Annotated in this window: 47 protein-coding genes, 1 tRNA gene and 3 pseudogenes (2 of these 51 cut by a window edge); 19 read left to right on the forward strand and 32 right to left on the reverse strand. The window is 61.5% G+C overall.

Annotated features, from left to right (window positions below; translation table 11 throughout):
* From ACG873_RS29740 to ACG873_RS29770, 7 genes are all read right to left on the reverse strand, one after another.
* Positions 1-846, reverse strand: partial view of a sugar ABC transporter ATP-binding protein gene (locus tag ACG873_RS29740; RefSeq protein ID WP_394889423.1) — the 5' portion only. It extends 696 nt beyond the left edge of the window; the window shows 846 of its 1,542 coding nt (coding positions 1-846); its start codon is at positions 844-846; its stop codon lies beyond the left edge, outside the window.
* Positions 847-959: 113 nt separating this feature from the next.
* The gene (locus ACG873_RS29745) at positions 960-1,991 is read right to left on the reverse strand and encodes a substrate-binding domain-containing protein (protein ID WP_394889424.1); all 1,032 of its coding nucleotides are present in this window, start codon (positions 1,989-1,991) and stop codon (positions 960-962) included.
* 256 nt (positions 1,992-2,247) lie between these two features.
* Entirely contained in the window at positions 2,248-3,066 is an 819-nt protein-coding gene (locus ACG873_RS29750) for an ABC transporter permease (protein ID WP_394889425.1), read from the reverse strand.
* 1 nt (position 3,067) lies between these two features.
* Positions 3,068-4,258 (reverse strand): ABC transporter permease, encoded by a 1,191-nt coding sequence (locus tag ACG873_RS29755; RefSeq protein WP_394889426.1) that lies wholly within the window; start codon positions 4,256-4,258, stop codon positions 3,068-3,070.
* Complete coding sequence (locus ACG873_RS29760) at positions 4,237-5,301, reverse strand: ABC transporter ATP-binding protein (protein ID WP_394889428.1); 1,065 nt, start codon at positions 5,299-5,301, stop codon at positions 4,237-4,239. Before ACG873_RS29760 ends, ACG873_RS29755 begins: the two co-directional genes overlap by 22 nt.
* 102 nt (positions 5,302-5,403) lie before the next feature.
* Positions 5,404-6,453: an ABC transporter substrate-binding protein gene (locus ACG873_RS29765; RefSeq protein ID WP_394889429.1), complete on the reverse strand. Its 1,050-nt coding sequence runs from the start codon at positions 6,451-6,453 to the stop codon at positions 5,404-5,406.
* A 107-nt stretch (positions 6,454-6,560) separates the two neighbouring features.
* Positions 6,561-7,109: a cupin domain-containing protein gene (locus tag ACG873_RS29770; RefSeq protein WP_394889430.1), complete on the reverse strand. Its 549-nt coding sequence runs from the start codon at positions 7,107-7,109 to the stop codon at positions 6,561-6,563.
* A 124-nt stretch (positions 7,110-7,233) separates the two neighbouring features.
* On the opposite strand from ACG873_RS29770, the gene hisD reads away from it, so the two are divergent.
* Positions 7,234-8,523 carry a histidinol dehydrogenase gene (gene hisD / locus ACG873_RS29775; RefSeq protein ID WP_394889432.1) on the forward strand — a complete coding sequence of 430 codons (1,290 nt, stop codon included), beginning with the start codon at positions 7,234-7,236 and terminating at the stop codon, positions 8,521-8,523.
* Between the two features lie 76 nt (positions 8,524-8,599).
* On the opposite strand, the gene dinB is transcribed toward hisD, so the two are convergent.
* A complete protein-coding gene (gene dinB, locus ACG873_RS29780) occupies positions 8,600-9,847 on the reverse strand; it encodes a DNA polymerase IV (protein ID WP_394889433.1) in 1,248 nt (415 codons plus the stop codon).
* Between the two features lie 189 nt (positions 9,848-10,036).
* On the opposite strand from dinB, the gene ACG873_RS29785 reads away from it, so the two are divergent.
* Entirely contained in the window at positions 10,037-10,480 is a 444-nt protein-coding gene (locus ACG873_RS29785) for a DUF982 domain-containing protein (RefSeq protein WP_394889434.1), read from the forward strand.
* 140 nt (positions 10,481-10,620) lie between these two features.
* Here ACG873_RS29785 and ACG873_RS29790 read toward each other — a convergent pair.
* Positions 10,621-10,694: transfer RNA gene (locus tag ACG873_RS29790), tRNA-Gly, on the reverse strand.
* A 118-nt stretch (positions 10,695-10,812) separates the two neighbouring features.
* Here ACG873_RS29790 and ACG873_RS29795 point away from each other — a divergent pair.
* Positions 10,813-11,076 carry a DUF6460 domain-containing protein gene (locus ACG873_RS29795; RefSeq protein WP_394889435.1) on the forward strand — a complete coding sequence of 88 codons (264 nt, stop codon included), beginning with the start codon at positions 10,813-10,815 and terminating at the stop codon, positions 11,074-11,076.
* Here the strand turns inward: ACG873_RS29795 and ACG873_RS29800 are convergent.
* Positions 11,060-11,970, reverse strand: a pseudogene (locus tag ACG873_RS29800) (histone deacetylase). The gene ACG873_RS29795 and the pseudogene ACG873_RS29800 overlap by 17 nt on opposite strands.
* Positions 11,971-12,133: 163 nt before the next feature.
* On the opposite strand from ACG873_RS29800, the pseudogene ACG873_RS29805 reads away from it, so the two are divergent.
* Positions 12,134-13,403 (forward strand): annotated as a pseudogene (locus ACG873_RS29805) (MATE family efflux transporter).
* Here ACG873_RS29805 and ACG873_RS29810 read toward each other — a convergent pair.
* Both ACG873_RS29810 and ACG873_RS29815 read right to left on the reverse strand, forming a co-directional pair.
* Positions 13,400-14,488, reverse strand: coding sequence for a quinone-dependent dihydroorotate dehydrogenase (locus ACG873_RS29810; protein WP_394889436.1), 1,089 nt, complete (start codon positions 14,486-14,488; stop codon positions 13,400-13,402). The pseudogene ACG873_RS29805 and the gene ACG873_RS29810 sit on opposite strands and share 4 nt — an antisense overlap.
* Positions 14,485-14,832, reverse strand: a complete 348-nt coding sequence (locus ACG873_RS29815) for a DUF952 domain-containing protein (protein ID WP_394889437.1) — start codon at positions 14,830-14,832, stop codon at positions 14,485-14,487. Before ACG873_RS29815 ends, ACG873_RS29810 begins: the two co-directional genes overlap by 4 nt.
* A 109-nt stretch (positions 14,833-14,941) precedes the next feature.
* Between ACG873_RS29815 and ACG873_RS29820 the strand changes: the two genes are divergently transcribed.
* Positions 14,942-15,385, forward strand: coding sequence for a hypothetical protein (locus tag ACG873_RS29820; protein WP_394889439.1), 444 nt, complete (start codon positions 14,942-14,944; stop codon positions 15,383-15,385).
* 2 nt (positions 15,386-15,387) lie between these two features.
* On the opposite strand, the gene ACG873_RS29825 is transcribed toward ACG873_RS29820, so the two are convergent.
* A complete protein-coding gene (locus ACG873_RS29825) occupies positions 15,388-15,819 on the reverse strand; it encodes a hypothetical protein (protein WP_394889440.1) in 432 nt (143 codons plus the stop codon).
* 203 nt (positions 15,820-16,022) lie between these two features.
* Here ACG873_RS29825 and ACG873_RS29830 point away from each other — a divergent pair, with 203 nt between their 5' ends.
* Together ACG873_RS29830 and ACG873_RS29835 are read left to right on the forward strand one after the other, a co-directional pair.
* Positions 16,023-16,679, forward strand: coding sequence for a response regulator (locus ACG873_RS29830; protein ID WP_394889441.1), 657 nt, complete (start codon positions 16,023-16,025; stop codon positions 16,677-16,679).
* A 70-nt stretch (positions 16,680-16,749) separates the two neighbouring features.
* Complete coding sequence (locus ACG873_RS29835; RefSeq protein WP_394889442.1) at positions 16,750-17,382, forward strand: LysE family translocator; 633 nt, start codon at positions 16,750-16,752, stop codon at positions 17,380-17,382.
* 28 nt (positions 17,383-17,410) lie between these two features.
* Here ACG873_RS29835 and ACG873_RS29840 read toward each other — a convergent pair whose 3' ends face one another.
* Both ACG873_RS29840 and ACG873_RS29845 read right to left on the reverse strand, forming a co-directional pair.
* Positions 17,411-18,418: a threo-3-hydroxy-L-aspartate ammonia-lyase gene (locus ACG873_RS29840; protein ID WP_394889443.1), complete on the reverse strand. Its 1,008-nt coding sequence runs from the start codon at positions 18,416-18,418 to the stop codon at positions 17,411-17,413.
* Positions 18,419-18,448: 30 nt separating this feature from the next.
* Positions 18,449-21,943, reverse strand: a complete 3,495-nt coding sequence (locus ACG873_RS29845) for a PAS-domain containing protein (protein WP_394889444.1) — start codon at positions 21,941-21,943, stop codon at positions 18,449-18,451.
* A 321-nt stretch (positions 21,944-22,264) separates the two neighbouring features.
* Here ACG873_RS29845 and mscL point away from each other — a divergent pair, with 321 nt between their 5' ends.
* Complete coding sequence (gene mscL, locus ACG873_RS29850) at positions 22,265-22,684, forward strand: large conductance mechanosensitive channel protein MscL (protein WP_394889445.1); 420 nt, start codon at positions 22,265-22,267, stop codon at positions 22,682-22,684.
* A 115-nt stretch (positions 22,685-22,799) separates the two neighbouring features.
* Positions 22,800-23,966, forward strand: coding sequence for a pyridoxal phosphate-dependent aminotransferase (locus ACG873_RS29855; RefSeq protein WP_394889446.1), 1,167 nt, complete (start codon positions 22,800-22,802; stop codon positions 23,964-23,966).
* Here ACG873_RS29855 and hemA read toward each other — a convergent pair whose 3' ends face one another.
* Positions 23,967-25,244: a 5-aminolevulinate synthase gene (gene hemA, locus ACG873_RS29860; protein ID WP_394889448.1), complete on the reverse strand. Its 1,278-nt coding sequence runs from the start codon at positions 25,242-25,244 to the stop codon at positions 23,967-23,969. It abuts the gene before it with no gap.
* A gap of 278 nt (positions 25,245-25,522) precedes the next feature.
* Here hemA and galE point away from each other — a divergent pair, with 278 nt between their 5' ends.
* From galE to ACG873_RS29885, 5 genes are all read left to right on the forward strand, one after another.
* On the forward strand, positions 25,523-26,518 hold the full coding sequence (gene galE / locus ACG873_RS29865) for a UDP-glucose 4-epimerase GalE (protein ID WP_394889449.1): 996 nt from the start codon (positions 25,523-25,525) through the stop codon (positions 26,516-26,518).
* 60 nt (positions 26,519-26,578) lie between these two features.
* Entirely contained in the window at positions 26,579-28,402 is a 1,824-nt protein-coding gene (locus ACG873_RS29870) for an alanine racemase (protein WP_394889450.1), read from the forward strand.
* A 209-nt stretch (positions 28,403-28,611) separates the two neighbouring features.
* The gene (locus ACG873_RS29875; protein WP_394889451.1) at positions 28,612-30,573 is read left to right on the forward strand and encodes a polysaccharide biosynthesis protein; all 1,962 of its coding nucleotides are present in this window, start codon (positions 28,612-28,614) and stop codon (positions 30,571-30,573) included.
* Between the two features lie 493 nt (positions 30,574-31,066).
* Entirely contained in the window at positions 31,067-31,411 is a 345-nt protein-coding gene (locus ACG873_RS29880; RefSeq protein ID WP_394889453.1) for a hypothetical protein, read from the forward strand.
* 5 nt (positions 31,412-31,416) lie between these two features.
* A complete protein-coding gene (locus ACG873_RS29885) occupies positions 31,417-31,977 on the forward strand; it encodes a sugar transferase (RefSeq protein ID WP_394889454.1) in 561 nt (186 codons plus the stop codon).
* Positions 31,978-31,994: 17 nt separating this feature from the next.
* Here the strand turns inward: ACG873_RS29885 and ACG873_RS29890 are convergent, their stop codons facing one another.
* The 9 genes from ACG873_RS29890 to ACG873_RS29930 all read right to left on the reverse strand — a co-directional run bounded on the left by ACG873_RS29890 (position 31,995) and on the right by ACG873_RS29930 (position 41,711).
* Positions 31,995-33,167: a glycosyltransferase family 4 protein gene (locus tag ACG873_RS29890; RefSeq protein ID WP_394889455.1), complete on the reverse strand. Its 1,173-nt coding sequence runs from the start codon at positions 33,165-33,167 to the stop codon at positions 31,995-31,997.
* Between the two features lie 111 nt (positions 33,168-33,278).
* Positions 33,279-34,190, reverse strand: a complete 912-nt coding sequence (locus ACG873_RS29895) for a glycosyltransferase family 2 protein (RefSeq protein ID WP_394889456.1) — start codon at positions 34,188-34,190, stop codon at positions 33,279-33,281.
* Between the two features lie 37 nt (positions 34,191-34,227).
* Positions 34,228-35,562: an O-antigen ligase family protein gene (locus ACG873_RS29900; RefSeq protein WP_394889457.1), complete on the reverse strand. Its 1,335-nt coding sequence runs from the start codon at positions 35,560-35,562 to the stop codon at positions 34,228-34,230.
* Entirely contained in the window at positions 35,486-36,427 is a 942-nt protein-coding gene (locus tag ACG873_RS29905) for an NAD-dependent epimerase/dehydratase family protein (RefSeq protein ID WP_394889459.1), read from the reverse strand. The genes ACG873_RS29900 and ACG873_RS29905 overlap by 77 nt, the downstream gene beginning before the upstream one ends.
* 8 nt (positions 36,428-36,435) lie before the next feature.
* Complete coding sequence (locus tag ACG873_RS29910; protein ID WP_394889460.1) at positions 36,436-37,758, reverse strand: HlyD family type I secretion periplasmic adaptor subunit; 1,323 nt, start codon at positions 37,756-37,758, stop codon at positions 36,436-36,438.
* 34 nt (positions 37,759-37,792) lie between these two features.
* Entirely contained in the window at positions 37,793-39,535 is a 1,743-nt protein-coding gene (locus tag ACG873_RS29915; RefSeq protein WP_394889461.1) for a type I secretion system permease/ATPase, read from the reverse strand.
* Between the two features lie 396 nt (positions 39,536-39,931).
* Positions 39,932-40,054, reverse strand: a complete 123-nt coding sequence (locus ACG873_RS29920; RefSeq protein ID WP_394893831.1) for a hypothetical protein — start codon at positions 40,052-40,054, stop codon at positions 39,932-39,934.
* A 69-nt stretch (positions 40,055-40,123) separates the two neighbouring features.
* The gene (locus ACG873_RS29925; protein WP_394889463.1) at positions 40,124-40,903 is read right to left on the reverse strand and encodes a hypothetical protein; all 780 of its coding nucleotides are present in this window, start codon (positions 40,901-40,903) and stop codon (positions 40,124-40,126) included.
* A 40-nt stretch (positions 40,904-40,943) separates the two neighbouring features.
* A complete protein-coding gene (locus tag ACG873_RS29930) occupies positions 40,944-41,711 on the reverse strand; it encodes a class I SAM-dependent methyltransferase (RefSeq protein WP_394889465.1) in 768 nt (255 codons plus the stop codon).
* Between the two features lie 2 nt (positions 41,712-41,713).
* Between ACG873_RS29930 and ACG873_RS29935 the strand changes: the two genes are divergently transcribed.
* From ACG873_RS29935 to wecC, 3 genes are all read left to right on the forward strand, one after another.
* Positions 41,714-43,864, forward strand: a complete 2,151-nt coding sequence (locus tag ACG873_RS29935; RefSeq protein ID WP_394889466.1) for a glycosyltransferase — start codon at positions 41,714-41,716, stop codon at positions 43,862-43,864.
* A gap of 342 nt (positions 43,865-44,206) precedes the next feature.
* Complete coding sequence (gene wecB, locus ACG873_RS29940; protein WP_394889467.1) at positions 44,207-45,286, forward strand: non-hydrolyzing UDP-N-acetylglucosamine 2-epimerase; 1,080 nt, start codon at positions 44,207-44,209, stop codon at positions 45,284-45,286.
* Complete coding sequence (gene wecC / locus ACG873_RS29945) at positions 45,225-46,514, forward strand: UDP-N-acetyl-D-mannosamine dehydrogenase (RefSeq protein WP_394889468.1); 1,290 nt, start codon at positions 45,225-45,227, stop codon at positions 46,512-46,514. The genes wecB and wecC overlap by 62 nt, the downstream gene beginning before the upstream one ends.
* A gap of 102 nt (positions 46,515-46,616) precedes the next feature.
* Here the strand turns inward: wecC and ACG873_RS29950 are convergent, their stop codons facing one another.
* The 5 genes and pseudogenes from ACG873_RS29950 to ACG873_RS29970 form a co-directional block, all read right to left on the reverse strand.
* Entirely contained in the window at positions 46,617-47,093 is a 477-nt protein-coding gene (locus ACG873_RS29950) for a hypothetical protein (RefSeq protein ID WP_394889469.1), read from the reverse strand.
* Between the two features lie 553 nt (positions 47,094-47,646).
* Positions 47,647-47,922 (reverse strand): annotated as a pseudogene (locus ACG873_RS29955) (calcium-binding protein); the annotation flags it as partial.
* A gap of 84 nt (positions 47,923-48,006) precedes the next feature.
* Positions 48,007-48,816, reverse strand: coding sequence for a hypothetical protein (locus ACG873_RS29960; RefSeq protein WP_394889471.1), 810 nt, complete (start codon positions 48,814-48,816; stop codon positions 48,007-48,009).
* A gap of 78 nt (positions 48,817-48,894) precedes the next feature.
* A complete protein-coding gene (locus tag ACG873_RS29965; protein ID WP_394889472.1) occupies positions 48,895-51,264 on the reverse strand; it encodes an ABC transporter ATP-binding protein in 2,370 nt (789 codons plus the stop codon).
* Between the two features lie 38 nt (positions 51,265-51,302).
* Positions 51,303-52,085, reverse strand: a complete 783-nt coding sequence (locus ACG873_RS29970) for an ABC transporter permease (RefSeq protein ID WP_394889474.1) — start codon at positions 52,083-52,085, stop codon at positions 51,303-51,305.
* Between the two features lie 254 nt (positions 52,086-52,339).
* Between ACG873_RS29970 and ACG873_RS29975 the strand changes: the two genes are divergently transcribed.
* Together ACG873_RS29975 and ACG873_RS29980 are read left to right on the forward strand one after the other, a co-directional pair.
* Positions 52,340-53,515, forward strand: coding sequence for a glycosyltransferase (locus tag ACG873_RS29975; protein WP_394889475.1), 1,176 nt, complete (start codon positions 52,340-52,342; stop codon positions 53,513-53,515).
* A 96-nt stretch (positions 53,516-53,611) separates the two neighbouring features.
* Positions 53,612-55,066 carry a DUF2793 domain-containing protein gene (locus ACG873_RS29980; protein WP_394889477.1) on the forward strand — a complete coding sequence of 485 codons (1,455 nt, stop codon included), beginning with the start codon at positions 53,612-53,614 and terminating at the stop codon, positions 55,064-55,066.
* A 159-nt stretch (positions 55,067-55,225) separates the two neighbouring features.
* Here ACG873_RS29980 and ACG873_RS29985 read toward each other — a convergent pair whose 3' ends face one another.
* Positions 55,226-56,068, reverse strand: coding sequence for a D-glucuronyl C5-epimerase family protein (locus ACG873_RS29985; protein WP_394889479.1), 843 nt, complete (start codon positions 56,066-56,068; stop codon positions 55,226-55,228).
* Positions 56,069-56,250: 182 nt separating this feature from the next.
* Positions 56,251-57,671, reverse strand: the final stretch of a protein-coding gene (locus ACG873_RS29990) for a glycosyltransferase (protein ID WP_394893769.1). Its footprint extends 1,693 nt past the window's final position; the window shows 1,421 of its 3,114 coding nt (coding positions 1,694-3,114); its start codon lies beyond the right edge, outside the window; it ends in the stop codon at positions 56,251-56,253.

Below are 57,671 nucleotides of genomic sequence, written 5' to 3' on the forward strand. Positions count from 1 at the left end.
GGCGCGGACCTCGAAGCTGACGCCGCTCGACCCCTCGCGATAGGAGAGGTTTTCGACGGAGAGAACCGGGCGAGCGGCGCGCCGTTCAGCCGAGCGCTTTTCGGGGTAGAGCTGCGTGATTTCACGCCCGACCATCTTGCGCACGACATCGTCGGGCGTGACTGATGTGATCAAATCGGTCGACACATATCTGCCGTCACGGAAAACTGTGACACGGTCGCACAGGCTGAAGATCTCGGCCATGCGGTGGCTGATGTAGATGATTGAAATGCCGCGCGCCTTGAGATCGCGGACAATTGAGAAGAGGCGCCGCGCCTCGGTCTCGGTCAGCGCGGCCGTCGGCTCGTCGAGCATCAGCACGCGGCAGTCCAGCGTCAGCGCCTTGGCGATTTCCACCAGTTGCTGGTTCGAGATAGAAAGGTCGGCTACCTGCGTCTCGACCGGGATCCGCGCCAAGAGGTCCATCACCTTCTGCGCTTCGGCGCAGAGTTGGGGAAAATTCATAAGCGGCGCGCGCCGCTTGTTGATGGCCGCCATGAGGATATTCTCGGCGACGGTGGCATCCTGGCAAAGCGCGATCTCCTGGTGCACGAGGCCTATGCCAAGCCGCTGCGCGGCGGACGGCGACGCGATCGTGACGTTCTGCCCTTCGAGACGGATCGTGCCTTCGTCGGGCTGCAGAATGCCGGCGATGATGTTCATCAGCGTCGACTTGCCCGCGCCGTTCTCGCCGCACAGCGCGTGAATCTCGCCGCGTTGCAGCGTGAAATCGACCCCGGTCAGCGCTTTGATCGCACCGAAGGATTTCGAGATGTCACGAATTTCAAGAATGGCGGCGGCAGTCACTCCGTCCCCCTGCAGCGTTGATATTGACGATAATTGTCCGGTCGACGGGGCGCGAGCGCCCCGTCCGGTTTGAACATCTCCGAAGAGCGCTGAAGGCAGAATGTGGCGAGGCCTTATTCCTCGATGCCCTTGGTGCCGCGCCGCTTGAGATACTTGTCCCAGTAGAAATCGTCAGCGTTTTCGGCGGTGACGATGGAGAACCCGTTGTCCACGAATGGCACGCTCATTCCGTTGAAGCCGGAGCGCTTGGCATCATTCATTGGGTCAATCAAGTCGGGGTGCTTGGCCAGCCACAACAGCATGAAGCCCATATAGCCCTGCATTCCCTGATTGGGGTTGACCGAGCCGAAGATCTCGCCGGCCTTGATCATGTCGAGGATCTTCGCGTTGACGTCGGCTAGCATGACCTTGATCTTGCCGCCGCCTTCATTTGCCGCCTGGGCGGCGCCGATCGCCGAATTGGCTTCCGGCATGAAGACCGCGCCGAGATTGGGATTGGCCTGCGCCAAGCTCAGCACGGCCTGGTAGGCCTTTGTCGGATCCTGGTTCGAGGCCGCACGGCCGACGAGCTTCATATCCGGCCACTTGGCTTCCATGCGGGCGATGAAGGCGGAGATGCGTTTGTCGTGATTGTCCTGTCCGGGATTTTCGAGGACGGCGTATTCGCCCTTGCCGTCCATCGCCTTGGCGACTGCATCGGCGGCATAGGTGCCTTCGGCGACGTTGTCGGAGGTGATGTAGGACACCCGCTTGGAGTTCGGGGAATCCGCGGCGAACGTGACCACCGCCGTCCCCTGGTCGATGGCCCGATTGATCGGCTCGATGAACGGATCGGAGTTCATCGGATGCACAAGGATGCCGGCCGGCTTCTGGGCCAGCGCCTGGTCGAATGTCGCGATCTGCTTGTTCACGTCATATTCGGGTGTGCCGGTGTATTCGGTCTCACAGCCGAACTGCTGCCCGGCCTGCTTGAACATCTCATAGACCGGGAACCAGTATTCGACGCCGGAAACCATGACGTTCATGACGTATTTTTCACCCGGCTCGCATTTGAACGGGTTGGCGGCCTGGGCCGCGGCGTGGCTTGCCCCCAACAGCGTGGTGGCTGCCGCCGAAATGGCGAGCATGCTCAAAAATTTGCGCAAGAGTCCTCCCTCGGCCGAAGCCTGGTCAATTGGGCGGCCGGACACTTACGTGCCGCCGCTTGTGGGTTGATGAACCAAACCTCCTCCCGAGGCTCAGTGGTCGATCAATCGCAGGAGTTTACCGGTTTGTCAATAAAATTCACATGCAGAAATATATTTCACATCTTACATTTCTCGCATGGGATAAGGCCGCCTTCTGTCTGGCGCATCCTGCCGGTCGAGCGGTAAGGTGAACCCGGGATGCCGCTCGTGAGGCTCAGGCAGGCTCCAATGGCTTGAGCGCGCTCTGTCGGCGCCACCTGATGAATGCCACCAAGGCTGCCAGGCACAAGGTGCCTACGATCATTACGAAAGCCGCCGCTGCAACCGCCGGGCTGATGTTCTCGCGGATGCTGGCGAACATCTGCCGCGCCAGAGTGCGCTGGTTTGGGCCGGCGACAAAGAGCGTCAACACCACCTCATCCAATGAGGTGGCGAAGGCGAAGACCGCGCCCGTCACAACGCCCGGCATAATCGTCGGCAGCGTGATAAGGCGAAATACTCGAGAGGGCGACGCGCCCAGGCTCGATGCGGCGTGCTCGATCCAGGGGTCCATGCCGTTGAGCGATCCCGAGACGCTCACCAAGACGAATGGAATGCAAAGCACCGCATGGGCGATGATGACGCCCGGATAGGAACTGCCCAAACCGAGGCGCGCGTAGAGCATCTGCATGCCGACCCCGAGAACGACCGCGGGAATGACCATGGGCATCAGGAAAACCGTGCGGATCGTGTTCGGGAAGGGCAAGTGCGTACTGCGCAAGCCAAGTGTGGCCAAAGTGCCGAGCAAGGTCGCGACGATGGTTGCTCCGCTACCGATAATGAGACTGTTTATGATCGACCGCCGCCAGACGTCGTTAGTCTGGAGTTCGTTGAACCATCGTGAGGAGAAGGTCTCGATAGGATAGTTGAGGAAGACGCTGGAATTGAAGGCGAGTGGAAGGATGACGACTATCGGGGCAAGCAGAAAGAACACCACGGCCGACCCGAAAACGATCTGAACGGCAAGCAGCCCAGGGCTGGATCGGCCGCTCATCTCACGGTCCGATCATGGTGGGCGACCGCGACAGCCGGCCGTAGAGGAAATAAAGTAGGGTGGTCACGACGAGCAGGATAAGTCCGAGCGCGCCCGCCATGCCCCAGTTTGCCGTGCCCGTGGCGAAGAATGCGATGATCGAGCTGATCATCTGGTCCTCGGCGCCCCCGACGAGCGCCGGTGTGATGTAGTAGCCAAGCGCGACCATGAATACGAGGAGCGAACCCGACATCAAGCCGGGCATGGCAAGGGGCAGAAGCACGTGCCGGAACGCCTTGAAGCGGTTTGCGCCGAGAGAGGCAGCCGCCGGCATCAGATTTTTCGGAATTGTGAGAAGCCCACCATAGATGGGCAGCACCATAAATGGCAGCAGCACGTGCGTCATCGCGATGATGACGCCGGTCCTGTTGAAGATGAGTTGCACAGGGCTAGCGGTAAGGCCGGATGCGACCAGGAAGTCATTGATGAGGCCTTCGTTCTGAAGAAGGATGAACCAGGCGGCGGTGCGCACCAGCAAGGAGGTCCATAGCGGAAGCAGAACGGCGATCAGGAGCGCGTTGCGGACCCACCCTGTGCTTGTCGCCGCGATCATTGCATAGGGAAGCCCTATTGCCGCGCAAAGCAGCGTCACCACCGCAGCAATGAAGAACGTGCGCAGCATGATCTGACGGTTTGCCGACGTTGTCGCTTCGGCTGCCGCAATGTTCCCGCTCGCGTCGCGCTCCAGATCGACCGCTGCAAGCAGGAAGCGGTCCGTATAGCGGGGCATGGCTCGCTTCATCGCAAACCAGTATTTCGGATCGGCCCAACGCTCATCGATACCGGCAAGATCAGGCACCTCGCCTTCCGGCGCGTCGCGCACCGCATTTGCCGTGCGGGAGAGCAGCGAGCGGAAGCCGGATACCTCGCTGTTGAGCCGCCTGACTGCATCACCGAATGCCATGGCCTCCTTTGGTGCACGCAGATCGGTGACGAGAGCCGCACCGAGCTCCGGACCAGGCGGGCTTACGCCGTCCCAATCCGACAGCGCAGCGGCAGTCTCCGGCAGAACGCCGCGAACGGTGCCGTCGCTGACGGCCGTCACCATCATCGTCGTCAGCGGCCAGATAAAAAACAAGGCGAGGAACGCCATCAGAGGCAGAACCAGGCCGAGCGCTTTCAGTCGGCTCGCTATTGAGCGATCAATGTGCATGCATCGGGCTCGAAAGTTGCGTGAGCGGCTGTGCCGACAGTCCACGTGGCGGTCTTGCGCTCGACCCTGGCGATGAGTTCGATGCCGTCGCCGGCCATGCGGACCCTGAGATGGTCGCCATGATAGACGGTGTCGAGCACCGTGACCGGTATGGAATTGACCGCCCCAGGAGTTCTGGACAACCAGACTTGCTCCGGCCGAAGGCTGATCAGCGCCGGAGCGCCTTCCTGCAAGCGGCCGGAGGACGTGACCCTAACCACTGGTCCTCCTTCGATAGCCACGTGCGCGCTGTTGCCGTCCCAACTCCTGATCTTGCCACTCAAAAGATTGGTTTCGCCGATGAATTCGGCCACGAAGCGGGTCTGCGGCCGGTCGTAGATCGCCTCGGGAGGGGCGAGTTGCTCTATTTTGCCGGCGTTGAAGACGGCAATGCGGTCCGACATGGTGAGCGCCTCGCCCTGGTCGTGGGTGACGAAGACGATGGTGAGCCCAAGACGGCGGTGCAGTTCGCGCAATTCGAGCTGCATGTGCTCGCGCAACTGCTTGTCGAGAGCGCCCAGCGGCTCGTCCATGAGAACGACCGTCGGCTCGAAAACAAGCGCTCGCGTCAGAGCGACACGCTGTTGCTGGCCGCCGGAGAGTTGCGCCGGCTTGCGGTTCTTGAGTTGGGACAGCTTCACCATGTCGAGCGCGGCGTCGACTCGCTTCACAATGTCGGCCTTGGGCGCGCCGCGCATCATCAACGGAAAGGCGACGTTCTCGGCGACGGTCATATGCGGGAAGAGGGCGTAATTCTGAAAGACGACGCCCATGTTGCGCCGATGCGGTGGCAAGTGCTCGATCTGGCGGCCTTCAAGCCGGATGGACCCGTTCGACGGTGCGATGAAGCCAGCCAGCATCATCAGGATCGTGGTCTTGCCCGACCCGGAAGGACCGAGCAGGCTCAGGAATTCGCCCCGGGTGATCTCAAGATCGAGGCGGTCGATAACGGTCAGCGTGCCGAATGCCTTGGAGACCTGTTCGAGTTTGATGAAAGCCGTCAACTGCCCCTCTTGCCGGATGCGAGACCGGTTACTCGTCGCTCGCGTAGGCTCGCCCCGCCAGGAACCCGCTCACGCGGAGCGGATTCCGTCTGCGGCAGAACTTTACTGCGCCAGCCAAGCATTGAAGCGGCTGGTGAGCTCTTCAATGTTGTCAACCCAGAAGTCGCCGTCGAGCGCCACCGCATCCACCATATTGGCCTCGGCAGTCGGCAGTTCGGCAGCCTGTTCTGCCGGCACCGCGGCCGCGGCCTCCTTTTGGGGGAGCCCATAGGCGATGTATTCCGGCAGCTTGGACTGGTTTTCCGGTTGGCTCGCGAAAGCGATAAAGTCCATGGCGTCGTCCTTGTTTAGACTGCCTTTGAGGATCACCCAACTGTCGATGGCGTAGATGCTTCCCGGCCATACGACCTTGAAGTTCTTGCCTTCGGTCTTGTTGATGCCTGAAATGCGCCCGTTATAGGCAGTGGTCATGGCAACTTCGCCGGATGCAAGCAATTGCAACGGCTGTGCGCCGGCTTCCCACCAGACGATGTCCGACTTTATCTCGTCGAGCTTCTTGAAGGCGCGGTCGACACCCTCCGGCGTGCGTAGCACGTCGTAAACTTCCGCTGGCTTCACGCCGTCCGCCATCAGAGCGAATTCGAGCGAGTATTTGGGACCGCGGCGGAAGCCGCGCTTGCCGGGAAACTTCTCGATATCCCAGAAATCGGCCCACGACGTCGGCGCCTCTTTCAGACGGTCCCCGTCGTAGCTGATCAGAGTGGACCAGACGATGGCGCCAACGCCGCAGTCATGGACTCCAGCTTCGAGGAACTTGTCCTTGCCGCCCATCTTTTCCCAGTCTATCGGCTCGTAAAAACCGTCCATGCATCCAAGTTCGAGCTCTTCGGTCTCGACCTGGACTACATCCCAATTGGCCTCCCCGGCCTTCACCTTGGCCGCGATGACACCGATGCCACCGTCCCAGCTCTCGTCGAGAACCGGTTTTCCGAGCTTCTGTGCGAAAGGTTCGAAGTAAATTTTCTTCTGTGCATCCTGGTAGTTTCCGCCCCAGGATACGATCGTGAGGTCTCGGGCGGCAGCAGCTCCGGCAGCGAGCGAGAGCGCCAGACCTGCTGCGCCGACAGTGCGGATTGCATTCCTAAGTGCCATGGCCATTTTCCTTTGTTCCTCCTCAGGAGACGCCATAGAAGAGCACAAGCCCTTCCCCGACAACAGGGTCTCTCCAACGGCGTTCGGCCATGGTGAATATTCCGACCTCAATAAGTCGGCGGCGTCACCGCGCTGACGATCTCGCTCGGCCGGTCGTCGACATTGCGGAAGCGGTGCGACTGCCGGCTGTCGAAATAATAGCCGTCCCCCGGCAACAGCACGCGTGTCTGATCGCCGACCGTCACCTCCACTGCGCCAGTGATAACGATCCCCGCCTCTTGCGCGTTATGGGCGAAGGCTTCGCCACTATCCGCGCCCGGTGCGTATGTTTCCCGGAGCAGCAGCAGATGCCGGTTCGGAAAGTTGACGCCGATCATCCGGTAGGAAACCGAGTCGGAATTGCCGATCTCGATGCTGTCCTGCGCCGGATAGAATGGAGAAGCCGGAACTCCGGAATGGATTCCAGAGAAGAAGCCCGGCAGCGTCGTTCCTAAAGCGTCGAGGATGGCGCCGAGCGTGTCGACCGTGGGGCTTATGCGGTCGCGCTCGATCAGCGAGATTGTGGAATGCGAAATGCCTGACCTGACAGCCAACTCCCGCATCGGGAGATTTCGCCGCCGGCGCATTTCTCTAAGATGCTTTCCGATTTTCGACATTCGGGCCTCCACTGACAAAAACTAACTCATCGTGGTGAGAATACTAGACGCCAAGATGTCAACCGATTGTCGCGTCCGGCGGCTTCGGCCACTCTCCGTTATGCCTACGCATCCGGAGTATGAAATGTCACTGAGCCCCGAGACGAGCGCCAGAATCCGCTTCCTCAAAGCGCCGAAAACCGACGCATCCGGCGACGCCGTCCAGATCGAGGCGACGGTCAAGGAGGTCTTGGCGGCGGTGCGATCGCGAGGGGATGAAGCGCTACGGGATTACAGCCGCCTGTTCGACAAGGTCGAGATCGATCGTTTCGAGATCAGCATGGATCAGCGCGAGGCCGCCGTCTCTGATCTCGACCAGCAAACTCTGGCGGATACGCGCTTCGCGATCGAGCGGGTGCGAGCCTTCGCGGAGGCGCAGTTTGCCACTCTTCTGCCACTTGACGTGGAGCCTTTGCCGGGCTTGCATCTTGGACATCGCGTCATTCCCATTGAAAGGATTGGCGCCTATGTGCCCGGAGGCCGCTATCCGCTCCTTTCGGCGCCGATAATGACTATTGTCCCTGCCAAGGTTGCCGGCTGCGACGAGGCCCTAGCCTGCATGCCGCCAAACGCACACCGGGCGATGATCGCCGCGTGCCACCTCGCAGGGGCCGACCGGATATTCCTGGTAGGCGGCGCGCAGGCGATCGCTGCCATGGCCTACGGCACCGAGACCATTCCTGCGGTGGACAAGATCGTCGGCCCGGGCAACGCTTACGTGAACGAGGCCAAGCGCCAGGTTTTCGGCCCGGTCGGGATCGATCAGCTCGCCGGCCCCAGCGAAATCTTCGTTGTTGCGGACGAGAGCGGAGACGCCGGCATGATCGCCACGGATCTGCTTGCACAGGCCGAGCATGACGCGCGCACCCGTGTCGGGCTGATCACGACAGACGCGAAGCTCGCTGCCGACACGCTTGCCGAAGTCGAGCGGCAGCTTCTCGATCTGCCGACGGCGGGCGTCGCCGCACCGGCGTGGCGTGATTTCGGTCAGATTGTGCTGTGTGAGGACGAGGCCGCAATGGTCGCCTATTCGGATCACATAGCGGCCGAACATCTGCAGGTGCACACGCTCGACCCGCAGGCCACGGCGCTGAAGCTTCGCAATTACGGTTCGCTGTTCATCGGGCCGATGGCAAGTGTGGTCTATTCCGACAAGTGCTGTGGGACCAATCACACCCTGCCGACAATGGGTGCGGCACGTTACACCGGGGGATTATGGGTCGGCTCATATGTGAAGATCTGCACTCATCAGTGGCTCGATCGGCAAGGGGTCGAAAAAGTCGCTCCGCCGGCTATCCGCCAGAGTGCGAGCGAAGGCCTGGAAGGACATCGCCGAGCCGCAGCTATGCGACTGGATCGCCTGCAATTGACCTGAAGCGTAGGTCCAAGCGCGAGGAGTTGTTCAATGAGACGGCCTACTGACGCTGTGCCGCGCCGCGGCACGACACTGGTCACAAGTCCTTTTCGGCGAGTTGGCGGAACTCGTCGGGGACGGAACGGGTAGTCGCCAACGCGACCGACCCGTATCCGACCGCCTGCCAACCGAAACGCTGGCGGATTGTGTCGACAGCGCGGTCGGCCACCCAACGCGCCATGCCCTTTTCGGCGCCGGGACGGCGCTTTTCGTCTTCAAGCCCAAGCGGAAGGTCCAGCTGCAGTCCCGTGTGCGTCTCGAGATGCGATACGGAGATTGCCAGGAGCGAGATGGTCTTCTCGTCAGGGTGATCGGCGAGAACCGTGCGCACGAGTTCCTCCGCGATCTCAGCAAGCATCCCGGTGGCCGAAATCGGCGCGTCGAGTGTTAGCGAGCGGGTGACCGAGTGGAGGTCAGCGAAGCGAACACGGACCGTCACGGTCCGACCAGGCCGGGATTTGGCCCTGAGCCGGCTTGCGACCCTGTCCGCAAGATGACGAAGCGCCGGCCGGAAAACCCACTCTTCGGCGGGCTTTTTGCCGAGCGCCGACTGGGCTCCGGCCGACTGGGCCCGACGATGCGTCTTGATGTCTCGTGGATCGCGATTCCACGCCAGCGCGGTGAGTTTCGCTCCCGCAGCTGGACCGAGCAAGCGCTCGAGCGACCATCCCGGCGTCTTTGCCATCTGACCGATGGTAAGCACGCCGATCTGGGCCAGCCGTGCCTTGGTGACGGGACCAACTCCCCACATCAACTCGACCGGCAGGTCGTGAAGGAACTCGAGTTCGGTCGCGGGATCGACAACCACCAATCCGTCGGGCTTGGCCACTTGCGAGGCAATTTTCGCCAGGTGCTTGGTCCGCGCTACCCCGACCGAGATCGGCAGTCCGAGCTCCGCTCGCACGCGGCGACGGATCGCCATCGCGATCTCGGCCGGCGGTCCGAAGAGATGGGTGCAGCCAGCGACGTCGGCAAAGGCCTCGTCGATGGAAATCCGCTCGACGAGGGGGGTGAAGTCGTTGATCACCTTGATGGCGGCATCACCCAGTCGTTGGTAGTCCTTGAAATGACCTCCGACAAAGATGAGTTGCGGACAAAGCTCGCGCGCCCGTCGTCCCGGCATACCGCCGCGAACTCCAAAGGCCCTTGCCTCGTAGGAGGCGGCAAGGACAACCCCGCCGCCGACAGCTATTGGCTTGCCGCACAGTGATGGATCGAGCAATTGCTCGACTGAGGCATAGAAGGCATCCAGATCCGCATGGAGGATGGTGGCTGTTGGTTCCATCCCGACCGTTTACCTCGCGATGCTTCGAAGACCATGAGCCACGGCCTGAATCGACAGGTCGCCTCGCTGAGAACATAAAGAGAACCCGCTTGGCGATTGTCAAGACGCCAACGCCGGCCTTCGAAAGGTTCGTGGGGATGTCGCGACTGCTCTAGGATGCACCCCTGCAGCCCAGGATCGTCCCGCACAATGCTGGCGGCGGCAGCGCTACTGTTTAGCGTTGGTTCGTCCAGCCGAAAGATCGGGGCAGTTCGCAACTTGTTGAGTTGCGCCGCGTTGACAAAAGCTCTGCAGCGGAGAAGCGAGAGGGCGGCCATCATGAACACGCTTCAGTTCCATATGCCTGTTCGCATCATTCCAGAACGCGGTAGGCCGGTGACCGAGATCTACGAAGTAGAAGAAGCACTTGCGTTCCTGCAGAACAGGACCGAGGGGCTGGAAAGCCCACTCTACCAGAAGGCCTTGAACTGCTGCTTCGATGCGATCATTGACCTGGAGGCAACGGCGGACGCGCGAGCGGCGTTCACCGCATATGCGCGCGTGGCCGGCATTCTGGCCAGGGATTCGACGCAGCCCGCCATCGCTTTCGCCAACGAGGCTGGGACTCCGATCGGGACCGGAATTCCGCACTGAAATTGGTCAAGCGATTACGTCAGAACGCAGCCGCGTTGCCGCCTGATCGCTACGGACTTGGCGACGTTGACACTACTGGATGCTACCCACCGATTGCCAGCGTGAGCAGAAAATCGGGCTCAAGCCCTTATGGGGCAAACTGGAGCGGGTAGCGGGAATCGAACCCGCGCGTTCAGCTTGGGAAGCTGACAGGCTGCCATTACATCATACCCGCACTGCCGCTCGAATATCATGCTCCTAGGCCAATCGGCAATCGCAAAGGTTGCCATTTTCCTTGAACGCGCGGCCGCGACTGCGTATGTCGGCGCTGAGTTCAATCGCGGGAGAATGACTTGTCCGGACTTGCACGCTTCCTCGGCGACAGCCCGCTGCGGGTATTCCTGAAACTGCTCGTCGTCTCTTTCCTCGTCGGCATCGTGATGAGCACGTTCGGCTGGTCGCCATTCGACATTCTCGAAAGCATTCGGGATTTCTTCCTGCGCATGTGGCACATGGGCTTTGCGACCATCGACCGATTCCTGGGCTACCTGCTTCTCGGCGCCGCGATCGTCATCCCGGCCTTCATCCTGCTGAGGCTGTTCAGCTACCGGCGCTGAATTCGGCTGCGACCTCGAACAATATGGCGTGGCGCGTGGCGAGGGCCGCGATGTCGCGCGAGTAGCCGCCGCCGATGACGCCGCAGACTGGAATTCCGCGTTCCCTGAAATGCCCGATCGTCATCCGGTCGCGGACGCGCAACCCGTCATCCGACAGGGAGAGTCGCCCGAGACGATCCTCGGCGTGCGGATCGACGCCGGCATTGTAGAACACGATGTCCCACGCCGCGGCTCTTGAGAGCACAGGCAGGATTTCGCCGAGTCGTTCCAGATACTCCGCATCGCCCGTACCGTCCGGCAAGGCGACATCGAGATCGGAGGCGATCTTGCGGGCCGGGTAGTTGCGTTCGCCGTGCATGGAAAAGGTGAAGGCGCGGGGTTCGCGGGCCAGGATATCCGCCGTGCCGTCGCCCTGGTGCACATCTAGGTCGACGATCAGAACGTTCGAGGCGAGCCGTTCCGTTATCAGCAACAGGGCCGCGACCGCCACGTCGTTGAAGGTGCAGAAGCCCGCGCCGTGTTCATATCGGGCATGATGGCTGCCGCCGGCAGTGTTGCAGGCGATTCCGCTCGCGAGCGCCAGACGCGCCGCCAGTACCGTTCCGCTGGCTGCGAGTTGCGCGCGCCGCGACACGCGCTCTCCGATCGGAAAACCGATCTCGCGCTCTACCTTCGGCGGAACAGCGCAAGCGATCACCCGGTCGACATAGGCGGGATCGTGCGCCAGCTTCAGCCAGCGAGGCTCGGCGAGAGTGGGCTGGTGCAGATTTGAATGCGCGGCGAGCCCGCGTGCAGCGAGATGCTCGATGAGCGCGCGATATTTATCCATCGGAAACCGGTGGTCCGGGGGAAGCCTGCGTCGTAACCGGGGTGATGGACAATGGGCAGCGGCATGGGGCCTCTTAACGTGAATCGCCGCGGACAGGCAAAGGGGCGGCGCTTGCACTGCCATGCCGGCCATGGGACATCTCCGCCTCGGCCGCGCCGGCGGCCATCGAGAAGGTGACAAAGAGCAGTGCTGCAGCAGCAACAGAATGCGGTTTCGCCGAGACCGTTCATGGTGACCAATCGGTCGGTCCTTGCCATCGCCATACCGATGACGCTCGCCTATCTGACGACGCCGATGCTCGGGCTGGTCGATACGGCGGTGGTCGGGCAGTTCGGCGACGCAGCACTCCTGGGCGGCCTGGCGGCGGGCGCGCTGATCTTCGACGTGGTCTTCACCACCTTCAATTTCCTGCGCTCGGGAACGACGGGCTTGGTGGCGCAGGCCTTTGGGCGCGGCGACGTGGTCGAGGAGCAGGCCGTGTTCTGGCGTGCTTTCGCGGTTGCGCTCGTCTCCGGCCTCGCAATCGCCGTGCTCGCGCCGCTGTTTGCGAATGCCGGCGTCTGGTTCATGGGCGCGGCGCCCGGCGTGAATGCGGCCATGGACGAGTATATCCGCATAAGGATGCTCGGCGCGCCGTTCTCGCTCATAAATTATGCGATCCTCGGCTAGCCTGGTACTGCAATTCGTCCTCAACGGCATCAACATAGCGCTGTCGATCATGCTCGGCCTCTGGCTTGGCTGGGGCGTGGCGGGCGTCGCCTGGGGCACAGTCATCGGCGAGCTCGCGGCCATGCTGCTCGGCCTCGCCATTGTCATCGCCCGCTTCTCGAAATCGCCGAGCCTGCCGCGCGAGCGTCTTCTGCACGCCGAACCGTTCTGGGCCATGGTTTCGCTCAACCGCGACATCATGATCCGGTCCTTCTCGCTGCTGGCGGCGTTTGCCCTGTTCACCCGTCAAGGGGCACAATTCGGCACGCTTACCCTTGCCGCGAACGCGGTGCTCATGAACTTCTTCATGGTTTCGGGTTTCTTCCTCGACGGCTTCGCAACAGCCGCCGAGCAACTGGCCGGACGCGCCGTCGGCGCGCGCAACATATCTGCCTTCCGGCGGACCGTGTGGCTGACGTCGATGTGGGGCTTCGGCCTGGCCGCCGTCGCCAGCGCAGCGTTCCTGCTCGGCGGGCGCGACCTGATCGCGTTGATCACGACGGCCGAGGATGTCCGCGATTTGGCCAAGACCTATCTTCCATGGGCGGCGCTCACCGCCGTAAGCGGCGTGCTCGCCTTCCAGATGGACGGGGTCTTCATCGGCGCGACCTGGTCGACCGACATGCGCAATATGATGCTGCTTTCGCTCGGCGTGTTCGTGGCCGCCATGTTTGTTCTGACCGGGTTGTTAGGCAATCACGGCCTGTGGGCGGCGCTGCACATATTCCTGATCGTGCGAGGTTTTAGCCTGCTTGCGATCCTTCGGCTGCGGCTTCGGACCTGCTTCTAAAGCGGCTTTGCGGCCCACTGGTCGAGGCGGCTGTCGCGCAGGCTACTGATGCTTGAAAGGCCCTCGCGTTCGGCGAAACGCGCCATGCCGCCGATGATGCGGCCGGGGAGCGCTGGGCCGGCATAGATCATGCCGGTATAAAGCTGGACCAGATCGGCGCCGGCGCGGATCTTTTCGAGCGCCGTCTCGGTGGAATAGACGCCGCCGACGCCGATCAGCGCCAGTTCAGGGCCGACGAGCCGGCGCATCTTTGCGAGCACAGTCGTCGCGCGCGCGAACAGCGGCTTTCCCGACAGGCCGCCGGCCTCGCCCGAAAAGGCGCTCGATTGCAGATTGGGACGCGTGATCGTCGTGTTCGAGACGATGACGCCATCGATCGCCTTGTCGGCGACTTCCGCCGCGATGTCTTCGAGTTCGGCCTCGGCGAGATCGGGCGCGATCTTCAAAAACAGCGGCGTCTTGCGCCCAGCGCCGTCTGGCAGTGCGGCCCGCGCCGCGACGACGCGCGACAGGAGTTCGGCGAGTTGGGCGCGCGCCTGCATATTGCGTAGGCCCGGCGTGTTGGGCGAGGAGATGTTGACGGTCAGATAGGAGGCGTGGCGGGCGAAGCGCTTAACGCCGAGTTCGTAGTCGGCGATGCGGTCGGCGCTGTCTTTGTTGGCGCCGATATTGACGCCGACGATGCCCGGCCCGCCCGCCCGGGTGGCGAGCCGCTCCTCGCAGCGCGCATGGCCCTCATTGTTGAAGCCGAGCCGGTTGATGACGGCCTCGTCCTTCGTCAGCCGGAAGATGCGCGGCTTAGGATTGCCCGGCTGCGGCAGCGGCGTGACGCTGCCGATTTCGGCGAAGCCGAAGCCGAGGTTGAGGAGCGCGTCCGGCACCTCGCCGTTCTTGTCGTAGCCGGCGGCCATGCCGAGCGGGTTGGGGAAATCCAGCCCGCAGACGCGAACTCTCAAGCGCTCGTCAAGAGGCGCTTTCGCAGCGACTGGCAATCCGCATTTCAGCGCCCGGATCGACAGGCCATGTGCGGTTTCGGGATCGAGCGCGAAGAGCAGCCGTTGGCCGAGCCGGTCGATGGCGTTCATGAAGGCTCCAGCGGCGGAAATTCGTGGCCGTTCGCGCCGAGCGGCAGCGGCTTGACCCAGGTCACCGCCGACAGGTCGAGGGCGCCGTAGAGATGCGGAAACAGCGCGCCGCCGCGCGAGGGCTCGTATTTCAGCGCCGGCCCGAGCTTTTCGGCGTCGATCGCCACCAGGAGCAGGCCGGTCTGGCCGGCGAAATGCCGGGCCGCGGTTTCCTCGACCTGGCCAGCGGTGGACAAATGGATGTAGCCGTCGGCGATGTCGATCGGCGCGCCGGAAAATGTTCCCGAAATTTCGGCCTCGCGCCACAGCGCCTCCGGGCATATCTTGTAAACGGTCTGTCGCATGCGCGCCCTATAGGCCAGAAGCCGGGCCGGGAAAAGGGACGAGACGCCTTCTCCCTATTTACGGCGCAAACCAAAGGCATCCTGCCCCGGATCGCGAATGGAGGAAGTCATGCGTGTCGTTGCCATCATTGCCGCGGCGCTCTTCGTGTCGCTCGCCGGCGCGCAGGTCTTTGCCCAGGACGATCCGGACCGCTATACGCTGGAAAAGACTGAAAAAGGCTATGTCCGGATGGATCGGCGGACCGGCGAGATGTCGCTGTGCGAGGAACGCGCGGGCCAGCTTGTCTGCAAGCTGGCGGCCGACGAGCGCGCTGCATTCCAGGCCGATACCGAGAGGCTGGAGGCGGCGGTCGAGGCGCTTGAGGAGCGGGTCGCCAAGCTGGAGAGCGGGCTGACGGCCAAGCTCGACCAGGCTTTGCCGACCGAAGAGGAATTCGAGAAGACGATGGGCTACATGGAGCGGTTCCTGCGCCGCTTCATGGGCATCGCCAAGGATTTCGAGAAGGAGCCGGAAGGCACGGAAACCCCGCCCGCCGACCCGCAGAAAACGTAGCCCTATTCCGGAACAACTTGTTCCGTCGCCTGCGCCGTGTGTGGGCGAGGCTCAGGCTGGTAGGCCTCGAAGCCGAACATCACGAAAACCAACGAGATGGCGAAGAACAGGCAGGCGACGGCGAGCGAAGCTTGTCCGAACCGCGCGTAGACATCGCGCATGATGGCCGCGAACATGAAGCGCGAATGCTCGTTGGCGGGCCGCGCCTTCTGGTCGAGATACATCCAGACTTCGGTCGACTTCGGATTCTGGCTGGCTGCGGCGTAGGCCTTCCAGATGAGAATAGCGGCCATCAGAAGTGTCAGCACCGCGCCGGCGCGGAAAGCCGATACGGGATTGAACGAGAAGCCGACCATCACGCAGGTAATCGCCAGCGAACCGAACATGACGGCGCGCCCGATGCAGAAAACGGCGACTTCCCTTATTTTCTCCATAGGGGGATCCGGCGTGAGATGGATTCAACTGTCAGAGGCAAGTCGGTTCCAGGCAAGTAAATTTCCGGCGATCTGCCGCAGATGGCGCTGTCTGCGGTGCGATAAGGCCGCTTTTCCCGATTGCAGCTTGAAAAGCCCGGCTATCATCGCATAATCGACGACCAGCCGCTGCAGCATAAAAGCGGAGGGATGGGGAGGGATCATTGCCGTCAGGCTACAAGTTCGTCATTGCGGACGACCATCCCCTGTTTCGCGGGGCGCTGAAGCAGGCGCTGTCCGGCATCGCCGATGTCGCGACGATCCTCGAAGCCGGGGATTTCGAGGCGACGAAAGCGCTCGTCTCGGCCAACGAGGATGTCGACCTCGTGCTGCTAGATTTGTCGATGCCCGGCGCTAGCGGCCTTTCCGGGCTGATTTCCCTACGCGGCATCCATTCGGCGGTGCCCATGGTGGTAGTATCCGCCCATGATGACGCCGAGACGATCCGGCGCGCACTGGAACTCGGTGCGTCCGGTTTCATCTCCAAGTCTGCGAGCATGGAAGACATCAGGGCGGCCGTGATGACCGTGCTGTCCGGCGGGATCACGGCGCCGGTTGGCATCGACCTCGGCGTCGAACGCGACCCGGAGATTTCCGACCTGATCAAGCGGCTGCAATCGCTGACGCCGCAGCAGGCGAGGGTGCTCGGCATGCTGGCCGAAGGGCTTCTGAACAAGCAGATCGCTTATGAGCTCAGCGTCTCGGAAGCGACCATCAAGGCGCACGTCTCGGCGGTGCTGCAGAAGCTAGGCGTCGACAGCCGCACCCAGGCCGTGATCCTCTTGTCCAAGATCGGGACGGACCCGCTGCCGGCGGCGTAGAGCTGCAGCTTGACAAGGGCGGCTATTTCCAAGTCCAACGTCTTGGCAAGCCACGCCCGAAAGCAAGAGAATGCCGTCAACCGAGTTGCTTATCGCCTTCCTCGCTACCACGGCGATCTTTGCCTTCATCCCAGGACCGGCCATGCTTTACGTGGCGGCCCAGACATTGGCGCGCGGCCGCTGGTCGGGTCTGATGTCGTCGTTTGGAATTCATCTCGGCGGCTACGTGCATGTGTTTGCCGCCGCCGCCGGACTGTCGGTCCTGTTTCACGCGGTGCCTGTGTTCTATATGGCGGTCAAGTTCGCCGGCGCGGCCTATCTGGTTTGGCTGGGCGTATCGCTTTTTCGCGCCGGGGCTGAAGGCGGCTTGGCCATGCCGGGGGTCGAGCCGAAATCAGGCAAGCGGGCGTTTTTCGAGAGTGTCACCGTCGAGGTCATCAATCCCAAAACGGCGATATTCTTCATGGCGTTTTTACCGCAATTCATCGACGCGTCTGCTGCGTTTCCAGTCTGGGTCCAGTTCGTACTGCTCGGGACGATCGTCAACCTGATGTTTTCCGTGGCGGACGTGGCCGGCGTGCTGCTGGCGGACGCGGTGATCGCAAGGCTGCGGGGTTCGAGCCAAGCCCAAAGCCTCATGCGGCGCGCGGGTGGGGCGACGCTGGTCGGGCTTGGTGTCCATCTCGCTTTCCAGAAAAGCTGACCATTCCCATCATTCCGCCGCGTGCGGATCATCGGCTGCCCAGAAACGATGCCAGCATTTTCAGGTCGACATTGCCGCCGCTGAGCACAATGCCGACGCGCTTGCCGGCGCAGGCGATTGCGCCATGCATGACAGCCGCGGCGGCGAGGCAGCCCGTCGGCTCCACGACAAGCTTCATGCGCTCGGCGAAGAACCGGACTGTCTCGACCAGTTGCGCGTCCGAGACGGTGACGATGTCATCGACCTTGTCTTTCAGGATGGGGAAGTTGTGGGCGCCGAGACGGGTGGTGAGAGCACCGTCGGCGATGGACTTCGGCACGGGGATGCGAACCACCTCGCCCTTGCGCAACGATTGCTGGCCGTCATTGCCGGCTTCCGGCTCCACGCCAACGATGACGCAGGCGGGCGCGGTAGCCCGGGCAGCGAGCGCACAGCCGGCAAGCAGGCCGCCGCCGCCAAGCGGGACGACAAGCATGTCGATCGGCCCGACCTCCTCGATCAGTTCAAGCGCGGCGGTGCCTTGTCCCGCAATGACATCCGGGTGGTCGTAAGGCGGGATCAGAGCCGCTCCCCGATCCGCTGCGACGCGCCGGCTGATCTGCTCGCGATCCTCGGTATAGCGATCATAGAAGACGATCACGGCTCCGTAGCCTTTGGTCGCGGCAATCTTCATCTCCGGCGCGTCCTTCGGCATGACAATGGTCGCCGAAACATCCTGGAGCCTGGCGGCATAAGCTACCGCCTGGGCATGGTTGCCGGAGGAATAGGCGACGACGCCGTTTTGCCGGATACTCGCCTCTAGCGCACCTATTGCATTGTAAGCGCCGCGAAACTTGAAAGCGCCGCCCCGCTGCAGGTTCTCCGCCTTGAAGAACAGGCTTGCCCCGACCATTGCATCGGCGGTTCGCGACGTCAGGACCGGCGTCTTGTGCGCGGCGCCAGAAATCCGCGCCCGCGCCGCCAGGACATCGTCAAAGGTGGGAATGCGCAAGGGAGGCGATGAGGGATTGAGCACTGGGTGTTCTCCGGATTTCATTCTGAAGGAATTACCGAGACGGGAGCGCCTCTATTCCGCCGCCTGCGCCATGCGGCGCACGCGGGTCATCATCGAGCGCAGCGCCGCTGGCTTGACCGGTTTGTTGACGACCGGGACGTCGATCAGGTCGGCGGCGGCGCGCACCTCGTTGGAGCGGTCGGCGGTGAGCAGCATCGCCGGCGTGCCGCTGCCGTAGAGGGTCCTCAGCTTGCGGATCGCGTCGAGGCCGGTTTCGCCATCGAGATGGTAGTCGGCAAGGATCAGGTCGGGAGGATCGCCGGCCGGCCGGCCGCGATCGAAAGGTTTGGAGCCCGGATGAATGCTGACGTTGCACCCCCAACCTTCCAGCAGTAGCCGCATGCCTTCCAGGATGCGGGCGTCGTTGTCGATGCAGATCACGTTGAGCCCGCTCAGCGCCCCTACGGCCGGTAGGGGTGGGCTGGCCTCGGTCGCGAGGCCGGGCTCCTGCGCCTTGGCTACCGGGAGAATGACCGAGAAGCGCGTGCCCTTCCCGCGGCCTGAATCGATCTGGATTTCGAGGCGCAACACGCGGGCGATGCGGTCGACGATAGACAGGCCGAGGCCGAGCCCCTGCGCCTCACGTATACCCTCGTCGAGCCGGGTAAACTCGCGAAAGACCGTGTTGAGCTTGTCGGCGGGTATGCCGATGCCGGTGTCGAACACCTGAAGCTCGGCGAGTTCGCCGCGCCGCCTGACGCCGACCAGAACACGCCCACTGCGCGTGTATTTGATGGCATTGGAGACCAGGTTCTGGATCAGCCGGCGGAGCAGGTTGCGGTCCGTCTCGACGGTGAGCGAAGAAGGGACGATGACCAGTTCGAGGTTCTTTTCGACCGCCATCGGCTGGAAATCGGTGCCGATCTGGCGCAGCAGCCCGTCCAGCCGGAACGCCGTAGACGCCGGCTTCATGGCGCCGGCGTCGAGCCGCGAGATATCGAGCACCGCTCCGAGGATGGTCTCCACCGATTCCAGCGACGATTCGATGTTGGCCGCTGCCTCGCCGGGTGCGCCCCGTCCGGCCTTCTCGATCAGCGAGGCGCAGTAGAGGCGCGCGGCATTCAGCGGCTGCAGGATGTCGTGCCCTGCCGCCGCCAGAAACCGCGTCTTGCCGAGATTGGCCTCCTCGGCGAGCATCTGCGCCTGCGCCAGTTCCTCGTTCACCCGCGTCAGTTCGGCGGTGCGGTTCCTGACGCGCTGTTCCAGCGATTCATTGGCGCTCTTCAGCGCGAGGTCGGATTTCACGCGCGCCGATATGTCTGCATATGTCGCGACGATGCCGCCATCCGGCATCGGGTTGGAGCGGAGTTCGATGATCCTGCCGCTGGTCTTGAGCTCGATCTGCCAAGGACTGCCGAAAGTGGTGAGGCGGTTTAGCGTGGCGATGCGGGAATCGGGTGGGATATCGCCGCGCGCCGCCAAGAGGCGCAGGATCTGGTCGATCGAGACGCCGACCTGGCCCATCTCGTCGGGAAGGTCGAACAGCGCGCGATACTGTCGGTTCCAGCAGGTTAGCCGGAAATCCTGGTCGAAAACGGTGATGCCCTGTTCCATCTGGTCGAGTGCGATCTGCAGCAGGTCGCGATTGTGCTGCAGGGCCTCGGTCGCGTCGTCGAGCAGGCGGAAGGCGTCCTTGGAGGCGCTATCGTGCCGTTGGAAGAGCAGCGACAGGATCAGCCGCGCCGATGAGGAGCCGACGGCGCTGGCCAGCAACTGCTCGGAAAAGCGGATCACCGCCATGCTGGCCTGCTCGTTGCCGTTGAGCTTCAGGCCGCCGGTGCTCTCGAAGGTCTGGAATGAGCGCTCGGTGCGCTCGACGCCGAGATAGCGGGCGATCGTGTCCTTCAGATCGTTTACGGTGATGGCCGTGCGGAAACGCCTGAGGCTCGGCCTCGGGCTCGCGTCGCGCGGGACGAAGATCGACGCCTGGATACGCTCGAGCGGCACGGAGGCGCGGGAGAGCGAGCCGAGCACGAAGAACAGGAGATTGACCGACAGGCTCCACATGACGCCGTGATTGAGCGGTTCGGCGACGGTGCCGAACAGCGCCTGCGGACGCAGCGCCTCGATGCCGAAGGGGCCATGGAGCAGTATCTCGGCGTCGGGCGCGCCGAGCGACGGCAGGAGCAACGTGTAGGTCCAGACCAGTATGCCTGCCGCCATGCCAAGCGCCGCGCCACGGCCATTCGCGCCGCGCCAGATCAGACCGCCAAAGAAGGAAGGCGCGAACTGCGCGATGGCGGCGAACGACATCAGGCCGATCGACGCCAGCCGCGCATTGTTGGTGCTTTCGCGGTAGTAGAGGAACGCCACGAAAAGGATGATGAAGATCGAGGCCCGCCTGATGTTGAGGATCAGGCTCGACCAGTCCTCCGTCTCGCTGTTTTCCGATTTGAGCAGCCGGCGAACGAACAGCGGAATGATCAGGTCGTTGGAGATCATGATCGAAAGCGCCACGCTGGCAACAATCACCATGGCGGTAGCCGCCGACAGGCCGCCGACGAAGGCCGCCATGGCCAGAAGGTCTTGGCCGCTCAGCAGAGGCAGCGACAGTACGTAGAGGTCGCTGCTTGTCTGCGGCCCGACCATCAGCACGCCTGCAAACGCGATGGGCAGCACGAACAGGTTGATCGCCACGAGATAAAGCGGAAAAACCCAGCTTGCCGTCCGGAGCTCTATTTCGCTGCGGTTCTCGACGATCGTCACATAGAACTGGCGCGGCAGCATGATGATGGCGAAACCGCTGATGCCGGTCAGCACCAGCCAGGTGCCCAGCGAAGTGCGATAACCCATCGCGCCGCGGATATCGGCGTTCTGCCCCAGCTTGGCGATCATGTCGCCCGGTCCGTCGAACAGCATGAAGGTGACCATCAGCCCGATCGCCAGGAAGGCGGCGAGTTTCACCACCGACTCGACGGCGACGGCGAGGATCAGCCCGTCCTGGTGCTCGGTCGCGTCGGCGTGCCTGGTGCCGAACAGAACGGCGAACAGCGCAAGCAGCATGGCGACGGCCAGCGAGATGTCGCTGACGAAGGGGTCGAAAGAAGGCGGGGCGCCGGTGTAGTGCTCGACCATCAGGCTGACCGAGCCGGAAATCGCCTTGAGCTGCAAGGCGATGTAGGGGACAGCGCCGATGGTCGCGATCAGCGTGGCGATGGAGGCGACGGCGAAGCTCTTGCCATAGCGCGCGCCGAGGAAGTCGGCGATCGAAGTGATCTTTTCAGCCTTGGCGAGCTTGATGATGCGCCTGAGCAGCGGAAAGCCGAAGACGAACACCACCACGGGGCCGATATAGATGGCCAGGAATTCGAGGCCGCGTTCGGAGGCCAGCCCGACCGATCCGAAAAAGGTCCAAGAGGTGCAGTAGATGGCGAGGCTGAGTGCGTAGATGTAAGGCCGGGGCCTGCCCGAGCCTTTAGCCGCGGCCCGCCGGTCGCCCAGGCTGGCGATCACGAAAAGCAGCGTCACATAGGCGACCGCGATGATGACGATGACCCAGCCCTGCACGCCCGGATGTTCCTCCAGTCAAGCGCCCTTGCGCCCCAAGCACTCAAGGCAATCACAGCTTGGGAAGCAAGTCCATTGCGCGATCGGCTTAGAGCATGTCGAGGTTCAGGTGATACCGGCCTGCAAATAAAGTGACTGCGCGCCCTCTTCGGTTCCGGCTCGGCCTGGCTTGAGCCTCGACAAACCCTATGTCCATCGTCGGACAAACGGAGGAATTTGAGCGAATTACCCCGTTTTGCAACCGAGGGTTTTTGCTATTGTGCGGTTGCTTCGGCGGGGAGCGGCGGATCCGGTCGTGGCCGGCGGACAGGAGAGGGAACGATGATCAAGGAATTTCAGGAATTCATTTCCAAGGGCAATGTGATGGACCTCGCGGTCGGCGTCATCATCGGCGGCGCCTTCGGCCTGATCGTCTCGTCGCTGGTCGCCGACATCATCATGCCGATCGTGGGGGCCATCTTCGGTGGCTTCGACTTTTCCAATTATTTCCTGCCGTTGTCGTCCAACGTCACGGCAAGCTCGCTGGATGAGGCCCGCAAGCAGGGCGCGGTATTCGCCTATGGCAATTTCCTGACGGTGCTCATCAATTTCCTCATTCTCGCATGGATCATTTTCCTGATGGTAAAAGGCGTGAACAGCATGCGCCGCAGGCTGGCCAAGGAAAAGCCGGCAGAGCCGGAAGCGCCGCCCGCCGACGTCGCGCTGCTGACCGAAATCCGCGACCTGCTGGCGAAAAAATAAATCGGAAGCCGGCGAGTGCCCGAACCGGCCGCGCCGCGGCCGGGCTTCCATTTGCGCCGCGTGTCACGGCGCGGTAGCAACGGCGCTTAATTCGCCAGCCACCGATGGATTCGCCATGACACTGATCAAGGATCTGCGCAGCGAGGCGCGCATGGCGCCCGAAAGCGGCATCGTCGCCGTCGCCAATTACGGCCGCGGACGGGAGGGGCTGATCCCGCTGTGGGCGGGAGAGGGCGACCTGCCGACGCCGGAGTTCATCTCGCAGGCGGCAGCGCGCGGGCTGGTGGCGGGCGAGACCTTCTACACCTGGCAGCGTGGCATTCCGGAACTGCGCCAGGCGCTGGCGCGCTATCACGCCCGCCATTTCGGCAGGACATTCGCGCCGGAGGAGTTTCTGGTGACCGGCGGCGGCATGCAGGCGATCCAACTCGCGCTGCAGGCCACGGCGGGCGCGGGCGACGAAGTCATCTACCTGTCGCCGGCTTGGCCGAACTTTCCCGGCGCGGCGGGTGTCGCGGGCGTGAGGCCGGTTGCCGTCAGGCTGGACCAGACCGGCAACGGCTGGGCATGCGATGTCGCCAAGGTCGAGGCGGCGGTGACCGCTCGGACAAAGGCCATCTTCGTCAATTCGCCCTCGAACCCGACCGGATGGACCGCCGATCTGGACACGTTGCGGGCAATCCTCGACCTGGCGCGGCGCAAGAACCTCTGGATCATCGCCGACGAGATCTATGCTCTGTTCCACTACGGCGGCGTCAGGGCGCCGTCCTTCATGGACATCATGGAGGATGAAGACCGCATCCTGTTCGTCAACACCTTCTCCAAGAACTGGGCGATGACCGGCTGGCGCATCGGCTGGCTGCGCGTGCATCCGGCGCTGCAGCAGACATTCGAGAACCTGATCCAGTATTCGACCTCGGGCGTGGCGCAGTTCATGCAGCGCGGCGCGATTGCGGCGTTGGACGAGGGCGACGATTTCCTGGCGGCGCAGATCGAGCGCGCCAGCCAGGCGCGGGACATCGCCTGCGGCATTCTCGGCGCCACCGGACGTGCCAGGTTCAGCGTGCCGCAGGGCGCGTTCTATCTGTTCTTTTCGGTAGACGGTATTGCGGATTCGCGCGCCGCGGCCTTCGAGATCGTCGACCGCGCCAATGTCGGGCTGGCTCCCGGCACTGCCTTCGGAGAGGGCGGCGAAGCTTTTTTCAGGCTGTGTTTCCACCGCCGGCTCGACCAGGTCGAAGAGGCGGCGAACAGGCTGGCGGGGTGGATTAGAAAGCGCTGATCACCCGCCCGATTTCGGCACCAGCAGCGGAATGATGCGCTCGCTCTTGGCGATCGCGGGACGTCCGGTCGCGCCGTAGGAAATGCCGAGCGCGTCCCAGGTTTCGACCAGCGCGTCCCGCAGCGTCTCGATCAGGGCATCTGAATGGAACGGCGTCGGCGTGATGCGCAGGCGCTCGGTGCCGCGCGGCACCGTCGGGTAGTTGATCGGCTGGATGTATATGCCGTGGACGCCGAGCAGACGGTCGGTCGCCATCTTGCAGAGTTCCGGGTCGCCGACCAGCACCGGGACGATGTGAGTGGCGGACGGCATCACCGGCAGGCCCGCCGCGGCCAGAATGTCCTTAGTCCGCTCCGCCTGCCGCTTCTGCCCGTCGCGCTCGACCTGCGACTGCTTGAGGTGGCGGATCGAAACGGTTGCCGCTGCGGCAATTGCCGGCGGCAGCGCGGTGGTGAAGATGAAGCCCGGCGCATAGGAGCGCACCGCGTCCACGACCGCGCTGGAACCGGCGATGTAACCACCCAGTGTTCCGAACGCCTTGGCCAGCGTTCCCTCGATGATGTCGACGCGATCGGCGAGCCCTTCGCGCTCGGTGATGCCGCCGCCGCGAGGACCGTACATGCCGACGGCATGGACCTCGTCGATGTAGGTCATGGCGTTGTACTTCTCGGCCAACTCCACGATCTCGTCGATCGGGGCGATGTCGCCATCCATGGAATAGACGGATTCGAAGACGATCAGCTTGGCGCGCTCGCGGCCCGCCGCCTGAAGCAGGCTTTCGAGATGCGCCACGTCGTTGTGGCGGAAGATCTTCTTCTCGGCGCCCGACCGGCGCACGCCCTCGATCATCGAGGCGTGATTCAATTCGTCGGAAAGCACCAGGCAGTTCGGCAGCAGGCGGGCGATCGTGGAAATGGACGCTTCGTTGGACACGAAGCCCGAGGTGAAGACCAGCGCCGCATCCTTGCCGTGCAGGTCAGCGAGTTCCAGCTCCAGTTCGACCAGTGGGTGGTTGGTGCCGGAAATATTGCGCGTGCCGCCGGCGCCCGAGCCCATCTTGCGGGCGGTTTCCTGGAAGGCGGCGATCACGTCCGGGTGCTGTCCCATGCCGAGGTAGTCGTTGGAGCACCAGACTGTGATCTCCTGTTCCTGCCCGTTGGCGCGCCAGATGGCGCTCGGGAAGGAACCGGCGATCCGCTCCAGGTCCGCAAAGACGCGATAGCGACGTTCGGCATGAACCTGATCGATCGCTTCCTCGAAAAAACGCTGATAGTTCATTCTGGCTTCCCAAATTTGGAGGCGATCATAATCATTGCCGGATTTTGCGTCCATGACCGCCACAAGGTCAAAATGCCACGTCCTCCTCGCCCACAAACGAACATAAGCTTTTGGCTATTGCATTAACCTGAATCAATGGCCTTTTGGTCGAAGGTTAGTCGCGAGACACGGTTCCTGGCGCAGGCATGCCGACCTGAAAAGGCGCCTGCGGCTTGATGCGTGTTGCCAATGTTTGGGTCGCGTTTCACACAGTTCGTCAGGATCAGCGGAGATTTGCAATGAGCGTTCTGGTAACCGGCGGCGCCGGCTATATCGGCAGCCACATGGTGTGGGAGTTGCTCGACGCCGGCGAAGAGGTGGTCGTGCTCGACCGGCTGTCGACGGGGTTCGAATGGGCGGTCGCCCCGGAGGCGAGGCTGGTCGTCGGCGACGTGGCCGACGGCGATCTGGTCGGCTCGCTGATCCGGGAGCACGCGGTCGACGCCATCATCCATTTTGCGGGCTCGATCGTGGTTCCGGAATCGGTGGCCGACCCGCTCGGCTACTACGAGAACAACACCTGCAAGACCCGGGCGCTGATCGAGACCGCGGTGCGCGGCAACGTGCCCAACTTCATCTTCTCCTCGACCGCCGCCGTCTATGGCGCGGCGGGGCTGGAGCCGGTCCGCGAGGATGCACGGCTTGCGCCGGAATCACCCTATGGCTTGTCCAAGCTGATGAGCGAGTGGATGCTGCGCGACGCCGCGGCCTCGCATGGCTTTCGCTATACGGCGCTGCGCTACTTCAACGTCGCGGGCGCTGACCCGAAAGGCCGTACGGGCCAGTCGACGCCCGGCGCCACCCATCTGATCAAGGTCGCCAGCGAAACTGCGCTTGGCAAGCGGGCCTCCATGCAGGTTTTTGGCACCGATTATCCCACGCCCGACGGCACCTGTATGCGCGATTATATCCATGTCAGCGATCTGGTCGCGGCGCATCGCCTGGCCTTGCAGCGGCTGCGCGCCGGCGGCGGCAGCCTCGTCGCCAATTGCGGCTACAGCCATGGCTATTCGGTGCTCGAGGTGATCGAAAGCGTGCGCCGTGTCTTCGGCGGCGACTTCGACGTCCAGATCGGCGGCAGGCGTCCTGGCGACGCGGCGTCGGTCATCGCCAATTCCGAACTCGCCCGCAGCGAACTCGGCTGGGCGCCGGCCCATGACGATCTCGACGCCATCGTCGGCGATGCGCTATCCTGGGAAAGGAAACTCACCGGAAAGAACTCGGTGCGCAGCTGATCGGGTAGCGGCCTCCGGCGGCGTTCCGACGAGCGGGTTTCCGGGGGTTGGGGGCGAGGCATGGGACCACAAGTAGCGATCGACCTTGGGCGCATCGAGCGCAATGCGCGGACCATCGTGCAGCGCTGCGCCGAATCGGGCATCAAGGTCTTCGGCGTCACCAAGGGAACCTGCGGCATGCCGCAGGTGGCGCGCGCGATGCTGCGCGGCGGCGTCGCCGGCATTGCCGAATCGCGCTTTGAAAATATCAGACGGCTGCATGAAAGTGGCATCGACTGCCCGATAATGCTGCTGCGCAGCCCGCCGATCTCGCGCGTCGAGGAGGTAGTGCGGACTGTCGATATCAGCCTTCAGTCGGAACTCGCCATCATCGGCGAAATCTCGCGCATCGCCGAGCGCCTCGGCCGCGTCCACGGCATCATTGTCATGGTCGATCTCGGCGACCTACGCGAAGGCATCTGGCCGAACGACCTTCTGCCGACCGTGGAAAAAATCCTCGAGATGAAGGGTGTCAGGATCGCTGGTATCGGCACCAATTTGACCTGCTTCGGCGCGATAGTGCCAACCAAGGAAAATCTTGGCCAGCTGGTGGCGCATGCATACAAGATCGAGCGGCTCGCAGGCATCACCCTTGACTGGATTTCGGGCGGCAACTCGTCGTCGCTGCCCTTGGTGCTCAAAGGGCGCATGCCAGGGGGTATCAACAATCTGCGGATCGGCGAAGCCATATTGCAGGGCGGCATCGAGACTTTTCGCGACGAGCCTTGGCCGGGCCTCGAATACGACGCCTTCCGCCTTGCCGGCGAACTGATCGAAGTCAAGCTGAAGCCGTCCATGCCGATCGGCAGATCGGGCTTCGATGCCTTCGGCAACCGGCCGCTCTTCGTAGACGAGGGCGACCGGCTGCGCGGCATCGCCAATATCGGGCGCGAGGATGTCATCGTGGAAAGCCTCACCCCGATCAACAAGGGCGTACGGGTGCTTGGCGCGTCGAGCGATCACCTAGTGCTCGATGTCACGGACGCAGATCCCCCGCTCGCCGTCGGAGATCGCGTGAGCTTTCGGATGGGCTACGGGGCCTTGTTGACCACCATGACTTCCGAATACGTCGAGAAAGCACCAATGCACGATGTCGCGGATTCGTCCGGCCGCAAGATGGTCTCGATTGTGGCCGAGCCGAAATCGACGCCCATCCTGGCCAGCCACAATATCGGCTCGCGGCTTGAGGCCATGAATTACGATGTCGTCGAACTGGCCGACGTGGAGCGTCCACCCTCGGGCCTGATCCGGCTTCATTCGGGCAGCGACAGGCGCGTCGCCTATCAGGCTCTGGCGGCGGCTGCCCGCGTCACGCACTCGCTCGGCCTTATCTGGATAGACTCCATCGCGGCGCTTGTGCCCGAAACCGGCGATGATTCCGAAACGGCGGAGACATCGGTGCTCTCGCGCGTGCTCGGTCTCAGCGGCCGGCAAGGTGCGCTGCAGCCGCAGCTTTCCCCTGAAAACGTGGTTCTCGTGGGATTGCGCGAGGCTCACCCGGCCGAGGCGAAAATTCTCAAGGAGTCTCGCATCTCCGTATTCACCATGGCCGAGATCGACGGCTCCGGCATGCGCGATGTCATGCGCGAGGCGATCAGGATCGCATCGTCGGGAACGCGCGGCTTTCATGTCAGCTATTCGCCGACGGCGACGGAGATGCCCGGGTGGGCGCCGGGTTCGGGCGGAATGACGGTGAGGGAAACGCATCAGGCGATGGAGGCGATCGCGCTCAGCGGCCGCATGACGTCGATGGACATATCGCCGGTCACGGCCGAACTAGATCCCCGGATCGGTCATGAAACGGTTAACTTCGTGATGTCTGCTTTCGGGAAGCGAATCCTTTAAGCAGGCAGGGAACTCAGATTTGTGTTATTCGAGGGGTTGCGGTCGATCGTTCGGCTAAGGATTGGGAGTGCAGGGTATTAACGGTACCGAGATTTTGGAGCCGGCTGTGTTGAACGGCGTCGGCTGTTCAGATAACAATGTGCCGGCGCCGGGCATTGTTGCATGACACTTGTTCAGATGAAGATGCATCCCGAGCCGAGCATTATTGCATGAAACTCAGCAGCTTGCGTCTGCCCGCCCGATTTGCCCGTTATGCGGGAACCCTGCACGATTTCGGAGTTGCGACCGCCGCGTTCGTCCTGGCGTATCTGACTGTCCTCGGCGTGGCAGCCTTCGAGGTTCCTGGCAACGAGGAAAAGACACTCGGCTTCGTTGCGATATTCGGGGCATACTATTTCATCCTTTCATTGCATCGCGGCTCCTGGCGATATGTTTCGATCCCCGACCTGATCACCATCATCAAGGTCGCTTTCGCGACGACCGTGACATACACCGTCGCGTCGTTTCTGATGACGCGCGGAGCGAACGTGCCGCGCTCGGTTCCGATCCTGGCGGCGGTATTCTTGGTGACTGGGCTTGCGGGCTCGCGCCTGGCCTGCCGGCTTCTGGTGGAAAAAGTCCTCTGGCGCACGAGCCCGCTCGGACCGTCACCTCTGAATCGGCGCAACGTTCTCCTGTATGGGCTGAATGACAGCGCGGAGAGTTTCATTCGGGCAAGCCGCCGCGGCCAGAGCGAATACAACGTCGTCGGTATCATCGACGATAGCATCCTGAACCAGGCCAGGACGCTTCAGGGAGTAAGGGTGCTGGGCGCCTTCGCCGATACCGACAAGATCGCCAACCGGCTGGCGCGTAACGGCATGCGCGTTTCCGAAGTGATAGTCACCGAAACAGCCCCGAGCCGCCAGCACCTCGGTGAGATCGTCGAAAAGACGGCAAGGCTCGGCATCAAGACCTCGCGGATACCGGATGTCACCGAAACCGCACTGATCACCAGCCTATCGTTGCTGGAGCCGAAGGAGATCGAACTCGGCGATCTTCTCGACCGCCCCGAAGTTGTCGCCGACATATCGAGTATCGCTCGGCTCATCAACAACAAGACCGTTCTCGCGACCGGGGCCGGCGGTTCGATCGGTTCGGAGCTTTGCCGGCAGATCGCTCAGCTTGGACCGAAACTGCTGGTCATCACCGACAGTTCGGAATTCCATCTTTACATGCTCGATATGGAACTCCGGGAAAAGTACCGGGATTTGAAGATCAGCACGCGGCTGATGGATGTTCGCGACAACATACGGGTTTCGCGGCTGTTTGCTGAAATGCGGCCGGATGTGGTGTTTCACGCAGCCGCTCTTAAGCACGTCCCCCTGGCGGAAAGCAATCCGCTGGAGGCGATCAAAACCAATTTTCTCGGCACCAGAAATGTGGCCGATGCCGCCCTGGTCAATGAGGTGTCGAGCTTCGTGATGATCTCGACGGACAAGGCGGTCAACCCGACAAACGTGATGGGCGCCACCAAGAGAGCGGCCGAAGCTTACTGTCAGGCCCTGGACCTCAGCTCGACCAAGACTCGCTTCAAGACCGTCAGGTTCGGAAACGTTCTAGGCTCGAACGGATCGGTGGTACCGCGATTCCAGGAACAAATCCTTGCCGGCGGTCCGGTGACGGTTACTCACCCTGACATCGTGCGCTTTTTCATGACCATCCCGGAAGCGGTGCGGCTGGTGTTGAACGCTTCGGCCGAACACACCGGTGACCGTTTGCAGCAGCGCGGCAAGATAATGGTGCTCGACATGGGCGAACCTGTGAGGATCGTCGACCTCGCCGAACGCATGATGCAGCTCGCGGGCCTGAAGCCTTATGTCGACATCGACATCGTGTTTTCGGGGCTGCGACCGGGCGAGAAGCTGTTCGAGGAGCTTTTCGATCCTTCGGAAGTCCAGAACATGAAAACGGAAGACGGTTATGTGATTGCTTCGCCCCGCGTGACGGACAAGGTGCTGCTAGACAAGTCGATCACGGAACTTCAGAACGCGATAGTGCGTGAAGACCGCGGGCGGGCGCTCGAACTGCTGCTTCATATCGTTCCGGAGTACCGCAGCGCCAAGGCCATGCAGGAGCAAGCTGCCAAGGATATTGAGCGGGATTTCGGCGACGCCGCTCCCTATTCGTAAGCTCACCCGGGCACGGTGACTGCAAGAAGTCAGCCGTTCTTCCGTGTGGTCACAGACTACCATATGTTGGCGGCTTGATGCGCTTTGGTGCCGCGAGTCGGCAGTAGCAGGAGCATCGTACAGTCGCGATTGACAATGGCGGGTTTCGGAACAACGTGGATGGGAATTCGGGTGTCTCGACGCCGCGTTGCTGGCAAAGCACAAGGCGGTCTGCGAGAATGCGCTTCAGCGGTTGACCGCGGGGCTCAGCCCGAAAGATGTGGCTGCTGCGAATTCTTGGCGTGTGAATGAAGCGGGCGCCAAAATATAAGCTTTTTTGAGGGGCAGGGAGAGCTTGCAGCACCCACCAGACAGGCGATTGGGTGGCCGGTGGATTGCTGCAGGTGAGAACTTCTGGCTTCGAGCGCCAATCGTTGTATCCTGCCTGATGCCTACGGATATTTGTTACCGGATTTAAATAATGGCCGACGGAGGGACACGGCAGGAGCGACGTATGGGATTTGAGGACGAGGAGCAAGCCCTTCCAGCCGGAACGACGTTCACACCCTCGGTGCTGAAGGATTTCCGCTGCGATCTAGAGACGGATTGCAGATGCTCGCCCGAAATGCGCCCTACCTGCGAGTACAATGTTAAAACCCTGCCTGCGCGGAGCAGCGTCATATACAGGCACAGCTTGAGAATCGCGAAAAAAGCCGAAACGGCGAAAAAACCAAATAGGTTCTACGAGGTGACTTCGCCAATGGCTGTTCGCCTTTTGCTTCTGCTCCTCGCCTTCGCGGGGGCGGTCGTTGCCGTTACCTGGCATTTCGGCGAATGGATCCGGTACTCCATCCAGTAGGTTGCATGAAGCGCGCATTCGACATCGTACTTGCCGCCATCGGGATGGTGGTCGCGGCGCCGCTGATCCTGGCTGCAGTCGTGTTGATCCGGCTCAACTCGCCGGGTCCGGCGATTTTCCGCCAGACCCGCGTGGGGGTGAACGAAAAGCCTTTCACCTGCCTGAAGCTGCGCACCATGTACTACGGAACCGGGAACATGCCGAGCCATGAAGCCGGCGCGTCGTCGATCACGCCGGTGGGAACGCTTCTCCGGCGGTTCAAGTTCGACGAGTTGCCGCAACTGTGGAACGTGTTGGCGGGCGACATGAGTTTTGTCGGGCCACGACCATGCCTGCCTTCGCAGACGGCGCTGATCGCGGCGCGTAGGGCATACGGGCTTTATACGCTGCGTCCCGGTATTACCGGCGTGGCGCAAGTCGCGGGCGTGGACATGTCCGATCCGGAAAAGCTGGCGGCGCTAGATGCGACCTATCTGCATGATATGTCGCTTGCCGCCGACATAAGGCTGATCCTGGCGACGGCGCTAGGCTCCGGGCAGGGCGACCGGGTGAGGCCTGTGGAATAGCACCGGAGCGCGGGGGTTCAGCCGGGCGAGAGCGTCGCGGGTCCCTTGTCGACGAGAAGGCGCACGAACTGCGCGGTCACCGCATCCGCGCCGAACTGACCATTCCTGAACAACTCCAGCCCCGCACGACCCTGCCGGTCCAGCAATTCGGGATCGGCAAGATACGCGTCGATGGCGGCTATCATAGAGGCCGCCATTGCGTCGGGATCGCCCGGAGGCAACAGCGTTCCGCTCACGCCGTCATGGACGATTTCACGGCATCCCTGAAGGTCGGTGGCAAGACAGGGAACGGCACTCGCCGCAGCCTCGATCAGGATACGCGGGATGCCCTCGCCGTAGCGCGAAGGCAGGCAGACCAGGTCCACGTTGCGCAGAAGTTCGGGCATATCGTAGACCTCGCCCAGGAATTCAATGGCGCTTTCGCGCTCGAGCAGTTCAGGCGCGTAGCGGTCGGGATCGTGTGGCTCGACCATGCCCGCGACCAGGAATTCGACCTTGCTGTTCCCCGAGTAATGGCGCGCCGCCTCGACGAAGGCGTCTAGTCCCTTGGACTTCAGCAGTCTCGACGCAAACAGGATTTTCATAGACGGAGGCACCCGGCGATCGCTGGCCGGATAAAACCGCTCCGGATCGACGCCGGCGCCGCTGATGACCGTCGAATTGTGCCGGCCGATCAGCCCGCGATGCAGCCAGTCGTCCCGGTCCTCCGTCGTCTCGAAGGTGAAACGCACGCCTTCCCGCGACGAAAGAAACCGTATCGAGGTGTCCACTAGCGACCGCGCCAGGCGGTCGGCTGCCCTCTGCCGCGTGCTCGACGGCGACATCAGCCGCCCGAGACCGGGTATGGTGATCAGTATCCGCCGCGGTCCACTCCCCAACTTACGCGCCAGCACGGCGGCGAGCCCCGACAGGATCGCTGGCTTGAGCGTGATGAGGTGCACGGCATCCGGCTTTTCAGTCCTGAAGTGCCGCAGCGATCGGCGTACCAGCTTCAAGTCCAGAATCGGATGGAAGGAGAAGCGCTCGATCGGCACGTGCTCGTGGCGCCAGCCGGCCGACGGCTTGTCCATCGGGTTTCCTCCAGTGATGACGGTCACGTCCGCGCCAGTGTCCACAAGCCGCTCCACCACATGGAGGCGATGTCGTAGGAAATAATCGCTGTCATTGCATATGACAGTGATCCTGGTCATTCGCTGTTCTCCGGTGCTTTTGCGGCCTTTGGGTGGTGCGCATCCATCGCATAGTCAAGCGGAAAAGGCCTCCGCGTCCAAACAGCCGCCGGAAACCGCATCGATGAGCGGTTAGCGTGCTTTCAGCGATATGCTGTCCTTGGGGATTCCGGAGAGCGATTCGAGACGCCAACCGGGCGACAATTGCAGGGACAGGCGCGGCGCCTTCGCCAGCGACGCCGAAAGCGCTCCCAGCGCGCGCAGTCTGGAGCCACGGAAACGATAAGCGGCCGCGATTTCGAGATCCATATAGCTGTCGAGGCGGGCAAAGAGCGCACGGTCCAGCGCGTTCTGCCATTTCGCCCGTATGGCGGCGGCGGCAGGCTCAATCTGCTCGGGACGCTGCACGCGCTGCCTCTCGATCGCAACGGCTGCGACCGGAAGTATTTCGAGCGAAAAGCCCTTCAGAGCCAGCGACAGGAACCAGTCGACATCCTCGAAGCGCCTGAGCGTCTCATCCTGGAATCCGGCGGCGGCAACGGCTTTGGGCCCGTTCAGGATCACGCATGAGCCCGGCGAGAACCAGCATCCGGAGGCGAATGCGCGCGGCGCGGCGGCAGGACGGGGCCAGCGCAGGCGAGAGGCGTCGTGGTTGGCGGTGAAGTCAATCCAGCCGCAGCCGAAAATGGTTGTCTCCAGCGCGCCTTGGCGAAGCCTCTCCTGCGCGCTCTGCCAGCGCTCGGCTATACTGCCGCGGAGCAGGTAGTCGTCGCTGTCGAGGAAAGTAATCCAGTCGGTGCGCGCCTCGCGCATGCCTGTGTTGCGGGCGGCGGCCGGGCCGCGGTTGCCCTCATGGCGTATCAGGCGAATGTTCAGACGATGCGCCAGATCGGGGTCGATCGCCGAGGGGGCGGGCGAACCGTCGTCGACCACGATGACTGCTTCGGGCAGGGTGTCCTGGCCATCGATGCTTCGGAGCGCCCGGTCCAGTGTATCCGGGCGGCCATAGACCGGAATTATGAGCGTCAGTGGCACTTTCTGCATGATGAACTGCTAACAGAGAGCCAGATTGCGGGAAAGCTCAGCCACTGGACCGCGACTCGGAATCACGCCCGCTGCCAAAGACAAAAAACAGGCTGGTCAGTATTCCGACGATGAACAGCGAATCCGACAGATCATGGCCGATCATGTTGTTCAACAGACCGCTGAGGAAGAAGCTCGTCGCTATGCCTGCGGTCATCGCCAGACCATAGTCTCCCATTTCGTCACGGTTCTTGCGCCAAGCCAGGATAACCGGACCGAAGAGCATCATCGCAACGATCAGGGCGCCGGGAATGCCGTCGCGTACGGCATAGTTTAGAAAGACGTTGTGGAAATGCGAGTATGACAGGGTCGTCCCCGAGATCGCCCTGGTGCGCTCGATCATCAGCTCTTTGCTGTGACCCGGGCCGTGACCGAAGAACGGCGCTTCCGTAACCAGTTGCCAGCCGGCCTTCCAGACAGTCAGCCGCTGGCCGACTGATCCCGAGTAATCACCCTCTTCCATTATCTGCCCGTAGTCTTCGATCAGCAGTTCGACCCGGTCGCGGACGAAAGGCGTGGCAAACAGCCCGAAGGCCAGCAGTACTACTGAAAATACAGCCATCGACGGCAGTAGATAACGCCGCGCTATGTGATCACGATAGAACCAGATGCAGGCCGCCGGAACGACGATGAGTCCGGGCCAAAGGCCGCGTGTTCCCGATAGGATGATGCTGCCGACGGACGCGAGTGCGGCCAGCGCGAACAGCACACGCCACCCCCCATGCGCACGCTGGCTGGCCAGGAAAGTAATCGTGAGGGTGATGAAATTGGCAAGCGCGAAGGGATAGGCGTTACCGGCACCACCTTCGGCCCGCAGGCCAAATCCGAAGCTCTCTACCAGTGCGATCGCGAATGCCACATAGGCGCCGCCCATCGCCGCGAGTTCGACCGCGTCGCGAACGCCGGAGCGTTCCGAAACCGAAAGGCGGGAATAGATGGGCAGGAAGGCCAGATAGAGCGTGTTCTGCCCGATCTCGTATAAGGTCACGACGCCATTGTATGTAACCGCCCCGGCAAGCGCTTCGATTGCGAAAAAACCCGCGAAGATCAGTGCCACTATCCGCGCCTCGCGAACGCGCGACAGCGGAAAATCCCGTCTCAGGAGGCGCACGATCGCCCAGATGAACGCACCGCCGACCATGAAGCTGACGGCGCTGCCGATCACTGCGCCCCAGCCGGTGACGATCCCCATATAGAGGCGGTTCATCCTGTCCAGGGTCAGGCCGAAAATTGGTTGGGACACTATAATTTCAACCTCATGACCTCGACCTTCTGAAATCTCTTGCCACTTGCGTGAGACCGGGCCGGGGATTTTCAGTCCGCCGCCATCCATCTTCTGCTAGCGCCGAAGAATCGCAAATCTGCTCGGCAAACAGGCCCTGCCAGCCTTCGCTGCGCCCCGCAAGCCTTGCAGCCGTCTTGAGCAGGCTGGCTGGAACGGGCAGCAGACGCTCGGGCCTGCCCAGCCCGGCGCGGAACGCCGTGAATATCTCGGCTGTGCTCACCGGATCGCGATCGCCCGGCAGGTAGACCTGGCGGGTTTGCGTCATCTGGAGCAGGTCGACCACCGCCGCGGCAAGTGCCTCCACCGAGAGCAGCGATCGACGATTGCGAAGGGCTCCGAACGGTAGAGGGTAGGGAGTATCGGCCAGATGGAGCATCCTGGCGAGGTTTCCTTTCATGCCCGCCCCGTAAACCGGCGGCAGGCGAAGTATCGAAAGCCTGGAGGCGCTTGAGTCCGGAAAGTGCGTCAGCGCGGCGAGTTCCGCAACTCGCTTGGACCGCCCATAGGCGCAGGTCGGCTTGGCAGGCGTTTCCGACGTCAATATGCCGTCGAAACCGGCGCCGGCGACAGCACGGATAGACGACATGAGGAGAAACTGGCCCCCGACTCCCCGCGCCGCGGCTTCGGCAAATCGTGCAGTCAGTTCCGCATTCGCCCGCATAAATTCGGATTCCGGCGTTTCGGCCGAAGCATTGGTGAGACCTGCGCCATGCACGACGTGATCGACGCCATCGAGGACACGGTCGAACTCGTAGAGCGAAGCGGCGGGATGCGGAAGGATGGCACTCTCGACACCTTTCTCCCGATTGCCGACCGTTCGCGAGATCGCCCGAACGGAAAAACCGGCGTCGCGCAGATGCTGTACGACTCTTCCCCCGACGAACCCGCTTGCTCCCGTTACCGCGACCAGCATTCGCGAGGTTATTCCTCGCGGAAGGCGCGCGAGAACGAGTCGGCGAGCGGCTGGATGAGATATTCGACGAAAGTCCGTTCGCCCGTTCTGATGAAGGTTTCGACCGGCATGCCTGGATAGATCTGGTCGGCGCTAATCTCAGGAGGCAGGTTTTCGGTGATCTTCAGCCGAGCCGTATAGTAGGGCAAGCCATTGGCTTCATCGATCAGGCGGTCGGCCGATATGTAGAAGACGGTGCCCGGCACCTGCGGCGTGGTGCGGGCATTGAGCGCGGAAAAGAGCATGCTGGCTTCCTGGCCGATCCTCAGCAGGTCGATATCCTGGGGGCGCACTTGCGCCTCGATGATCAGTTCGCGAGTCGTCGGCAGCATCTGGATCACTGGCTCGCCCGGCCGGACCACGCTGCCCGGTGTGGTGTAGGCGGTCTTCACTATGATGCCGTCGGCGGGTGCACGGATGACCGTGCGCTCCAGTACCGATTGAGCCGCGCGTACCTGCTCTTCCAGGTCGGCGATCGATGCGCGAACGGTGTTGAGTTCTCCCACCGCCTGTTCGACCCGCGTGGTGGTCAGCCGTTCGGTCTGCTGGCGCGCTTCAACGATCTGGGTCGCCGAACTCGCTATCTGGGACTGAAGTGCGCCGACCTGGCCGATGAGTTCGGCCTCGCTGCGCAGCAGCGCCGTATACTCCGACCGGTTCGTCAGCCCCTGCGCCAGCAGTTCCTTCTTGCGGTTGACCTCCTCTCGCACGATGGCAAGCTGATCCACGCCCGCCTTTTTCTGGGCGTTCAGGCCTTCAATGGCTTCCTTGAGCGCGGCGACGCGCTGGGCGAGTATCTCAACTTCCGCCCTGTAGCGGGCAAGGCGGGCGGCGAACTCCTTCTGCTGCTCGCTCACGATCGCCAGATGTCCCATCTTGTTTCCCGGCGCCGAGAAGCTGTCGGGTATGGAAAAGTTTTCCACGCCGTCTCGCTCGGCCTCAAGCCGCCATCCTTTGGCTTGCTGGGCGACCATTTGCTTGACCAGGCGATTGAGCTGCGCTTCCGCGACCGTGGAGTCGAGCACTATAACCGGTTCGCCGGCGCGGACGCGTTCGCCCTCCCGGATACTGATCTCGCGGATAATTCCGCCCTCGAGGTGCTGGATGTTGATGTTCTGGCCGGCGGCTGCGACGATTCCGGGCGCGATAGCCGCGCCTGCGAGCGGCGCGGTAGCAGCCCAGAAGCCAAAGCCGCCGGCGAAACCCACGATGGTCAGATAGCCAGCCGCGGCAATCCTGCCGGTGCGTGTCGCCACCCGCTTGCGCCAGTCTTCTATTGTCTTCTCAGTCATTTCCCCTCCACGACCCGGCTTGAACACACCTGGGTCACCCGATCGAAACCCGCACCGACTCGCCGGTATCGCTGCGCGCTGGTGCAGGCTGCGCCTCGGGCGTTTTTTGCAGCCCTTGCGTCAGGCGCTGCAATACGTCCTTTGCGGGTCCATAGAGCTCGATCTGCCCGTCGCGCAACATCAGCACCCGGTCGCATTTGGCTGCAATCGATGGTTTGTGGGTGATGATCACGACGGTCCGCTTGCGCGCGCGCGCCTCGAGGATCGACTTCTCCAGCGCCTGCTCGCCTTCCGCATCCAGATTGGCGTTCGGTTCATCGAGGACGATGAGCTTGGGATCGCCGTAGAAAGCCCGGGCAAGGCCGATGCGCTGCTTTTCGCCGCCGGAGAGCCTCACTCCTATCGGGCCGATCTCGGTCGCGTAGCCTGCCTTCTGGCGCAGGATCATCTCATGAACCTGCGCGCGCTTCGCCGCCGCGACGATCTCCTCGTCGACCGCCTGCGGGTCGAACCGCGAGATGTTCTGGGCGATTGTGCCGGGAAACAGCTCTACCTCCTGAGGCAAATAGCCCAGATGGCTTCCAAGTTCGTCCGCATCCCAGTTTTTGATGTCGGCGCTGTCCAGGCGGATGACGCCGGATCGCGGAGCGATCGCGCCGACGATCAGCCGCGCCAGCGTCGATTTTCCCGCCTGGCTCGGTCCGATCAGCGCAACGGATTCGCCTGCCTCGATCTTGAAGCTGATGCGCTTGATGAGCGGCTGAGCGCCCGGATCGGCATCGGGAACGAAATAGATGAGCTGGTCGGCGGCAAGCGCGCCTTCCGGCTCAGGCAGAGACACATGTTCGCTCGCTCTGGCCGCAGTTCCGCGAGCCAGCGCTTTCAGCCGTTGCCAAGCTCGCTGAGCGTCGACGAACTGGCGCCAACCGCCGATGATCTGGTCGAGCGGCTGTAGGGCGCGCCCGGAGATGATGGAAGAGGCGAAGATCATGCCCGCTGTCATCTGCTCATCCAGCACCAGATAGGCGCCGATGCCGAGGATCGCGATCTGAAGGACCATCCGGATGGTGCGCGACAGACCGCTGTAGAAGGCATTGATCTTATTCACCCGATCCGATGCGGCAAGCGAGTCGGCAAACCGGCTCCCCCACAATTGGAGGATGTTCGAGGACATGCCGAGCGCCCTGACCGTCTCAAAGTTGCGGGCGAAAGATTGCGCGGAGTTCATCGTGGAAACCAGCGTTTCGCTCGCCACCCGGCCGCTGCGGCTGGTCGCCACCTGGTTGAGAATGGCGACCGCAATCATCAATACGGCACCGACAAGCGTGATAACGAAGAGCAGGGGATGAACGAAATAAAGAAGCACGATAAAGAGCGGTGCGAAGGGAACGTCGAAGAGAAAAAACAGCGCGCGTGAGGATACGAAGGCCCTGACCGTCGCAAGATCACGAAGCGGCTGGACATCGCCGAGACCCGCCCGGGGACCGTTCATCGACGCCAGGAACATGTCCGACCCGATCACCGTATCCAGTTTCGAGGCCACGCGGCTGGCATATTGCGCGCGAAAAACTTCGAGAAGCCCCAGAACAATCAGTGATGCGAGTGCAAAAAGGGAAACATAGACCAGCGTGTCCATGCTGGATGAAGGCAGCACGCGGTCATAGACCTGCAGCAGATACAGCGGAACGACAAGCAGAAGCACGTTCGCCGCCGCCGAGAAAAACCCGATCTCGACGATGCTCTTCAAGAAATACCGTTTAGTGTCAGCTGAAAACATCCCCACTCTCGCGTTTGCCCTGACTAGTGTAGACTTTTATCTATGCCACAAGCGAACCGCCTTGGGCAATGTGAGCGATTCCGGATCGGCTTCGATTGTAGCTTTGGAATCCGGCGGGTTTTCGTCGTCGGCGTTCGCATTGCCCTACTCACAACTGGCCAGCATCGTAGGAACAGACGATCGGCCTTTGGACCTGGGACACGCGATAGCTGCAGTGGCTCGGAACGGTGATTTAAGCAGCCAAAGATATCATTGTAAGTGGAGAACAAGTTAAAATTTAGCTGACGGCGCATGCTCTATTCCGAGCCAATCCCAATAACAGAAATTCAGACGAATGCAACGATTACCTTAGCCATTCCGGCTAGATATAAGTGTCATTGCTTGATGTAGGAGCGATCATAAAGCGGGCATAGAGATCCGTGTGGGGATCATATTGCAGTTGCGCTTGTGCTCGCCATGATTGAACGCTGCAATAGGCTTGCCTGCGAGAATGTTGCCGGTGAACAGGAACAGCGCCATGTCGGGACGGCTCACGTCCCGTAGGTTGCATGGGAGGAAGGGGCATCCGATCGGCGCAGTCACCGACAGCTATTTCGTCGGCCCGCGCCCGACATGCCCCGCGTTGTCAAGACCAACGCTTCGCGGCCACAGCAGCTTTTTGAATGTCAATTCAGAACGGGTGAACTCGTGGTCGAAAAACGGCCTCGATTTCGACAGCAAGGGGAAACGATGGGGTTGAGCAGGCGTGATGAGAATCGTGAAGATCCGTGCCAGTCTCGCCTTCTGCAGCATGACTAGCATTTCGACCGTCGCTGCAGGATCGCGCAAGGTGAAGACCAACTCCCAGCCAAAGGCATTTGGCAACTGGTCGACTTCGATCACCAAGTGCGTCACACCCCGCTCTCGCCATACGGCGTCATAGCGATCGAAGGGAATGTTCGGTTGAACAACTTCGTCGCCGAGCTTTGCCCGGATATCTCCGCCCATGATGCCGGCGACAACGGCCGGCCTGTTCTTGTCGAGATTGGCCACGACGGCCGAGCCTATGGGCGGCTCCTCCACAGCCCTTTGAAGTGGGTCCAGAGCGACATGTTGCGGGGGAGCCGGCAGACGTAGGGCCGGACGCCTCCGAGGTTCGGTCGCCGAAACAATTTGTGGCTTTGCGGCCAGCTTGATGTCTCTCCAAAGCGCTGGCAACGCACCGATGCTACGGCGCTTCGCGAAGGACACAAAGGCCAACCCAAGCCGATAGCTGTGGGAGGCACGCAGCTGCATGTTCTCCAGCGCGAGTTTGCGATTTGCGTTCTCGAGATCAGAAAGATATTTCTCGATCCTTCTCGAATCTTCGTTCAAATCGACGCTGGACATTAAGCCCCCCATGGCGCGGCCGCTACGGCGCCGCTTTGCCTTAGACTTTCCTGCGGACAGCCACGTCGTTGTACATCATCGACTGGAAGGCAAAGAAGACGAATTCCCAGCCGTTGGCGATGCAGAATTCGTTCACTGCGCGAGCAACGCCGCAACGGCTCATCGAAGCCGGCGACCAAGTCGTGTAGTCGTTGAACACAAGAAGCCCGCCCGGCTTTACTTTGGATACGGCCGCCGTGATGTCTTTCTTGACCCCCTCGTAAGAGTGATCGCCGTCGATGTAGATCCAGTCGAAGTGGCCGTCCGGCATCGCAGACAGGTTGGTGGCGGAGTCGCCTTCATGAACGGTTATGATGCCGTTCCTTAATCCCGTTTCTATGTTCGATGGAATGATGCGCGACGTGTCGATCTCGAACAGGTGCAGTTCCTTGGGCGTGCAGGTCGAAAGGAGGTAATTTGCGAACGCACCCTGATCGGTGCCGACTTCCGCCACGACTGCATTGGCCGGCAGGAGCTTGACCATTTCCATCCGGTTCTGGATGAGGCGGCACCTGTCCAGCAAATGCTGGGGCATTTCCGGTGCCCGGTCGAAATACTGGATCTTGGCTCTGGAGACCGCCTGGACGGCCTGACCAAATTGCCTCCGCTTGACCTCGGCATTTTGCACGAGGTTGGCTTGGGCTTGTTTTGGATTCCTCAAGGGCTCACCTATGTCGTCGGTTCGGGTTCGTAAAGGTTGAAGTCGCAGGACGAGCGTACTAAGAGACGCTCTCTTGCAGAAAGCCGTCGGAAATTCAAGCTGAGACAACCATGAACGTTTTGGTATACGCAAACGTCAATCTCAATTTGATTGACGGCTCCACTATCTGGGTCCAGAGCCTATCAGAAATCCTCTCTGAGCATTTGAACTGTTCAGTCACGGTTTTAAGCCGCGATCCGCTCATCGGAACCGGAGTGGTGCCGGCTCTGCAGAAACTCACCAATGTCAGGATAGTCACTTACACCGAGTTCCCAGACATTTCGGCGCTGCATCCCAAACCCGGCGACCGGTATGGCATAGAAAAGATCGTCAAGCGCCTAGATGCGCAAGACGGGCTCGACCGAATCATCGTACGGGATTCCGAAGTCGCGCTCACCATCGCCCGAGTAGTCGCCCTTCGTGGGCGCCTTTGGACCTACATGCTGGACACCCCGGCGCTGGACGCGCTCGCCGATCGCTCGGTCATCGGCGAGCTCGTCGACAAGACGGGCCATATTTTTGTTCAATCAGATGCGCAACGGGCATTGCTGGAAGCAGTTTTCCCGGCAGCTTGTAACAAGACCAGCCTGCTGCCGCCGATGATCAAGCCGGTCCAGGTGGACGTCTCCTGGTCGGAGGTCAGGGACGAGTCCGCGCCTGTTCGGTTCGTCTATTCAGGAAAGTATTCGAAGGACTGGAATGTCGAGGCCTTCTTCGACATCCCGGCGGTTTGCGCCGCAAACGACATTCAGGCGACAGTCACCATGGCCGGCGACAAGGTGCATAACGAAAAGTCAGACACGGGCTTTCGCAATCGCATCCTCGAAAAGCTCAAGAACACGCCCGGCGTTCGCTGGCTTGGCGCGCTGGATCGCGAAGCCGCCATGGTCGCCTCGGTGGGACACGATCTCGGCCTGTGCTGGCGAACGGAGGCGCTGAATGATTCGCTAGAGATTTCGACCAAATTCCTCGAGTTTGCCAGCGTCGGCATACCTTCGGTGGTCAACCGCACGGCCGCCTACGAATACCTTCTCGGCGAGGATTATCCCTTTTTCGCCGAAGGAATGAAGGATGTGATCGCGGCGGCCCGCAGCGTGAAGACTGATCCAGGCCTTCATGCACGCATGCGACGCAGGTGCCTCGAACTTGCCCACGAATTCTCCTATGCGCAAATTGCGGAACGCTTGCGATATGCTTTGTTGATTAGTGAGCGGCGGACGCCAGCCGCCGTCGGCAACAAAAAGAAGGTTCTAGTCGCCACCCACGATCCCAAGTTCCTGGACCTGGCGTTGAGGCGGCTTCGCGAAACAGGAGCATACGATATCGAGCACGATCGCTGGCACACGACCAACACGCACGATCCAGCCCGAAGCTCAGCATTGCTTACAGACGCGGATATCATTTTCTGCGAGTGGTGCACGGGACAGGCGGTCTGGTACAGCCGCCATAAGCGCCTGGATCAGAAGCTGTTCGTGAGGCTGCATCGATTCGAGGCATTCCGGAATTTTCCACGCGAGGTGGCCGGCGGCGCATTGGACGGCGTCATCGTCGTCAGCGATTACTTCCGCAACATCTGCGTTAAGGATTTTGGCTGGCCAGCGGACAAAATTATCGTCCTGCCGCAGTATTGCGTTGCCGAACAGTTGCGCCGGCCGAAGCACCCGGGCGCAGAGCGCACGCTTGGGTTCGTCGGCATAAACGGCTTCCACCACAAGCGTTTCGACAGGGCGGTCGACATTCTTCGCCGGGTGCGCAGGCATGCGCCCGAATTTCGCTTGCGCATACGGTCGGCAATGCCTTGGGAGTTCACCTGGATATGGCAGGACAACCACGACGAACGCAGCAAATTCGAGCGAACCTTCCACGAAATCCACGAGGATCCCGACCTGCGCGACGCGATCATATTCGATCGTCCCGGCGCGAACATGGCCGAATGGTATCGCAATGTCCGTTTCATCATATCAACTTCCGAGAGCGAGGGGTGTCATACGTCGGTCGCCGAAGGCATCTGCTCCGGCGCAGTGCCAATCGTTATCGACTGGCCAGGGGCAAAGTCGGTCTATGGCAGCGACTGCGTCTATAGCGACGTGAACGCAATGGCCGACGCGATTTTGACGCAATATGCAGCGAACGAAAGTTCCGTCGAAGAGCTTCAGCAGCGGGGTGCGCGCGAATTCGATATTGCGCGGACCGTATCGCAACTGGAACATTGGTTCGGCTAAGTGTTTGCCGCCAAAAATCGCGTACTGGCCTCAATTTTGCACCATGGCGACCTGCACCAGATCTTCTCGCACATACTCCTCTGGGGAGATCGGCTGAAAGCATAATACCTAATACAACGATTGATCGACTGTCGGGGCCGGGAAAGATTTGTCGGCACCGGCGATTCTGGTCACATAACAGTTGCAAAGATGGCGCAAGTCTCTCTCTGTTCGATCGATTGTTTGAATTCGTCTAAGGTCAGTTGACAATCGGCGGCTGTGATCTCATAGGAAGCAACGCGCGGAAGAGGCTTTGATTTGAAGGTTGCAACAGTTTTTGGAACTCGGCCCGAAGCCATAAAGATGGCTCCGGTCGTCACTGCGTTGCGCGCCCACAAAGGTTTTGAAACACTTGTCTGTGTGTCAGGGCAGCATCGCAGCATGCTCGACCAGGTGCTGACCATGTTCGATATTCATGCCGATGTAGACATGAACATTATAACGCCTGGACAAACTTTGACCGATATTACCGTCCGCGTGCTCAGGGGCATGGAAATGGTCATACGTGATCATAAGCCGGATCTGGTTCTTGTGCATGGAGATACGACCACGGCGATGGCTGCGGCGATGGCTGCGTTTTACCACCAGGTGCCCGTCGGCCATGTCGAAGCGGGATTGAGAACACGTGATGTCATGCGCCCTTGGCCAGAGGAAATGAACCGCTGCATGATCGACGTGGTGGGCAAGTGGCTATTCGCTCCGACCGAACTGTCGCGCCAGGCGCTGCTCGATGAGCAGATTGCGCCCGAACGGATCGTGGTCACCGGCAACACTGTGATCGACGCGCTGCTGATGGCGACCGACTTATTAAATAACAACCCCGCGCAGTTGCAGAGTTTTGCGGAGCAGTTCGCTTTTCTTGACCCAGCCAAGCGGCTGATCCTGGTCACCGGTCATCGCCGTGAAAGCTTCGGCGACGGTCTGCGGCAGATGTGCGACGGGCTGGCGGTGCTGGCGCGCCGCGGCGACGTGCAACTGGTCTATCCGGTTCATCTCAACCAGAACGTCCAGCAAGCGGTTCGTGAGGCTTTGTCCGGCTTGGACGATATCTTCCTGATAGAGCCGCTCGAATACATGCCATTCCTTTATCTGATGAAGCGGGCCTATATCGTGATCACGGACTCCGGTGGTATTCAGGAGGAGGCTCCGGCTCTGGGTAAGCCGGTCCTGGTCACGCGTGACGTTACCGAGCGTCCCGAAGCCGTGGCCGCCGGCACAGCAAAGCTGGTTGGCACCGATCCTCAGCGCATTGTTGCGGAGGCAACCGCGTTGCTCGATTCCGCCGATCTCTACCGTCGCGTCAGCGCGATAAAGAACCCTTATGGCGACGGAAACGCCGCCAACAGAATTGTGGAGACTCTTGCCAGTGCCTATTCCGTTTGAGACGGTTTCCGTAGTCGGTCTCGGCTATATTGGCCTGCCGACCGCAGCCACCCTCGCTAGCCGTGGCATCCAGGTCCTAGGCGTGGACGTCAGTCTGAAGGCCGTCAATGCGATAAACGAGGCACGCGCCCATTTCAGTGAGCCGGACCTGGATGGACTCGTTCAGTCCGCCGTCGCTAGCGGCCGGCTCAGGGCTTATACCGAACCGCAGCCTGCCGATGCGTTCATCATCGCGGTGCCGACTCCGATCCAGCACGACAAGTCGCCCGATATGACCTATGTCGAAAATGCGACGCGAGCGGTGGCCAAGGTACTAAAGGAAGGCGACTTGGTCATATTGGAATCCACGAGCCCTGTAGGCACCACCGAGTGGATGGCGGGGCTGATCCGCGAGGAAAGGCCGGACTTGGTGGCGGCCGGCGGCGGCGTCCACGATCTGAAAATCTCGATGGCGTACTGCCCCGAGCGCATCCTGCCCGGGCGTATGGTCTTCGAACTCGTCGAGAACGACCGCATCGTGGGAGGCGTGACGCCTGGCTGCGCGGCGAGGGCCAAAGCCCTCTACGCCAGTTTTGTGCGCGGCAATATATTCGAGACCTCGTCTGGAGTAGCGGAGTTGGTCAAGCTGATCGAAAACGCCTATCGCGACGTCAACATTGCCTTCGCCAATGAAGTAGCAAACGTTTGCCAGCGGATGGGACTCGATGCGTGGGAGGCAATTTCGCTCGCCAACAAACATCCGCGGGTGACCATCCTGAACCCTGGGCCTGGCGTAGGCGGTCACTGCATCGCCGTCGATCCATGGTTCCTCATTGACCAGCATCCCAAACATACGCCGCTGATGAAAGCCGCGCGTGAAGTCAACGACGGGCGCCCGCATACGGTCATTGCGAGGGTTGCGGAGGTCGCAACCAAAATCGGCTCAAGGAAGGTCTGCTGTCTCGGTCTCGCGTACAAGCCCGACGTGGACGATCTTCGCGAGAGTCCGGCTATGGAAATAGCGGTTCATCTCGCTAAGCATGGCTACGACGTCCGCGTTTGCGAACCTCACGTGGAAGACATGCCTTCGGCGCTGGAAACAGTTGGCGCCAGCCTTCAGGATTTTGGACCGGCGATAGCTGACAGCGATATCGTCGTGCTTCTCGTCGGTCACACGGCGTTTAAGGATATTGACCCGGCCAGCCTCGAAGGAAAGACGGTCATCGACTGCGTCGGTCTATGGCGGTGATCTAGACGCGCCGGTTGCCTCAGCAACTCGGCGCATCCGCCCACTCCGTCCGGGGCGGGCGAAATTGCGCGGGAAACCAGGCTCATCGCCTGGTTTCCACACTCAAACAAAAATAAAGTCGTCCGCTGCGATAGCCGCCCCATTGGCAATGAAGGCGAGTTGGATCGCGGCTCCGGCGCCCGAGCCGTCGGCGTCCCAATATATCCTGTCGGTAGTTTGGTTGTAGAACAACGTCTCGTTGGCCGTAGTCGCTCTCGTGCCGATCTCAAACATCACTCCGGCCACCGCTAGCGAACCGGTGCCGACACCGGGACCGAAACCGGCGTTGTCCATCTGAATGATGTCATTGCCCAGACTCATATCCGCGATTCGATCGCCGGCCTCGGCGATGTTGTTGAAGACGAAAGTGTCGTTGCCGCCATAGCCCCAGAGTTGGTCAACGCCGCCGCGCCCGTTGACGATGTTGGCTCCCGCATTGCCGTAGACGTTGTTCACGTGCTCGGATCCAGACAGGTTGACAGCAACCACGGCAGCGGCATCCGCCGCCCTCAGCGCTTCCACTTCCGACGTCAGCGACAAGGCGAAACTTGCGGTGGTGTAGACTGTATCCGCGCCCTGGCCTCGCGCCTCGGCGACGACATCCCTGGCATCGTCCACGTAGTGGCGGTCATCGCCCAGCCCACCCGTCGACGTGTCGGCGCCAATGCCTCCCTTGAGCCGGTAGTGGCCGTTCCCGCCCGAAAGCGTGTCGCCCCCAGCCTCTCCATAGAGCAGGTCGTCGCCGATGCAAAGATCTGGTCGTTGTCGGCGCCGCCGTACAGCTTATCGATGCCGCCGTCGCCGTGAAGCTGGTCAACTCCCCCTGGCCGAAATGCGTGTCGTCGCCGCCGCGCCCTGCCAGAACGTTCACCCCGGCGTTGCCGTAGATCAAGTTGACCATATCGGAGCCGGTCAGATCGATCGCCGTAGTGGCGCCGGCATTGATGGTATCCAGCCGCTCGACCTCGGCTGTGGCCGTCAGGGCGAAACTGGCTCTGGCGTACACGATGTCCGTACCCCCGCCGGCGGCTTCCACAACCACATCGGCGCGCCCATCTACATAGTAAGTATCGTTTCCGAGTTCTCCCGAAAGCGTGTCGCCGGAGCGGCCGCCCTCAAGCCGGTCGTTGCCATTCCCGCCATAAAGACTGTCGACGCCTTCGGCGCCATTCAGAAAGTCGTTGTCCTCACCGCCATAGATTCGGTCGTCGCCCGCTTGCCCGTAAAGGTTGTCGACGCCTTCGGCGCCATTCAGCGTATCGTTGCCTCCGCCGCCGAAGATCAAGTCGTTGCCACCGCGGCCGAAAAGAGTGTTTACCCCTTCATTGCCGTGGATCGATTGCGAAAAACGATTGCCAACCAGCGTCATCGTGGATGTACCGGTAGCCGCGCATGAGCGACTACAATCCGGTCAAGGTGCTGCGCATCGACCGATGTGGCTGCAGCCGATCTTTTACCAGTTGGCAGCCTTTCCGGTCCACAGGCCGAAAGCCGCACATCCCAGTCCATCGACCGATCGCATGGGATCGACCAGATCGGGCCTTGCCACCTGCACCGTTGCGCACAGTGGCCAGTTGAAAAGTATCTTGTAGTCGGTGGCATTTGCACGCACGACGACGGCCGAGCCAGGCGGGAGGCTCTCCGGCATCTGGCTTGCCAGCTTGTCATTGATGTCCTTGAGCGGAACGAACTTTTTGCCTGCGATCTTCGTCAGGCGCGAGGCCCTCGTCTTCTGCCATCGAACGATTTCGGCCTTGACGTTGCTCAGAAAATCAGCCGCCGGTACGATTTGCGCTATATTTTTTTGGTATAGTTCTTCAATTTTGATAAGTTCTTTGCTCGGCTCCTTGGTGGCACTGGCAAAAGACACGTAGCTGACGTAGGACAACACAACGACGGCCGCCAAGACGCCGCCGCCGATGAATCCGGGACTCAATCTGCCGCCCTTGTCCGGCATTGACCTCGGCGCTGACTCCTCAGCGGCCTTTACCCCGCCGAACTCCGCATTCTTCGGTTCGGGCACAGGCTTCGTCACGCCGGCCGTCGCGGCTTTGTCATCGTCGATCACCTCCTCCAGCGCTGCGCGAAAGGCGGTCGCAGTTTCAGGAGGGATGGCATGGGCGCTATTGGCCAGCAGCGCTTCGTTGGCCGAGCGCAGCTTTTTATAAACGGCCTCGCGCGCAATAAGGTCTCCGGCCGCCAGTGAACCGGTCGCGTTGCGGATGATCGTTCGATATTTTTGTTTTTGGGCAGAGATCGCCAAGGTTGAGGCTCCATGAAACCGGTAAGTCGCAAACAGATGCCGGATTGTCCACCGTTGCACCTTTGGGGCAGAGTACGACTACCCCCCCCGCTCCATGAGATGCAGCACGTCACCCAACGCAACCGGGATAAATGATGATGTGAGAAGATGCTCGTCACCATAGAAGGTTCGGATATAGGATTCCAGCAGGCGCAGAAAGACGCGCGCGGTCTTCGTGTTCGCAACGACGAACGGGAAAATCGGCTGCGAACGCCACGGAAGCCGCACGCCGTGACCTGGTTCGAGCGACCCGATATCGTTTTTGCCCAGATTGGCGGCTAAGGCTGCAGGGTCAGCCTCCGTGCTGCCAGTCATCTCTGCGATGACCAAGGGCGCGTTCAGCCATGCCTGGATCTCGCGCGCCCGTAGAAATGCAGCGACCTGAGCATAACGACGAATGTATCCGCCTCGATGACTCTCCGCGGAAAAGCCAAGCCGGCGATTGGTGGCGGCGCCGAGAGCGCTCTGCAGTTTACTGCATTCGCCTGTCCAATTGACGACGTGAAAATGAACGTCACAGCGGGCGGCGATCCGGTCGAGTCTTTCCAGTACCTTCGATGCGTGGGCGAGGAATGACGAGGCATCGCCCGCCAGTAAGAGACACGGCCGGTCCGACCGGGTCGGCGGCGGCTCCATCCATTCAATTTCCTGCGGGAGAAGTTCCTCGCTTTCAGCCAAGGGGATGGCAGTTTCGCCCCACTCAACGAGTCGCTGGTAATCCTGAATGCAGTAAGCGCCCTGCAGGCGCTGTGGCAGCGGTGCGTCGAAAGCCTCGACATTGGCGGCCTCCCGGAAGCGCGCACAGGCCGTGGCGCGCTCGTCGCGCTGCATCGCCAGCAGGCCTTCGCCTAGTAGCGCTGCGGAGAATGCGCCGAGCCTGGAACTGAGGTCTGCCACAGTTCCTTGCAGGTCTGCCAGATAACCGTGGTTACCTGTGATAGCGTGCTGCCGAAGGCATTCCCAGATATAGGCGATGGCGATGCGATCGGTTAAGCCAGCCTTGGGCAGTGCCGGCCCGTCCAGCAACGTTTTCAGCATGGCCAAGGTCGCAGCCGATGCCGAGGAAGGCAGGCTCATCAGCGCTTGCTCGATGCGCTGGAGGTCGGAGGCGCCGATATCGCCGGCCGGCCAGGCGAGCATTTCATGCAATCTCTTGCCGACTTCATTCCAATCGCGTCGCGCAAGGGCGGCGATGGCTGCATCGATGTCAGCCCCCCTTCCTCGCGGCACTCCTGTCATGCTGGCCGCCTCCGATGCCACCTCGCTGAGTTCGAACCTGGTGAATGCCTGAGAGGCGTCAGCGAATGGCTTGAGTTCGACAGAGAGTGCATGAACGCCGTCCGGAACGGCAAAGGAGAAGCGTGTCTGGCGCACTGCGTTGGGTCGATGGCCTCCCGCGATATAGCTGAAGTTGGCATCGTTGGTGCCCGGCATGAAGCCTTTATGGTTTTCCTTGAGCGGGCGTCCGAGCTCATCGAATAACTGGAAGGAGGCGATCGAGGCGCGGGCGGCGATATGGTGCTTTAACGAATCCCCCTGAACCTTCTTCGAGGTGACGAAGAGCTCAAACGCCTGACCTGGCCGAACCTTCTTCTCGACAGGCGGTGGAGGAGGGGGCAACGGCTCCGCGCCCGCCGTTTTGCCAGGCAGTTCGACCGGTGCGGCTGTCGTCATTGCCTGTGAGACGATCTTGCGTTGCACCGAGAGCTGGTATTTCGAAATGGCTTCTTCGATCTCCCCGACGAACTGCATCTTGCCGCGATTGAGCACGAGACCGCGGCTGCAGAAGTTACGCAGAAGGCCCACAGAGTGCGATGCCAGCACCACAATGCCGGAATTATGCATGCGCTCCATCAGGCGATTGCGTGCCCGTTGCGAAAAAGCAGCGTCGCCGACGCCTATGACCTCGTCGATCAGCAGGATGTCTGAAGGTATCGAGGTGGCGAAAGCAAAGCCGAGCCGGGCTCGCATGCCAGCCGAATAGGTCTTGACCGGCAGCCCGAGAAAGCCACCCAACTCGGTGAACTCGGCAATGTCTTCACGGATTTCGGCCGCATAGGAGCGGGGCAGATCGTGAAGCGCGGCCAGCCTTTCGAGATTGTCGAAGCCCGAAAGATTGATGTCCATTCCAACAGCCGTGTTAAACAGCGTGATAACGCGGCCTGTCGTTTCGACCGACCCTTTCGCGACCGGCAGCAGCCCGCCCATGGCCTTCAGAAGCGTGGACTTGCCCGAACCGTTGCCCCCGAGCAGCGCCAGGCGCTCGCCGTCTTTAATCTCGATGGTGACCTCGTCGAGGGCTCGCACAAACCGCTGGCCACGGAATTCCGTGATCCGTCCCCCGACGGATGCGAAGTCAACTTTCGCATCGTCTTGTCCCTGATGTCGCTGCGGCAAAGGATAATCCATGCATACCGCTCGCATGGAAATACCGGGAGGGCTACTGCTCATAATTTGAAGATCATCCAGTTCCGCGCGATACCGAACAGGCAAACCGACACGCCGACAAGAAACAACGTCAGCGAACACGCATAGACATAGGAAATTATCTCGGGCGCATGGCCCAAGGCGGGTTCCCTCACAATGGAAATGAGATGCGTGAACGGGTTTGCGTTTGCGATGAAATTGCGAATTTCCCCCCTTTCTCCCGGGTACCAGAAGATCGGCGTTGCGAAGAAAAGAATGCCCATGACGGCGTTAACCGCCTCCGAAAGATCGGGAAAGAAAGCGCTGATCACCATGAATGTGAGCGCCACGGCAAAGACGAAGACGATCGCGACAAGCAACCCAGGAATGAGAAGTAACGATGCAAGCGTCAATGTAGATGGATGAAGTACCAGAAACCCGAAATATATGACAATCGCGAATAAGAATCGCACGGACTGATCGATGAAAAAACGAAATATGCAAGCTATGAACGGTACCTTGCCATTTTCTATCATAGCCTTGTTGCGCGACAATATTCCATACCCTGAGGTAACAGCGTTGGAATAGAAACTGAATATCGGCAAGCCGAGAGCGACATAGCCGAAATATTCGCTTGAGCCGGAGGCGATGCTCGGTCCAAGAACCAGGAAAATCACTGTGGCGCGAAGCAGGGCCTGGAGCGTGTAGAAGAGGAGCCCGAACCGTGTGCGGTGCAGCGGGCCAAAGGCGTCATGGTATCCGAACAGGGTCCAAAATCGCCAAGCTAAAAGCGATTTCTTAAAATCCGTGACGACATATTCCAATTGAACGTAATCCTGCCTGCCGTCGACGCGCGGGTTACCGCTCCTATCCGGAGTCAGATTCATTAATGCGCAATCAGTTCTCGCCCGCACATGTGCCAAATTGAAGGCGCAGGAGCGAGCAGCAAGTTCCTGCGTATTGCGGTTGCCGGATACACAAGAACCCGATACGTGACAAGCCCTTGCCCTTCGGGACGCCGCTGGACAAGGGCTCAGTATGCCGATACGAACCCGCCCGCATCCGTCCGTGAAGGCAAATGACCCCCCGCAAGATCATATTCGCCTCGGCTCACCGGTTTAAGCCAACCTTGCGGCTCGGCACTTCCTACTTGGCAGAGGCTTTCGCGAAGCGTGGATGGGAGGTGCTGTTCATTGAACAGCCGACGTCGCTTTTTCATATGATCCATCCCGCAAAGTCCCGGATCGCGACAGACAAATTCAAGAAAGCGGCGCGGACGATTTGGCAAGGCAATCCCATGGTCCTTGCCGAACCGGTCAGCCTGCTCAACGTCGTTTCACTGATCCCGCATGTGAATGTTCCTGCGTTCCGAAGCAGTGCCACGCTCGAACATTGGTGGCGGATGACGTTTCCGTCGGTGACCAGGGAAATCCGCGAAAGAGGCTTTGCCAACGCTTCGGCGCTTGTGTTCGATAGTCCGTTCTTTTTTCCGCTCGCTCGCGCGACCGAAACTCCCTCGGTCTACCGCTATGCGGATCGGATGAGGGAATTCTCAGAAGTTACACCGGCCATGCGCCTGCTTGAAGAGCGGATATTTAGGGAAGCCGACCTCGTCTTTTACACCTCGAAAGCGCTGGAAAACGATCTGGCAGACAGAAAAGGGCCTGTACTTCACCTGCCGAACGGCGTCGACATCGATGCCTACGGCAACCGGCCGCCCGAACCGGCCGAATTGTCGACGATCCCGGAGCCCAGGGTCATCTACAGCGGCACGATCGGCCGCTGGTTCGACGCCGGCCTGATTCGCGCAGCGGCCCGGGAATTGGATCAAATTCAGTTCGTTTTGCTCGGCAACCTGCCTCCGGAGCGCACGAAACTGGCGGACATACCCAATGTGCATCTTCTGGGCGAAAAATCGTTCGAGCGCGTCCCGGAATTCCTGCTCCATTGTCAGGCGGCGATCATTCCGTTCGACGTAGACGGCATGCCGGATCTCGTCGGCGCCATCAATCCGCTGAAACTGTACGAGTACTGCGCCGCCGGACTGCCGGTGGTCACCTACGTTTCGGAGGAAATCGCAGCCGGTGGCGCACCGGTCGACTTCTATAGGTCCAAACGGGATTTCATCGAGCTGATCCGCGATGCAATTCGCGCCGATTCGACAGAGAAGCGCCAGGCCCGCAAGGCTTGGGCGGCGACGGCCTCATGGGACTTGCGCGCAGCGGAACTCGAACGCACGCTCGCACGGATCTGACCATTCCGGGCAAATTTTCGCCCGCCGTCATTTCTTTTATCCACGGGGTCGCGGACGGGCCCAGAATTGACCGCCTTAAACAGAAGGAAGGTGGTCATGGAAGAATCAGGCAATCTCAAGCTTCCCTACATAATGCCCTCACAGGCGCAAAAGCATGTCACCCATAACGATGCGATCCGCACGCTCGACGCGCTCGTGCAGCTTTCAGTTCTCGACCGCGACCTCTCGACGCCGCCGGGCGTCGCCGCGGAAGGGGATCGCCACATTGTCGGGCCAGGCGCAGATGGGGCGTGGAGCGGCCGCGACGGCGAAATCGCGGCATGGCAGGACGGCGGCTGGAGCTTCTTCGCGCCGCGGCCGGGCTGGCTGGCCTGGCTTGCGGACGAGGCACGCCTACTGGTGTTCGACGGCGGCGTATGGGCCGAACTCGACACCTATCTTGATGCCGTGACCATGCTCGGCATCAATGCGATGGCGAACGAGACCAACCGGCTCGTCGTCAGAGGCGCGGCCTCGCTCTTCGACAGCGAGTCTGGGGACCATCGGCTCAAGATCAACAAGGCGGCGCCCGCGGACACAGCCTCGCTGATTTTTCAGACCGGCTATGCCGGCCGGGCCGAGATCGGGCTTGCCAATGACGACGCGCTGCACGTCAAGGTTTCGAACGATGGCGAGATCTGGACGGATGCTATGCGGGTGACAGGCGAAGGCCGGGTGCTGCTGCCCGCCGTCGCAACTCCGATGCAGCCGGAACAGGCGGTGGCCATGCGCGACGTCCGAGAACGGCTGATCGCCGACCGCATTTACTACGTCCGTCCTGACGGAAGCGACGGCAATGACGGGCAGTCGGGTGCGACCGAAGGTGCTTTCGCCACGATCGGCAAGGCGGTCGCGGTCGTTCGCGGCATCATCGACCTTGGGCCGCATCACGTCACGATCCAACTGGCGGACGGCACCTATGAGGAGTCAATAGCCCTTTTGGCCCCGCATGTCGGCTCCGGCACGATCACGATCGCAGGCAATCCGGCTTCACCGGGAAACACGGTGATGGCTGGAGCCGCGGGCGTCAGAACCATCGTGCTTGAAAACGCGGCCGCGCTGTCGATCCGCGACTTCGAGCTGCGTGGCAACGGACAGGCGGCGACTTTCGTGGCGAAGAACGCCTGTCTAACCGTCCGATCGGGCATGAGCTTCGGTTCCGCCGTAACGGCCCAGCTCTACGCGCAGGACAACGGCGTCATCGACGCGACCGGCGCCGCCTATTCGATCGTCGGCGGATCGGGCCGCCATCTGCTGGCGATCACCGGATCGGTGGTGAACGCGCTGAACTGCACGGTCACGATTTCTGGCGCGCCAAGCTTCAGCACGGCCTTTGCGCAGGCCAATCGCGCCGGCGTCGTCAATGCCAACGGCTCGTTGTTTTTGGGCTTGGCCACCGGCAAGCGCTACGACCTGGCGACGAACGGAGTGGTCTATACCAGCGGCGGCGGCGCGAATTTCCTGCCGGGCAATGCGGCTGGCACGGCGGCCTCTGGAGGGCAGTATGTGTAGGCCTCGATCTTAGATCGCCTTCAGAAGACATACTCTCTTTTCACCACATCCATCATGATCGAGGCCCGCAATTTCGCTGGCCTCGATCTTCCATCCTGTTTCTGCACGAAGTCTGCGATCGCAAACCGCTACATCGGATGGCCGACAAAGCGTCGGCGCTCAACGATCCTGCCGCACTTCCCATAAACCCCCGGTCGCTCCGGCCGTATCCCCACGCCGCCAGCGATCCAGCACTTCGTTCATCGTCCGATCCTGCGCGACACCGACGATTAGCGCAAGCTGCCGGCAATGGATCTCGTGATAATGCCGGGAGCTCGGCGCGCCAAACACATTGTAGGCCGACCATTCCCCCAAGTCGTATAGGTGGAGCGTGTCGCTAGCTGCAGCAACTCCGTACTCGAACAGTTCGCGCGCTTCAGCGCTTCCCGTGCGAAGGTGCGCGTCATACAGCCCCAACAACGCAAACAGCATCCCGTTCAATACGCGCGGTCGCTCGCAATCCACATCGGCGAATTTATGATACCACCATCGCTTGGGACCAAGCTTCTCGGTCAGACCATCCTGTTCAACGGTCCGGTAGAAGGCCTGAAGAGCCGACAATCCGCAGTCGAGATAGCGGTTGTCGCCAGTCGCGTCGTGAGTCCGCAGCATGAGCTGAATGGCCTGTCCTTGCGCATGCGCGCACCGCCATCCCGGTCTGGTTCCGTAGAAGGAAGGATAGGCGTAGCGCCAAACAGAATATCCGTCGCGGCGGTCGAAATTGTCCAACAGCCAGTTGGCGCAATTGATCATGGCGTCGGCCGCACCGATATTGGAAGCCAAACCGTCGGCAGTTCGCAGGTCGCGGCCTTCGTCCCAGGAATAGGAGAGTATGACCTGAGGCCGGTCGGGATTGATCCTGTTCCAATAGTCCAGCCCTTTGTCCGCCACGGCGACGATCGACCGCTGGGGGCCGACATGCTGGCCCTGGATGACGCCGTAGACACTGACGGGGATGCCCATGTCGTCCAGGTAAAGGGACGCGGCCGGCTTTTTCGCACCGGCTGCCTTGTCTGGGGGTTTAGTCACTGCAAGATTCCTTACCTTGGTGTAGTCCCGGACAGCTCTCTGCGGGACTTCGCTTTTTGGCCAGCCTTGACCGGCTTCCTCATGGCACCTCCTGGTCCGATGTCGAACCTCGTCCTTCAGGGCAGATGCCGGCTGTATTCGGCAAGCGTCTCTGCTTGCATGTCCGCGATCGCCGCCATCAGGCGGGCCGCAAGGGCATCCCGGTCGCGGATGCTCTCGGTGGTCTTGGCGACGATGGTTTCTGCGCTCGCTTCGGCGCCGTCGAAGCAGGAATCGGCCAGACCGAACATCTCGAACAGGCCGGGCGTCTTGTGGCCGTGCTCCTTGAAATAAATGCCGACGGCAGGGCAGCCGGAAAGCTTCGAGAAGATGGCGGCATGAAAGCGGCTGGTGACGGTGGCTGCGCCGGTCGCCAGATCGTGGATCATCGCGTGAGCGTTCGCCGGCTTGTTGATCAGGATGCGCCGGCCCGGAAACTGGGCGCCGAGATCCTCCGCGAGCAAGCGGGTGGGCCTGTCGTCAGCCTCGCACTGTATGAACAGTCGCAGGTCATTTCCCGATTGGAGCAAAAGCCGGCCAATGTCGCGATAGAGGCTATAGGAGTTCGAGGCAGCGTAGCCTTGGGCCTCAAGCACGGTGATCCGCTGCTGCGAGGCCTCGTTGCCGACGCGCATGCCGAACCCGTCGAGCCGCATCACGACGCTGACGAGCTTGCGGTCGACCTTGTCGGGCGGCGGCGTGAAAGGACGGTCCGACTCCAGGAAGAAGGCGGGATCGAGCAGGACCTTCGGGCGCGGCAGATCGAGCGCGGCTACAACATCAGCCGATGACACGTCGCGCGCCGAAAGAACCTCGGCGGCTGCATGCAATCTCCTCATCATGTCGCGGCCGAAGGCGCTGTTGAACGGCCCGAAGGTGGTCGGCAGGACTACGATCCGCTTGCCCTGCTTGGCCGCCAGGAGAAGCGGGAACAGCCGATCCAGAAGCCGCCAGTCGTCGCCGGGGCGGCCAAGCGAAAAGAGATGTTCTCCGCCACCATAAAAAACGCTCTTTGCGTCGGCGATGCCGTAATCGGCAAGGATTGACCTGCGCATGGACGACGATGCTTGCAAAGCCTTTTTGAGAAAACCGTTGGGACCGTCGGCGCTTCGTGCAAGACGAAGCTGCTTCTCGTGCAGTTGCATGTCGGGATGCAGTTCGCGAGTGTAACGCCACATGGGCCGTCCCGACTCCGGCATGGGCGACACGATCGTTGCGCCGCCTTGCATGCCAGCCTTTCTCGCTAGGCTTATCCCTCCCAAGGTCACCGCGCCGTCGCCCACATTGTTGCTGAAGAACCCGTAGAGAAAGGCGCAGTCTGGCTCCGGCGGTTTTTCCGCTGCTTCGATCTCGGCGCCGGAGCTGTTCCGTTCCGCCAGGATGTCTTGGTAGAGCCCGGCGACAGCCCGGCCCAGCACCTTCCAGTCCCGATTCTCAACGACCCATTGGCGGGATTGTGCGCCTAGACGGATGCGCAGGGTCGGATCATCGATCACAC

Source organism: Allomesorhizobium aridi, from assembly GCF_043769475.1.
GTDB lineage: Bacteria > Pseudomonadota > Alphaproteobacteria > Rhizobiales > Rhizobiaceae > Allomesorhizobium.

Coding starts and splice junctions, on each gene's coding strand:
- ACG873_RS29855 (WP_394889446.1), top strand. CDS start 22,800: ATGACACTGATCAAGGATCTGCGCAGCGAGGCGCGCATGGCGCCCGAA.
- ACG873_RS29765 (WP_394889429.1), bottom strand. CDS start 6,453: ATGGCACTTAGGAATGCAATCCGCACTGTCGGCGCAGCAGGTCTGGCG.
- ACG873_RS29900 (WP_394889457.1), bottom strand. CDS start 35,562: ATGGATGGCGGCGGACTGAAAATCCCCGGCCCGGTCTCACGCAAGTGG.
- ACG873_RS29880 (WP_394889453.1), top strand. CDS start 31,067: ATGGGATTTGAGGACGAGGAGCAAGCCCTTCCAGCCGGAACGACGTTC.
- ACG873_RS29840 (WP_394889443.1), bottom strand. CDS start 18,418: ATGAAATCCGGAGAACACCCAGTGCTCAATCCCTCATCGCCTCCCTTG.
- ACG873_RS29905 (WP_394889459.1), bottom strand. CDS start 36,427: ATGCTGGTCGCGGTAACGGGAGCAAGCGGGTTCGTCGGGGGAAGAGTC.
- mscL (WP_394889445.1), top strand. CDS start 22,265: ATGATCAAGGAATTTCAGGAATTCATTTCCAAGGGCAATGTGATGGAC.
- ACG873_RS29910 (WP_394889460.1), bottom strand. CDS start 37,758: ATGACTGAGAAGACAATAGAAGACTGGCGCAAGCGGGTGGCGACACGC.
- ACG873_RS29925 (WP_394889463.1), bottom strand. CDS start 40,903: ATGTCCAGCGTCGATTTGAACGAAGATTCGAGAAGGATCGAGAAATAT.
- hemA (WP_394889448.1), bottom strand. CDS start 25,244: ATGAACTATCAGCGTTTTTTCGAGGAAGCGATCGATCAGGTTCATGCC.
- ACG873_RS29935 (WP_394889466.1), top strand. CDS start 41,714: ATGAACGTTTTGGTATACGCAAACGTCAATCTCAATTTGATTGACGGC.
- ACG873_RS29810 (WP_394889436.1), bottom strand. CDS start 14,488: ATGAACGCCATCGACCGGCTCGGCCAACGGCTGCTCTTCGCGCTCGAT.
- hisD (WP_394889432.1), top strand. CDS start 7,234: ATGTCACTGAGCCCCGAGACGAGCGCCAGAATCCGCTTCCTCAAAGCG.
- ACG873_RS29915 (WP_394889461.1), bottom strand. CDS start 39,535: ATGTTTTCAGCTGACACTAAACGGTATTTCTTGAAGAGCATCGTCGAG.
- galE (WP_394889449.1), top strand. CDS start 25,523: ATGAGCGTTCTGGTAACCGGCGGCGCCGGCTATATCGGCAGCCACATG.
- wecB (WP_394889467.1), top strand. CDS start 44,207: ATGGCTCCGGTCGTCACTGCGTTGCGCGCCCACAAAGGTTTTGAAACA.
- ACG873_RS29965 (WP_394889472.1), bottom strand. CDS start 51,264: ATGGATTATCCTTTGCCGCAGCGACATCAGGGACAAGACGATGCGAAA.
- ACG873_RS29870 (WP_394889450.1), top strand. CDS start 26,579: ATGGGACCACAAGTAGCGATCGACCTTGGGCGCATCGAGCGCAATGCG.
- ACG873_RS29875 (WP_394889451.1), top strand. CDS start 28,612: ATGAAACTCAGCAGCTTGCGTCTGCCCGCCCGATTTGCCCGTTATGCG.
- ACG873_RS29920 (WP_394893831.1), bottom strand. CDS start 40,054: ATGGCGCTGTTCCTGTTCACCGGCAACATTCTCGCAGGCAAGCCTATT.
- dinB (WP_394889433.1), bottom strand. CDS start 9,847: ATGGAACCAACAGCCACCATCCTCCATGCGGATCTGGATGCCTTCTAT.
- ACG873_RS29885 (WP_394889454.1), top strand. CDS start 31,417: ATGAAGCGCGCATTCGACATCGTACTTGCCGCCATCGGGATGGTGGTC.
- ACG873_RS29825 (WP_394889440.1), bottom strand. CDS start 15,819: ATGGAGAAAATAAGGGAAGTCGCCGTTTTCTGCATCGGGCGCGCCGTC.
- ACG873_RS29980 (WP_394889477.1), top strand. CDS start 53,612: ATGGAAGAATCAGGCAATCTCAAGCTTCCCTACATAATGCCCTCACAG.
- wecC (WP_394889468.1), top strand. CDS start 45,225: ATGGCGACGGAAACGCCGCCAACAGAATTGTGGAGACTCTTGCCAGTG.
- ACG873_RS29985 (WP_394889479.1), bottom strand. CDS start 56,068: ATGGGCATCCCCGTCAGTGTCTACGGCGTCATCCAGGGCCAGCATGTC.
- ACG873_RS29820 (WP_394889439.1), top strand. CDS start 14,942: ATGCGTGTCGTTGCCATCATTGCCGCGGCGCTCTTCGTGTCGCTCGCC.
- ACG873_RS29755 (WP_394889426.1), bottom strand. CDS start 4,258: ATGCACATTGATCGCTCAATAGCGAGCCGACTGAAAGCGCTCGGCCTG.
- ACG873_RS29975 (WP_394889475.1), top strand. CDS start 52,340: ATGACCCCCCGCAAGATCATATTCGCCTCGGCTCACCGGTTTAAGCCA.
- ACG873_RS29835 (WP_394889442.1), top strand. CDS start 16,750: ATGCCGTCAACCGAGTTGCTTATCGCCTTCCTCGCTACCACGGCGATC.
- ACG873_RS29785 (WP_394889434.1), top strand. CDS start 10,037: ATGCTGGCGGCGGCAGCGCTACTGTTTAGCGTTGGTTCGTCCAGCCGA.
- ACG873_RS29815 (WP_394889437.1), bottom strand. CDS start 14,832: ATGCGACAGACCGTTTACAAGATATGCCCGGAGGCGCTGTGGCGCGAG.
- ACG873_RS29895 (WP_394889456.1), bottom strand. CDS start 34,190: ATGCAGAAAGTGCCACTGACGCTCATAATTCCGGTCTATGGCCGCCCG.
- ACG873_RS29770 (WP_394889430.1), bottom strand. CDS start 7,109: ATGTCGAAAATCGGAAAGCATCTTAGAGAAATGCGCCGGCGGCGAAAT.
- ACG873_RS29890 (WP_394889455.1), bottom strand. CDS start 33,167: ATGACCAGGATCACTGTCATATGCAATGACAGCGATTATTTCCTACGA.
- ACG873_RS29750 (WP_394889425.1), bottom strand. CDS start 3,066: ATGAGCGGCCGATCCAGCCCTGGGCTGCTTGCCGTTCAGATCGTTTTC.